53 protein-coding genes and 1 riboswitch (1 of these 54 only partly in view) are annotated in these 57,671 nt (G+C 42.5%); of the genes, 23 read left to right on the forward strand and 30 right to left on the reverse strand.

Annotated features, from left to right (window positions below):
- Positions 1 to 29: 29 nt before the first annotated feature.
- Positions 30 to 1,352 carry a multidrug efflux outer membrane protein AbuO gene (gene abuO / locus M5E07_RS14990; RefSeq protein WP_116763473.1) on the reverse strand — a complete coding sequence of 441 codons (1,323 nt, stop codon included), beginning with the start codon at positions 1,350 to 1,352 and terminating at the stop codon, positions 30 to 32.
- Between the two features lie 251 nt (positions 1,353 to 1,603).
- On the opposite strand from abuO, the gene M5E07_RS14995 reads away from it, so the two are divergent.
- The 6 genes from M5E07_RS14995 to gluQRS all read left to right on the forward strand — a co-directional run bounded on the left by M5E07_RS14995 (position 1,604) and on the right by gluQRS (position 8,081).
- Positions 1,604 to 2,662: a hypothetical protein gene (locus M5E07_RS14995; RefSeq protein ID WP_252220449.1), complete on the forward strand. Its 1,059-nt coding sequence runs from the start codon at positions 1,604 to 1,606 to the stop codon at positions 2,660 to 2,662.
- 118 nt (positions 2,663 to 2,780) lie between these two features.
- A riboswitch (TPP riboswitch) is annotated at positions 2,781 to 2,899 on the forward strand.
- Between the two features lie 108 nt (positions 2,900 to 3,007).
- Entirely contained in the window at positions 3,008 to 4,903 is a 1,896-nt protein-coding gene (gene thiC / locus M5E07_RS15000) for a phosphomethylpyrimidine synthase ThiC (protein WP_252220453.1), read from the forward strand.
- Between the two features lie 75 nt (positions 4,904 to 4,978).
- Positions 4,979 to 5,599, forward strand: coding sequence for an NUDIX domain-containing protein (locus M5E07_RS15005; RefSeq protein ID WP_252220455.1), 621 nt, complete (start codon positions 4,979 to 4,981; stop codon positions 5,597 to 5,599).
- A gap of 10 nt (positions 5,600 to 5,609) precedes the next feature.
- Complete coding sequence (cpdA, locus tag M5E07_RS15010; protein WP_252220457.1) at positions 5,610 to 6,419, forward strand: 3',5'-cyclic-AMP phosphodiesterase; 810 nt, start codon at positions 5,610 to 5,612, stop codon at positions 6,417 to 6,419.
- Between the two features lie 211 nt (positions 6,420 to 6,630).
- A complete protein-coding gene (gene dksA / locus M5E07_RS15015; RefSeq protein ID WP_131265337.1) occupies positions 6,631 to 7,158 on the forward strand; it encodes an RNA polymerase-binding protein DksA in 528 nt (175 codons plus the stop codon).
- A gap of 2 nt (positions 7,159 to 7,160) precedes the next feature.
- On the forward strand, positions 7,161 to 8,081 hold the full coding sequence (gene gluQRS, locus M5E07_RS15020; RefSeq protein WP_171304992.1) for a tRNA glutamyl-Q(34) synthetase GluQRS: 921 nt from the start codon (positions 7,161 to 7,163) through the stop codon (positions 8,079 to 8,081).
- 92 nt (positions 8,082 to 8,173) lie between these two features.
- Here gluQRS and ftsW read toward each other — a convergent pair whose 3' ends face one another.
- From ftsW to M5E07_RS15045, 5 genes are all read right to left on the reverse strand, one after another.
- Positions 8,174 to 9,370, reverse strand: a complete 1,197-nt coding sequence (gene ftsW / locus M5E07_RS15025; protein ID WP_116762450.1) for a putative lipid II flippase FtsW — start codon at positions 9,368 to 9,370, stop codon at positions 8,174 to 8,176.
- 23 nt (positions 9,371 to 9,393) lie between these two features.
- A complete protein-coding gene (gene murD / locus M5E07_RS15030) occupies positions 9,394 to 10,740 on the reverse strand; it encodes a UDP-N-acetylmuramoyl-L-alanine--D-glutamate ligase (RefSeq protein ID WP_252220459.1) in 1,347 nt (448 codons plus the stop codon).
- A gap of 159 nt (positions 10,741 to 10,899) precedes the next feature.
- Positions 10,900 to 11,154: a DUF6587 family protein gene (locus tag M5E07_RS15035; RefSeq protein WP_252220462.1), complete on the reverse strand. Its 255-nt coding sequence runs from the start codon at positions 11,152 to 11,154 to the stop codon at positions 10,900 to 10,902.
- Positions 11,155 to 11,174: 20 nt separating this feature from the next.
- Positions 11,175 to 13,031, reverse strand: coding sequence for a ferrous iron transporter B (gene feoB, locus M5E07_RS15040; RefSeq protein ID WP_252220464.1), 1,857 nt, complete (start codon positions 13,029 to 13,031; stop codon positions 11,175 to 11,177).
- The gene (locus M5E07_RS15045) at positions 13,028 to 13,291 is read right to left on the reverse strand and encodes a FeoA family protein (protein WP_116762465.1); all 264 of its coding nucleotides are present in this window, start codon (positions 13,289 to 13,291) and stop codon (positions 13,028 to 13,030) included. The genes feoB and M5E07_RS15045 overlap by 4 nt, the downstream gene beginning before the upstream one ends.
- Before the next feature lie 171 nt (positions 13,292 to 13,462).
- Between M5E07_RS15045 and xerD the strand changes: the two genes are divergently transcribed.
- From xerD to thrC, 4 genes are all read left to right on the forward strand, one after another.
- Complete coding sequence (gene xerD, locus M5E07_RS15050; protein WP_116762463.1) at positions 13,463 to 14,380, forward strand: site-specific tyrosine recombinase XerD; 918 nt, start codon at positions 13,463 to 13,465, stop codon at positions 14,378 to 14,380.
- Positions 14,381 to 14,490: 110 nt separating this feature from the next.
- A complete protein-coding gene (locus M5E07_RS15055; RefSeq protein ID WP_116762442.1) occupies positions 14,491 to 15,306 on the forward strand; it encodes a DsbC family protein in 816 nt (271 codons plus the stop codon).
- A 124-nt stretch (positions 15,307 to 15,430) separates the two neighbouring features.
- Positions 15,431 to 16,735, forward strand: coding sequence for a homoserine dehydrogenase (locus M5E07_RS15060; RefSeq protein WP_116762461.1), 1,305 nt, complete (start codon positions 15,431 to 15,433; stop codon positions 16,733 to 16,735).
- A 57-nt stretch (positions 16,736 to 16,792) separates the two neighbouring features.
- Positions 16,793 to 17,932 carry a threonine synthase gene (gene thrC, locus M5E07_RS15065; RefSeq protein WP_116762440.1) on the forward strand — a complete coding sequence of 380 codons (1,140 nt, stop codon included), beginning with the start codon at positions 16,793 to 16,795 and terminating at the stop codon, positions 17,930 to 17,932.
- Between the two features lie 63 nt (positions 17,933 to 17,995).
- On the opposite strand, the gene M5E07_RS15070 is transcribed toward thrC, so the two are convergent.
- The 3 genes from M5E07_RS15070 to pbpG all read right to left on the reverse strand — a co-directional run bounded on the left by M5E07_RS15070 (position 17,996) and on the right by pbpG (position 20,631).
- Positions 17,996 to 18,775 (reverse strand): hypothetical protein, encoded by a 780-nt coding sequence (locus M5E07_RS15070; protein ID WP_252220466.1) that lies wholly within the window; start codon positions 18,773 to 18,775, stop codon positions 17,996 to 17,998.
- Between the two features lie 27 nt (positions 18,776 to 18,802).
- On the reverse strand, positions 18,803 to 19,423 hold the full coding sequence (locus M5E07_RS15075) for a DUF6915 family protein (RefSeq protein WP_252220468.1): 621 nt from the start codon (positions 19,421 to 19,423) through the stop codon (positions 18,803 to 18,805).
- 149 nt (positions 19,424 to 19,572) lie between these two features.
- On the reverse strand, positions 19,573 to 20,631 hold the full coding sequence (gene pbpG, locus M5E07_RS15080; RefSeq protein WP_252220470.1) for a D-alanyl-D-alanine endopeptidase PBP7/8: 1,059 nt from the start codon (positions 20,629 to 20,631) through the stop codon (positions 19,573 to 19,575).
- A 217-nt stretch (positions 20,632 to 20,848) separates the two neighbouring features.
- Here pbpG and gacA point away from each other — a divergent pair, with 217 nt between their 5' ends.
- From gacA to M5E07_RS15095, 3 genes are read left to right on the forward strand one after another with little or no spacing between them, the layout of a single operon-like run.
- Positions 20,849 to 21,484, forward strand: coding sequence for a response regulator transcription factor GacA (gacA, locus tag M5E07_RS15085; RefSeq protein ID WP_016168485.1), 636 nt, complete (start codon positions 20,849 to 20,851; stop codon positions 21,482 to 21,484).
- 36 nt (positions 21,485 to 21,520) lie between these two features.
- Positions 21,521 to 23,080: a sensor histidine kinase gene (locus M5E07_RS15090; protein ID WP_252220472.1), complete on the forward strand. Its 1,560-nt coding sequence runs from the start codon at positions 21,521 to 21,523 to the stop codon at positions 23,078 to 23,080.
- A gap of 24 nt (positions 23,081 to 23,104) precedes the next feature.
- On the forward strand, positions 23,105 to 24,514 hold the full coding sequence (locus M5E07_RS15095; RefSeq protein WP_165815717.1) for a sigma-54-dependent transcriptional regulator: 1,410 nt from the start codon (positions 23,105 to 23,107) through the stop codon (positions 24,512 to 24,514).
- Here the strand turns inward: M5E07_RS15095 and M5E07_RS15100 are convergent, their stop codons facing one another.
- The 4 genes from M5E07_RS15100 to lptF form a co-directional block, all read right to left on the reverse strand.
- A complete protein-coding gene (locus tag M5E07_RS15100) occupies positions 24,515 to 25,681 on the reverse strand; it encodes a S41 family peptidase (RefSeq protein ID WP_116762428.1) in 1,167 nt (388 codons plus the stop codon). It lies immediately after the preceding gene.
- Positions 25,682 to 25,704: 23 nt separating this feature from the next.
- The gene (gpmI, locus tag M5E07_RS15105) at positions 25,705 to 27,252 is read right to left on the reverse strand and encodes a 2,3-bisphosphoglycerate-independent phosphoglycerate mutase (RefSeq protein ID WP_252220474.1); all 1,548 of its coding nucleotides are present in this window, start codon (positions 27,250 to 27,252) and stop codon (positions 25,705 to 25,707) included.
- Positions 27,253 to 27,373: 121 nt separating this feature from the next.
- Positions 27,374 to 28,444, reverse strand: a complete 1,071-nt coding sequence (lptG, locus tag M5E07_RS15110; protein ID WP_116762424.1) for an LPS export ABC transporter permease LptG — start codon at positions 28,442 to 28,444, stop codon at positions 27,374 to 27,376.
- Between the two features lies 1 nt (position 28,445).
- Positions 28,446 to 29,546 carry an LPS export ABC transporter permease LptF gene (gene lptF, locus M5E07_RS15115; RefSeq protein WP_116762422.1) on the reverse strand — a complete coding sequence of 367 codons (1,101 nt, stop codon included), beginning with the start codon at positions 29,544 to 29,546 and terminating at the stop codon, positions 28,446 to 28,448.
- Positions 29,547 to 29,705: 159 nt separating this feature from the next.
- Between lptF and M5E07_RS15120 the strand changes: the two genes are divergently transcribed.
- The 4 genes from M5E07_RS15120 to M5E07_RS15135 all read left to right on the forward strand — a co-directional run bounded on the left by M5E07_RS15120 (position 29,706) and on the right by M5E07_RS15135 (position 32,560).
- Positions 29,706 to 31,154, forward strand: coding sequence for a leucyl aminopeptidase (locus M5E07_RS15120; protein WP_252220476.1), 1,449 nt, complete (start codon positions 29,706 to 29,708; stop codon positions 31,152 to 31,154).
- Positions 31,147 to 31,554 carry a DNA polymerase III subunit chi gene (locus tag M5E07_RS15125; RefSeq protein WP_252220478.1) on the forward strand — a complete coding sequence of 136 codons (408 nt, stop codon included), beginning with the start codon at positions 31,147 to 31,149 and terminating at the stop codon, positions 31,552 to 31,554. The genes M5E07_RS15120 and M5E07_RS15125 overlap by 8 nt, the downstream gene beginning before the upstream one ends.
- 22 nt (positions 31,555 to 31,576) lie before the next feature.
- Complete coding sequence (gene blhA, locus M5E07_RS15130) at positions 31,577 to 32,212, forward strand: cell division protein BlhA (protein ID WP_252220480.1); 636 nt, start codon at positions 31,577 to 31,579, stop codon at positions 32,210 to 32,212.
- Between the two features lie 129 nt (positions 32,213 to 32,341).
- Positions 32,342 to 32,560, forward strand: a complete 219-nt coding sequence (locus M5E07_RS15135; RefSeq protein WP_116762416.1) for a hypothetical protein — start codon at positions 32,342 to 32,344, stop codon at positions 32,558 to 32,560.
- Positions 32,561 to 32,606: 46 nt separating this feature from the next.
- Here M5E07_RS15135 and M5E07_RS15140 read toward each other — a convergent pair whose 3' ends face one another.
- From M5E07_RS15140 to glnK, 7 genes are all read right to left on the reverse strand, one after another.
- Positions 32,607 to 33,155, reverse strand: coding sequence for a VTT domain-containing protein (locus tag M5E07_RS15140; RefSeq protein WP_252220482.1), 549 nt, complete (start codon positions 33,153 to 33,155; stop codon positions 32,607 to 32,609).
- Positions 33,156 to 33,263: 108 nt separating this feature from the next.
- Positions 33,264 to 33,923 (reverse strand): riboflavin synthase, encoded by a 660-nt coding sequence (locus tag M5E07_RS15145; RefSeq protein WP_252220484.1) that lies wholly within the window; start codon positions 33,921 to 33,923, stop codon positions 33,264 to 33,266.
- Positions 33,924 to 33,950: 27 nt separating this feature from the next.
- Positions 33,951 to 35,240, reverse strand: a complete 1,290-nt coding sequence (locus M5E07_RS15150) for a DNA adenine methylase (protein ID WP_252220486.1) — start codon at positions 35,238 to 35,240, stop codon at positions 33,951 to 33,953.
- Complete coding sequence (gene ribD, locus M5E07_RS15155; protein WP_252220488.1) at positions 35,237 to 36,322, reverse strand: bifunctional diaminohydroxyphosphoribosylaminopyrimidine deaminase/5-amino-6-(5-phosphoribosylamino)uracil reductase RibD; 1,086 nt, start codon at positions 36,320 to 36,322, stop codon at positions 35,237 to 35,239. The genes M5E07_RS15150 and ribD overlap by 4 nt, the downstream gene beginning before the upstream one ends.
- 8 nt (positions 36,323 to 36,330) lie before the next feature.
- Complete coding sequence (nrdR, locus tag M5E07_RS15160; RefSeq protein WP_116762406.1) at positions 36,331 to 36,792, reverse strand: transcriptional regulator NrdR; 462 nt, start codon at positions 36,790 to 36,792, stop codon at positions 36,331 to 36,333.
- Between the two features lie 140 nt (positions 36,793 to 36,932).
- Positions 36,933 to 38,336, reverse strand: coding sequence for an ammonium transporter (locus M5E07_RS15165; protein WP_252220490.1), 1,404 nt, complete (start codon positions 38,334 to 38,336; stop codon positions 36,933 to 36,935).
- Positions 38,337 to 38,394: 58 nt separating this feature from the next.
- Complete coding sequence (gene glnK, locus M5E07_RS15170; protein WP_016168502.1) at positions 38,395 to 38,733, reverse strand: P-II family nitrogen regulator; 339 nt, start codon at positions 38,731 to 38,733, stop codon at positions 38,395 to 38,397.
- 278 nt (positions 38,734 to 39,011) lie between these two features.
- Between glnK and M5E07_RS15175 the strand changes: the two genes are divergently transcribed.
- Both M5E07_RS15175 and M5E07_RS15180 read left to right on the forward strand, forming a co-directional pair.
- Complete coding sequence (locus M5E07_RS15175; RefSeq protein WP_116762402.1) at positions 39,012 to 39,239, forward strand: accessory factor UbiK family protein; 228 nt, start codon at positions 39,012 to 39,014, stop codon at positions 39,237 to 39,239.
- 66 nt (positions 39,240 to 39,305) lie between these two features.
- Positions 39,306 to 40,793: a YifB family Mg chelatase-like AAA ATPase gene (locus M5E07_RS15180; protein WP_252220492.1), complete on the forward strand. Its 1,488-nt coding sequence runs from the start codon at positions 39,306 to 39,308 to the stop codon at positions 40,791 to 40,793.
- Positions 40,794 to 40,860: 67 nt separating this feature from the next.
- Here the strand turns inward: M5E07_RS15180 and M5E07_RS15185 are convergent, their stop codons facing one another.
- On the reverse strand, positions 40,861 to 41,631 hold the full coding sequence (locus M5E07_RS15185; RefSeq protein ID WP_252220494.1) for a TorF family putative porin: 771 nt from the start codon (positions 41,629 to 41,631) through the stop codon (positions 40,861 to 40,863).
- 1,248 nt (positions 41,632 to 42,879) lie between these two features.
- Here M5E07_RS15185 and M5E07_RS15190 point away from each other — a divergent pair.
- Positions 42,880 to 44,220 (forward strand): OprD family outer membrane porin, encoded by a 1,341-nt coding sequence (locus M5E07_RS15190; protein ID WP_252220496.1) that lies wholly within the window; start codon positions 42,880 to 42,882, stop codon positions 44,218 to 44,220.
- A 101-nt stretch (positions 44,221 to 44,321) separates the two neighbouring features.
- Here the strand turns inward: M5E07_RS15190 and ppa are convergent, their stop codons facing one another.
- Together ppa and M5E07_RS15200 are read right to left on the reverse strand one after the other, a co-directional pair.
- Positions 44,322 to 44,846: an inorganic diphosphatase gene (ppa, locus tag M5E07_RS15195; protein WP_116762394.1), complete on the reverse strand. Its 525-nt coding sequence runs from the start codon at positions 44,844 to 44,846 to the stop codon at positions 44,322 to 44,324.
- 112 nt (positions 44,847 to 44,958) lie between these two features.
- The gene (locus M5E07_RS15200; protein ID WP_116762392.1) at positions 44,959 to 45,357 is read right to left on the reverse strand and encodes an MAPEG family protein; all 399 of its coding nucleotides are present in this window, start codon (positions 45,355 to 45,357) and stop codon (positions 44,959 to 44,961) included.
- Between the two features lie 107 nt (positions 45,358 to 45,464).
- Between M5E07_RS15200 and M5E07_RS15205 the strand changes: the two genes are divergently transcribed.
- Complete coding sequence (locus M5E07_RS15205) at positions 45,465 to 45,851, forward strand: hypothetical protein (RefSeq protein WP_252220498.1); 387 nt, start codon at positions 45,465 to 45,467, stop codon at positions 45,849 to 45,851.
- Positions 45,852 to 45,904: 53 nt separating this feature from the next.
- On the opposite strand, the gene M5E07_RS15210 is transcribed toward M5E07_RS15205, so the two are convergent.
- The 6 genes from M5E07_RS15210 to M5E07_RS15235 form a co-directional block, all read right to left on the reverse strand.
- Positions 45,905 to 47,581 (reverse strand): AMP-binding protein, encoded by a 1,677-nt coding sequence (locus M5E07_RS15210; protein WP_252220500.1) that lies wholly within the window; start codon positions 47,579 to 47,581, stop codon positions 45,905 to 45,907.
- Between the two features lie 151 nt (positions 47,582 to 47,732).
- Positions 47,733 to 49,952 (reverse strand): DNA topoisomerase IV subunit A, encoded by a 2,220-nt coding sequence (gene parC / locus M5E07_RS15215; RefSeq protein ID WP_252220503.1) that lies wholly within the window; start codon positions 49,950 to 49,952, stop codon positions 47,733 to 47,735.
- Positions 49,953 to 50,214: 262 nt separating this feature from the next.
- Positions 50,215 to 51,534: a niacin transporter NiaP gene (gene niaP, locus M5E07_RS15220; RefSeq protein ID WP_116762383.1), complete on the reverse strand. Its 1,320-nt coding sequence runs from the start codon at positions 51,532 to 51,534 to the stop codon at positions 50,215 to 50,217.
- A gap of 214 nt (positions 51,535 to 51,748) precedes the next feature.
- Positions 51,749 to 52,393, reverse strand: a complete 645-nt coding sequence (locus tag M5E07_RS15225) for a trimeric intracellular cation channel family protein (RefSeq protein WP_044738759.1) — start codon at positions 52,391 to 52,393, stop codon at positions 51,749 to 51,751.
- 63 nt (positions 52,394 to 52,456) lie between these two features.
- Complete coding sequence (locus M5E07_RS15230; protein WP_252220505.1) at positions 52,457 to 52,924, reverse strand: YchJ family protein; 468 nt, start codon at positions 52,922 to 52,924, stop codon at positions 52,457 to 52,459.
- A 73-nt stretch (positions 52,925 to 52,997) separates the two neighbouring features.
- Positions 52,998 to 54,581, reverse strand: coding sequence for a TerC family protein (locus M5E07_RS15235; protein ID WP_116762379.1), 1,584 nt, complete (start codon positions 54,579 to 54,581; stop codon positions 52,998 to 53,000).
- A gap of 329 nt (positions 54,582 to 54,910) precedes the next feature.
- Between M5E07_RS15235 and M5E07_RS15240 the strand changes: the two genes are divergently transcribed.
- Positions 54,911 to 55,531 (forward strand): LOG family protein, encoded by a 621-nt coding sequence (locus tag M5E07_RS15240; protein ID WP_252223860.1) that lies wholly within the window; start codon positions 54,911 to 54,913, stop codon positions 55,529 to 55,531.
- 73 nt (positions 55,532 to 55,604) lie between these two features.
- Here M5E07_RS15240 and M5E07_RS15245 read toward each other — a convergent pair whose 3' ends face one another.
- Complete coding sequence (locus M5E07_RS15245; RefSeq protein WP_252220507.1) at positions 55,605 to 56,570, reverse strand: hypothetical protein; 966 nt, start codon at positions 56,568 to 56,570, stop codon at positions 55,605 to 55,607.
- A 312-nt stretch (positions 56,571 to 56,882) separates the two neighbouring features.
- On the opposite strand from M5E07_RS15245, the gene mdtD reads away from it, so the two are divergent.
- Positions 56,883 to 57,671 carry the 5' portion of a multidrug transporter subunit MdtD gene (gene mdtD, locus M5E07_RS15250; RefSeq protein WP_252220509.1) on the forward strand. It continues 603 nt past the right edge of the window, so only the first 789 of its 1,392 coding nucleotides appear in the window; the start codon lies at positions 56,883 to 56,885; its stop codon lies off the right edge, out of view.

Raw genomic sequence — 57,671 nt, forward strand, 5'->3', positions numbered from 1 at the left:
CAACATAAAATCAACAGGAGTGTTTATCGTTATTTTTCGACCAACCAGACATTCATTTGCTGCAACGCTTGTTCATTCAATTGCCCCACTGCTGCTTTTAAACGCAACACATTCAACACATAGTCATATTTGGCATTTACATAATCTTGTTTGGTTGAAAATGCATTGCGCTGTGCCAACAACACATCGACCATAGTTTTTAACCCTTCTTGATATTGCGCCTGAGAAGCCTCTGACACCACTTGGGAAGATTGCATGGCGGCCTGACGAGCTTCGAGTTTGGCTTGATCGGTTTCAACCTGATAATACGCTTTCTTCACTTCCGTTTGCGCTTTACGAATAGCAGCATCGAGTTGCGCTTCGGATTTACGCACATTCACCGCTGCTTTTTGAATAGAACGCTGTGTTCGTCCGCCTGTAAAGGCATTCCAATTCATTTCAATGCCAATCTGGTCAAATTGACCATCATTTGACAGCACACTTGAAGGCTGCTGCTGATTATAACCATAGGTCCCGACAGCTTCGAGCTGCGGATAGAGCGCCGCTTTTTCCACCCGTTTTTGATCTTCTGCATAGCGTTGTTGTAAACGTGCTTGCTGTATTTCTAAATTGTGGCTGCGGGCCAAATCTTCCCATGCTGTCAATTGGGCGGGGTGAGGCTTTTGATAGACAAAATCATCCCGAATAACCGCAAGCTTGTCGCGATAAGGACCAATCAACTGCTGTAATTGTTCTTGTGCCAATAACAATTGCACTTGGGTTGCAATACGGTTTGCTCGTGCATTCTGATACTGCGCTTGCGCTTCACTGACATCACTTTTAGCCACCAAACCTTCTCGCAACTTGGCATTCATCATATTCAATTGCTGCAACAGGGCTTGTTCTTCCTGTAAATATGCTTGCGTTAAACTTTGCTGACGTAACACATCAAAATAACTTTCTGCCACCGTTAAAATATGCTGTTGTTGCTGTAATTTTAAGGTCACTTCACTTAAGTTGACCGAAGTCTCGACCTGTTTAAAACCTTCCCATGCATCCCAACGAAACAAGGGTTGTCGGGCAGTAACTGCAACCTGATGAGTCGTGGTGGCCGAAGGAATCTCTAAGGAAGATTGCGATGTATCTGAATTCTGCTGTGATTTTCGGGTGCTACTGGCTGAAACCGTGATCGTTGGCAATAAATTGCCTTTGGCAATGCCTAAATTGAGCTGATCTGCTTCGTATTGCAGCTTATTGGCTTGCCAATTTGGATCGGTCTGTTGCGCCCTCGCATATGCTTGCACCAAATCCAAAGCATGTGCTTCAGCCATGTGAAAACTTAAAGACAAACCGAGCAACCAAAGTTTCTTCATTCTTATCCCTGATTCAAACCGTTTCATATTGTATGTAACGTCATAAGCCCCTACAAACTCTGCTAAATTAACGTGATCAGTGCAATTTTGCACGGGTTTTAACCGTAATCACCTGCTAAAACAGCTCAGGTTTAGTAACCAAACTCCCTCACAATAGTACAAACCTAAAGCAATATTTCGGCTTAGAATAAAGCCTTGCTCCCTGCTTATCTTTTAGGTTTACATTCTTAACGGCTGTGAAATTCAAGTTTATGCTTTTATTCAAACCCTGTTTTCTCTTGTTGTGTGGCATCTTGCTGAGTGCTTGTCAGCAACCAGAATCTCAAGTTGCTCAAGAACAACCCCCCAAACAGCAACAACAAGAAATTACAGTTGATTTAACTGAAATGTGCAAAAACCTGAAAAAGAATATGTTGGAAATTAATAATCAACGCACCACCTTTGCCCTCGAAGAAATTAATCAAGATTTAAAAGTCTGCCTACCCCTTTTGAAACTGCGTGAACAAAAAGAGTTGCTGGAACTTTCTGGCACCATGTATGACAACTTTTTGCAAATTGAACGCACTCCACAACAACAATTGGCTTTTGAGCAATATGCTTTTGATATGGCACAACATCCCACTATTCAGCAAAGTCATTTTGAACAATTCTCCTTGCGCGACCAATATCTAATTAAGCATCAAGGACAGGCCTATATTGAATTAATGGACCAAGGTGAAGGAATGCTCGCTTACCGCCGTAGCCCTCAATATTTAGCGATTGTTTTTGCACCGTATATGCCCGAAGCAGAAAAAGCGTTTATGACTGAACTAGCACAACAAAATACACAAGTGCCTTTTCTTGATGGAGCACTCACCATTGACCCTCAAGAAATCGTTATCCGTGCCTTATTCTGGGAAAATTATCTACAGCAATATCCACGCAGTAGCTATCATCGTGACGCAGAGTATCTCTTACAGATGTACACGCATTTCTTATTTAAAGGCATGAATAACGCTCCAGTCTCAGAAAGTTATCACGATCAAAATGCCATTCACAGTAGCAGTCTATTTGAAATTGAAAAACTGGCGAAACTCAAGCACTCCCATCTGGCATGGCAAGCACAACGTTTCCTGCAATTTCTAGAGTTATCGGAACAACAACGCAACGTCCAAATTCCTGTACAACTGAGCCCACAGCAAAAACAATCTGGGCAAAGCAATTTACAGACGTTAAAACAATTAGATCAATTTCTAGGTCTACCTGAGCTGAATACACGTTCGCCTCGCGACTGTTTCAGCGATGCGATTTGTCTTCCATCAGCAAAATAATTTGCGCTATTTTCCATTCTTTTTCATACAACCCACAACAACAATAAGTCCTTTTTCATCGCTGACGAATGTCATGAAATATGCATGGGCATTTCCCAGATTGCATGCTACCATTTGTCCTAGCTTGACGGAGCGCGAGTAATCCCTCGCTGAGATTGTGTAGTTCTAAACATGAGCACAAGTACCGTTGAACCTGATCAGGTTAACACCTGCGTAGGAATCAAGCGCTCCCTAAAACTGTCGCCCTCCGTCTATCTGGTGAATTTACTATTAAAATTTAAACCAGAAGACCAGCCAAGTTTTGGTCGTGCTTGATTCGTTGATGTCATTCATAAGGATCATGCTATGAACCAATTAACGAATCTTTCCCCTGCTGAAGTTTCAGCTCAACATGAGCAAGACGCAAAAGATTTAACTCGAATTTTACCGGCTTCAAACAAAGTCTATATTGAAGGCTCACGCCCTGATATTCGGGTACCCTTCCGTGAAATTAGCCTAACCGATACCCCAACTGGTTTAGGTGGTGAACACAATCTGCCTTTACGCGTGTATGACACCTCTGGCGTCTATACCGACCCAAATGTTTCAATTGATCTAAACAAAGGTCTACCTTGGGTACGTCAAACTTGGATTGAAGAACGTGACGATACCGAAGCCCTTACCAGTCTGACTTCAAAATTTGGTCAAGAACGCCTAAAAGATATTCGTACCGCCGATATCCGTTTTGCCCACATTCAAAACCCACGTCGCGCCAAAGCGGGTAAGAATGTCACGCAAATGCATTATGCCAAGCAAGGCATTATTACCCCAGAAATGGAATATATTGCGATTCGCGAAAACCAGCGCCAACGTGAAGGCGTGGATATGCGTCAACATGCAGGACAAAACTTTGGGGCACAAAATCTACGTGAAATTACCCCTGAGTTTGTCCGTCAAGAAATTGCTGCGGGCCGTGCCATTATTCCTGCCAATATTAACCATCCTGAAATTGAACCCATGATTATTGGTCGAAATTTCTTGGTGAAAATTAATGCCAATATTGGGAACTCTGCACTGGGTTCTAGCATTGATGAAGAAGTGGCAAAAATGACGTGGGCAACCCGTTGGGGTGCCGATACCATCATGGACTTATCGACAGGTAAAAACATTCATGAAACCCGTGAATGGATTATCCGTAATTCACCCGTTCCTATCGGTACTGTTCCAATTTATCAAGCGCTGGAAAAAGTTGATGGTGTCGCTGAAGATCTCACTTGGGAAATCTTCAAAGACACCTTAATTGAACAAGCCGAACAAGGGGTAGATTACTTCACCATCCATGCAGGTGTATTGCTACGTTATGTGCCAATGACCGCCAATCGTTTAACTGGCATTGTGTCTCGTGGTGGTTCAATTATGGCGCAGTGGTGTTTAGCCCATCATCAAGAAAATTTCTTGTACACGCATTTCGATGAAATCTGCGAAATCATGAAAGCCTATGACGTGTCATTCAGTTTAGGCGATGGTTTACGTCCGGGTTGCGTACAAGATGCCAATGATGAAGCACAATTCAGTGAACTGAAAACTTTAGGTGAACTGACACATCGCGCATGGGAACATGATGTACAGGTGATGATTGAAGGTCCGGGACATGTGCCTATGCATATGATCAAAGAAAACATGGACTTGCAACTAGAGGTTTGTAAAGAAGCTCCTTTCTATACGCTTGGGCCTTTAACGACTGATATCGCTCCGGGTTATGATCACATTACCTCTGCAATTGGTGCAGCCATGATTGGTTGGTACGGCACCGCTATGTTGTGCTATGTCACACCAAAAGAACATCTAGGTCTACCAAACAAGAAAGATGTTAAAGACGGCATTATCACATATAAGATTGCGGCACATGCTGCGGACTTGGCCAAAGGTCACCCCGGCGCCCAAGCCCGTGACAATGCTTTGTCTAAAGCACGTTTTGAATTCCGTTGGGAAGATCAATTCAACTTGGCCTTAGACCCAGACACGGCGCGCAGCATGCATGACGAAACCATGCCAAAAGAAGCACATAAGTCTGCCCACTTCTGCTCGATGTGTGGACCAAAATTCTGCTCCATGAAAATTACTCAGAATGTGCGAGATTATGCGCAAAATCAAAAAAATGCCTCAGTAGCAGAAACAGTCGATTCAGAAGTAGAATCCGGTCTGCAAGCCATGAAAAATGCCTACCACGAACATGGTCAAAAATTGTACCATAAAGTGTAATTGGCTAAAAAAATATTGGTGTTCAGAAAAAACTCCGTTAGGATGAAATAGTCATTTTCATCCTGACCGAGCTTTATGAATATTATTAAACGAGCAACGTATAATAGCGACGAAGTAGACATTCTTTCTCGAGAATATTTATTTCGCGGCTTTATTCAGGTTGAAAAAGTCAGTCTCAAACATCGTTTATTTCAACGAAGCGACTATACCTCTGTTATTCATCGGGAATTAATTCAACGTCCCGAAGCGGCAGGGGTTTTAATTTATAATGACCATCAACAAAAATTCGCTTTAATTGAACAGTTTCGTATTGGTGCAATGGATGACCAAGATTCGCCTTGGCAACTGGAAGTCATTGCTGGCGTACTCGATGGCGATGAATCACCTGAAAGCTGTATACGACGCGAAAGCCTTGAAGAATCAGGCTGTGAGTTACAACAGTTAGAGCACCTATTTAGCTTTTATCCTTCTGCTGGAGCCTGTGCAGAGCTTTTTCATCTGTATAGTGCAGAAGCAGAACTTCCTGAGCAAGGCGGAATATTTGGCGTTGCTGATGAAGGCGAGAATATTCAATTACATATCCTTGATTATGCCGACATACGTAGCCTACTGACCAACGGTCGGCTCAGAAATGCGCCTGTCATTATGGCATTGCAATGGTTAGAACAACATATTAAAACCATAAGGAATGTCTAAGGGGACGGACATGACTTTGAAACAACCACATGATCAACAGCAAGACTGGACCATCATACAAATTTCAGATACACATTTAATGAATCAGGATGATTTAGAATTTGTGCATATGAATCCTGAGCAAAGTTTTCATCGCGTGATGGCTCAAATTCAACATGAATATCCACACGCTCACGCGCTGATTCATACCGGTGATTTGGCGCAGGTTCCTGTGTCTGAAACCTATCAACGCTACCTCGATTTTATGCAAACTACAGGGTTCCAATACTACCAAGTGCCCGGCAACCATGATAGTGAGGAATTCTTTCCATTTCATGACCAGCAAAATAAAGTGCATGCCATTCCTATGGGAAATTGGTGTTTAGTGCTGCTCAATAGTGCCGTCAAAGGAAAAATTGATGGCTGGATTGATACAGAACAACTGAAACAACTGGATCACATTCTCAGTCTCCATGCCAAGCAATATATTTTAATTGCCTGCCATCATCATCCCTTTGAAATGCAGTCCCGTTGGATTGATCAGCATATTCTAAAAAATACTGAACATCTGACCGACGTCTTGGCTAAACACTCGAATGTCAAATTGGTGTTATGTGGTCATGTGCATCAAGCTTCGGAAAATCAATGGCATGGAATTCATTTCCTTTCCACTCCATCGACCTGTGTACAATTTAAACCCCATAGCGATGATTTTGCCCTCGACGATGAAGCCCCCGGCTATCGCGTCGTACAATTAAAAGCCAATGGCGAGTTTACAACTCAAGTGCATCGTACGCAGTTCATACAGAAAAAAATAAATATTGAAATTACAGGCTACTAACTTTTCATTTCATTTTATTTCCATTATGTTATGGCTGCTAAATAAAAGGTGATAGCTTAAATCGAAACATCAAAGACTATCCAGAATTGAAAAAAGTCTATATGATGACGACCCCTGTGGAACAATCTCCGCATGGGCGGTAGATAAAAACACTTGCATATCACCATATTTTTTGCGTATAGATGTACGTATATGATGAGGAATGCCCTATATGGCGAATGATAACCAAACCCAAGTCTTGGATGAACATACAGATGTTGTAGATGACAAATCTACCAAGCGCGTACGTAAAGCAAAGCCGAAGGCAACTGAAGGTGGTTCTACTGCAAGCTTATTTGGTATTGAACCTTATCAGCCAAAAAAGAATGAAGAATACATGTCTGAAGGACAGCTTGAACACTTCCGCCTGATTTTATTGGCATGGAAAAAAGAGCTCATGTCTGAAGTGGATCGTACCCTCAACACCATGCAAGATGAAAATACAGCATTGCCTGACGTCAATGACCGCGCAACGCAAGAAGAAGAATTTGCAATTGAATTAAGAACACGTGACCGTGAGCGCAAATTGATTCGTAAAATCGAACAATCGATTGAAGCAATCAAGAATGATGATTACGGTTTCTGCGAAACATGTGGTATCGAAATTGGTTTACGCCGTTTAGAAGCACGCCCAACCGCAACGCTTTGTATCGATTGCAAAACTTTGGCTGAAATCAAAGAGAAGCAAAACAACGGTTAAGTATGTTATTCAATAATCCTCCCCTAACCCCTTCCTTACAACAGAAGGGGGACAACAGGATGGCTTATGTGGGTCGGTTTGCGCCATCGCCAACCGGCCCTTTACATTTTGGCTCACTCCTCACAGCCGTTGCGAGTTATTGCGATGCCAAAGCACAACAGGGACAGTGGTTCGTTCGTATCGAAGATACCGACATTCCTCGTATTTATCCTGGCAGTGAACAACATATTCTCGAATGCCTAGAAGCTTTTCAGCTTTATCCTGATGCCGAAATTATTTTCCAGAAAGATCGCCTAGACCTTTATGAAGCGGTAATTGATCAATTACACGTTGCAGGTCAAGTCTATGCCTGTGCCTGCACCCGAAAAATGCTTGGCTCTAATCATATCTATGCAGGGACTTGTCGTAATTTAAGTCTGGCGTTTGAACAGCAAGCCATTCGCGTTAAAGTCGAAGATCAATCCATCTGCTTTCAAGATCGCTTGCAAGGTCAACATTGTTCCAATTTAAAAGAGGATTTGGGAGACTTCGTACTCAAACGTCGAGACGGCATTATCAATTATCAACTCGCCGTTGTGGTGGATGATTATTTGCAAGGTATCACTCATGTCGTTCGCGGCGCAGATTTACTGGATAATACCGAACGGCAAATTTGGCTGGCACAACTACTGGGTTATCCCACATTAAGCTATATGCATCTGCCACTCGCAATGAATGCTCAAGGGCAAAAATTATCGAAACAAAACCTTGCACAAGCCTTAGACCCAAAGCAAGCACCTGAATTATTACAGCAAGCCCTGCTTGCGTTACACCAGCCAGCAGTAGCTTTAGACCGACCTGAAATCATGCTGCAACAAGCTGTAGCACAGTGGAATACCGACCTAATACCACACAGCATCGAATTGGAAGGGCATTTTCTCTAATGCTTGGGAAAATAAAAAACCTCTCATCTGATTAGACAAGAGGTTTTCAAATTAAAATATATGCTGCTTCATTGGGGATAAATCCAATAGGCTTAGAAGCTTGATTCTTCTTTACTTGGATTGATGTCTTGCGTGGTTGCATCAATTTTCAGAATTAAGCTGATCATCACTGCACACATAATTAAAGATGAACCACCATAACTAATAAAAGGCAAAGTTAAACCTTTGGTTGGTAGCATGCCCATATTCATGCCCGCATTCACCAAAATTTGCAGCAAGAAGATAATACTGATGCCATAGGCCAAATAGCCTGCACGTAGATATTGATTGCGTAGCGCGCGATGACCAATTTTGATACAGCACACCAACATGCCAAAAGACAGCAGCAACACCACAGTAATGCCGAAAAAGCCAAACTCTTCTCCCAGCACTGCCAACATAAAGTCGGTATGGGCTTCAGGCAAATACGACATTTTTTGAATACTATGACCTAAGCCAACCCCTGCCCATTCACCACGACCAAAGGCCATCAGCGCATTAGAAAGCTGATAACCTGCACCTAAAGGATCATTCCAAGGGTTAGAGAACGACATCAAACGTTCAAAACGGTAAGGTTCAAATACAATCAGAAAGAAGAAAGCAGTTAGAATCGCGCCAAGGGCGATACCAAACTGAATTACAGGCGCACCTGCTAAAAAGAACACCCCTAACATCATCAGCACGATGACCACTGTTGCCCCCAAATCGGGTTCCGCAATAATCAAACCAACCGTTAAAATCATAATTGCCGCAAGTCGCACCAAACCTTTAACGGTGTTCCGGACTTCTGCCGCACGGCGCACCACATAGTCTGCCGTGAAGATGGCCATCATGACTTTAGCGACTTCCGTGGCTTGTAGCGTAAAGCCTGCAATACGAATCCAACGTGTCGAACCATTCACCTCCGTCCCGATCACCAATACAGCAGCGAGCAATACGATGGTGATCAGCCACAGAGGAAAGGTATTGTTGAACCATATATTCAAGGAAACCCGATAAGTCAAAAATGCAGCAACACCAGCCACCACAATTGAAATGGCATGCCGTACAACATAATGGAAAGGATTTTCCAGCATCCGATCGGCATAAGGCATGGAAGCCGAGGCCACCATGATTGAACCTAAACACAGCAAAGCAATGACACAAAAAATCAGAACATTTCGTGCCGTAAATTCGGCAGGAATTCGCGGGCTGATACGTTGATAGACTTGCTGAACTTTATTGATCGTTGTCTGAGCTACACTCGCCATACAACTCTCTCCTTATCATTCTTTTAAGTTAGCGCATTCACACAATCGACAAACTGATGACCGCGATCACCATAACTTTTAAACATATCAAAACTTGCACATGCAGGAGACAATAACACTACATCGTGTGCCTGCGTATGTGCTTGGCACAATTCTACCGCTTGTTTGAGTGTTGCAGCATGCAAAATTGTTGTAGTTCCTGCTATCGCCTGCTCAATCAGTTTGGCATCTTCTCCAATCAGCGCTGCCAGTTTAGCGTATTTTGCCAGTGAATCTTTCAAAGCCGTAAAGTCTTGTCCTTTACCTTGTCCACCCAAAATAATTGCCACCTTACCTTGCTGAGCTTCAATCGCTGCCCCTAGACCATCAATGGCAGCTAAAGTCGCGCCAATATTGGTGCCTTTAGAATCATTATAGTAGCGGACTTGGTTCACTTCTTTCACAAACTCACAACGATGCTCTAAACCTTTAAAATGCTTCAGGGTGTTCAGCATAGATGCTAAGGGCAAACCTATAGCCTCACCCAATGCCAAGCATGCCAATGCATTGGCGACATTGTGCGTACCCTGAATATACATGTCAGCACTTTTCAATAAGCGCTCACGACCACGTGCCAACCATATCGTACCGTCCGCATCTTTTAGAATGCCGTATTGATTCAGGTCTGGTGCATTCAGACCAAAACTCTGCAATGGCGTTACATCAGGGACCAAAGGACGCGTCAATGAATCATCACGGTTATACACCACTTTTTTCACACCTTGGAAAATACGGTGTTTGGCTTGATGATAGCCCCACATATCACCATGACGGTCTAGATGGTCTTCACTCATATTCAGGACCACAGCAACCTCTGCATTTAAATTTGCTGTGGTTTCAAGCTGGAAGCTCGATAATTCGAGAATATACAGCTCTGGATCATCCTTGGTTAAATCCAGCGCTGGTCGTCCTAAATTACCGCCTACAGCTACTTTCTTGCCTGCTTCTTGAGCCATGAGACCAAATAACGTGGTCACGGTACTTTTTGCATTTGAACCTGTAATGGCCACAATCGGTTTGTCCGTTGCACGGCGTAATACCTGAATTTCGCTGACAACTGGAATGTGTTGTGCAAAAGCCGCTTGAAGTTCTGGAAGCTTGAGATCTAAACCAGGACTCACAATAATTTCTTCGGCTTGTAATAAGAGTTCTTGATCCAATTGACCAAAACTGGTTTGTACATCGGCAGGAATCTGGTCATGTCCTGGAGGGATGGCTCGTGAATCTGTTACTGCAACGCGGTAGCCCTTTTCATGTAAGAAATTTACTGCTGCAACACCTGAAATTCCCAGCCCTGCAACGACTTTTAATCCACCACGCTGTATTAACATTTTTGCCCCATGTTTTGGTTGATTGGTAAAACTGACAAAATGTTAGCACTTTGCTGTTTTGAATGCTTTTTCTGTTTTGACTTTCTCTCTGTTTTTTTGTGTCAGCGCGTAAAAAAGCCGTCGAATCTGACGGCTTTTTGCGGATTAAGGAAAAAATGCTTATTTCCACTTCACGGCTTGAATTTCAGCATTTTTATTTGCACGGGGTGCATCCTCTTGGCTACAGCCACAACCGCCACCACAACCTGCAACAGGTACAGGCTTGAGCCATTTAGATAGTGTGTTCCAACCCTGCTTTTGCGTAAATCCAGCCAATGCGCCAAAGGTTTTATTGGATGTTTTAGGAAAAACTTTCTTAAACACCACCACTGTACTCCACAGCACCAAGGCTGCAACAATCAGAATTTCAACCATGTTCAGAGTCTCCTTACAGATTAACCGAAATAGTGCGACGCAATTTGATAAGTCAGGAATGACATCAAATACGCTAGGCCAAACAAATATGCGGTCATAAAGCTCACGGTTTTCCATGACCCTGTTTCACGACGTACGGTCGCTAAAGTCGCTAAACAATGTGGCGCATAAACAAACCAGACCAATAAAGACAAACCTGTTGCCAAAGACCAACCTAAATCACTATTACCGCTAATGATCGCCGCCAATCCTTGCGACATGGCATCATCATCCACCGCAGATAAAGCATAGACTGTGCCCAAAGCCGCAACGACAACCTCACGTGCCGCCATAGCAGGAATCAAGGCAATACAAATCTGCCAGTTAAAACCTAAGGGTGCAAAAATCGGTTGCATAATATGACCCAACATCCCCGCAAAGGAATAATCGATATCAGGCATGGTCGCACCCACTGGCGGTTGTGGGAAGGTACACAAGAACCAAAGCAGTACCGAAAGGGCAAAGATAATACCACCGACACGTTTCATAAAAATCTTGGTACGATCCAACAAACCAATACCGACACTTTTTAAGTCAGGAAAACGGTAACTTGGCAGCTCCATCAGCAAAGCATGTTGCGATTTATCTTTTTGGAAAAATTTCAATACAAATGAAACAATCAACGCACTGACAATGCCTGCCATGTACAAAGCAAACAGCACCAAGCCTTGTAAATTAAAAATTCCCCACACTGTTTGCGCAGGAATAAAAGCCGCAATTAATAAAGCATATACAGGTAGACGTGCCGAACAGGTCATCAGTGGTGCCACAAAAATTGTGGTTAAACGATCTCGTGGGTCACTGATACTGCGGGTTGCCATAATTCCAGGAACCGCACAGGCAAAGCTAGACAACAATGGAATAAATGCACGTCCACTCAAGCCTGCTTTAAACATTAGTTTATCCAGCAAAAATGCAGCGCGCGGTAGATAGCCTGACTCTTCCAAGACCAAAATAAAGAAGAACAGAATAATAATCTGAGGCAAAAACACCACGACGCCGCCCGCACCCGCAATAATTCCGTCAACCACCAAACTATGCAATAAAGGTTGCGAGATGGATGCACCAATCACTTCACCCAGCCAGCCAAATAAACTTTCGATCCCATCCATAAAAGGAGCTGCCCAAGCAAAAACGGCTTGGAAAATCACAAACATCATTACCGCAAGTGTGACTAAGCCAAGTACGGGATGTAAGAAAATTCGATCAAGGAAATCGGAGCGTTTATCTTCTTGGTCTGCATACTGCACCACATCATGCAAAATCGTGGCAATTTTCTGATGATGCGAACCTTTTAAGCCACTCAGTTCGGTATGGGGTACGGCATATTTGGCTTGATCTAAAGCATTTAACAAATTTTCAATGCCTGCATTACGCACCGCAACGGTTTCAGCGACAGGAATACCTAAGCGTTCCGACAGCTTTTGCGTATTGATTTGCATCCCACGACGGCGTGCTTCGTCCATCATGTTCAGAACCAGTAGAATTGGGCGTCCCAACTCAATCATTTCCAGCACTAAACCTAAATGCAGTTTTAAGTTGGTGGCATCCACCACACATAAAAATGCATCCTGATGCCCTTCTTCTGCAATTTTTCCCTGAACCACATCACGGGTGATGGCTTCGTCAGGGCTGGTTGCATCTAAACTATAGGTTCCAGGTAAGTCCAAGACCCGAACAGCTTTCCCAGAAGGCAAGGAGAACTGCCCCATTTTACGTTCTACCGTCACGCCCGCATAGTTCGCGACCTTTTGACGAGTTCCTGTTAAATGGTTAAATAAAGAGGTTTTACCGCAGTTAGGATTCCCGACAAGGGCAATACGCAACGCATCACTCATGCAGGTGCTCCTTCTATCTCAATTTCAATTTTTTCTGCTTCAACTTTTCTTAGTGCGAAACGGGTAAATCCGACCTGAATTAAAATCGGATCGCCACCAAAAATACCTTTTGTCACCACCTGAACGGAAGTACCAGGCACAAAACCTAAAGTTTCCAAACGACTGGCTATTAGGTCAGTCTGAGCTGCATTACCATCCACATGACGTTTGACGTTACGAATAATGGCTGTTTGCTTGACTTTCAAATCAGATAAAAGCACCGCACTAAACCCTAAAATATTTTCTGTAGTATACAAGCAAATGAGAATAATTACCAAATAAGGTTAGATTCCTATTCGCATTCACTTTATACCACAAGGTCCATCCAGAAAAATGTTGTAAAATTAGTTAAGATGGGCAATCTAAATCGGTTTCCTGAATTCGAAGCAGCAATGTTAAATAAAAAACCTAGAATACCTACACCTGTCCAAATTCCAGAAAAACTCAGCTTTCTTCAAGGTTTCCGTGACTATTTAATTGCACAAACTGTCAGCCCTCACACGCGGAATGCCTATCTTTCTGACCTGATTCAATGCAGCGAATGCCACAGCAAAGCCCTGATCGATTGGCAAAGTGATGATATTGCAGATGTACTTCTCAACTTAACTCAGCAAGGTAAAAGCCCGCGATCTATTGCACGTAGTCTTTCTGCCTTACGTTCATTTTATAAATTTTTAAGAGAACAAAAGCTTCGCAGTGATAACCCTGTGGCCAGTCATCGCACCCCTAAAATTGGACGTGCCTTACCTAAAGATCTTTCAGAACAAGACGTAGAAGCCCTAATTCTTGCACCAGATACCCATACTGCATTGGGCTTACGTGATCGTGCCATGTTTGAAGTCTTATATGCCTGTGGTCTGCGTGTATCAGAATTGTTAAATTTACGCTTAGAACTGATCAATTTGAAACAGGGTTATTTACGGATTGTCGGTAAAGGTAACAAAGAACGTTTGGTGCCTTTAGGACAAGTGGCTTGTCAATGGATTGAAAACTATTTGGCCCAAGCCCGACCAAGTCTGTATAAATCGGCAACTGACTATGTGTTCCTCACCCAACAAGGTGGGATTATGAGCCGACAAAACTTCTGGTATGCCATTAAGCGTTATGCCCTACAGGCTGGCATTCAAGCCGAACTTTCACCGCATACCATGCGTCATGCATTTGCCACCCATTTACTCAACCATGGCGCGGATTTACGTGTGGTACAAGTGTTATTGGGACATAGTGATTTATCGACCACACAAATTTATACCCATGTGGCACAAGTCCGTATGCAGCAACTACATGCCGAGTTCCATCCAAGAGCCTAAACCATAAAACAATATACGCTTCACAGAGCCCACAGCAAGAAATACCACGCTACAAAGTTTTTTTTGCTATGCTAGCTTCCTGTTTTTATACCTAAAAGAAAGGGTTTTATATGTCATTTACCCGCACAAAATTATTTATTGCATGTACCTTGGCAGGCAGTTTGGCCCTCACGGCATGTTCAAATTCAAATAATGATGACAAAAAGCAAAATACGCTCACAGCGAGTGCACCTGCAACTGGAGAGGCATCAAATCTTTCTGAACGCAATGCACAGCAACGCCTGATTAAAACGTTAGAGCAACATTTTAAAACTGCGGGTATTAATGCCAAAATTATTGATATCAAACCCACCGAAGTCCCTAATCTGTATTGGATTAACTTAGAAGGCATGAGTTCAGTCTATGCCACCAGTGATGGTAAATTTTTAATTCAGGGCGATGTCATTCGCTTAGGCGATAAAAAGTTACATAATGTCAGTGAGAACTTGCAAGCCTCAGCCAATAAAAAGCATTTAGCTAGCTTAAAAACAGAAGATCTGCTGGTGTATCCAGCGCAAGGTAAAACCAAGCATGTCGTTTATGTATTTACCGATGCAAGCTGCCCGTATTGCCACAAATTACATGAGCATATTCCTGAAATTACCGCTAAGGGCATTGAAGTTCGTTACATTGCTTGGCCACGTGGTGAGCAGTTTATGCCCGCAATGGAAAGTGTGTGGTGTAGTGCAGATCGTCAAGCTGCTTTTGACCAAGCCATTGCAGGTGCACAATTACCTGCCGCTACCTGTAAAAACCCTGTTCGCGATCAATATCAACTGGGCTTGAATATGGGTGTGAATGGTACACCTGCGATCTACAATACCGAAGGTGTTTATTTAGGCGGATACCTCAGCCCTGAAGAATTAGATCAGCGTTTAAATAACTAATTTTTATTTGTTATTTTACTATTAGTTATAGGTGGAGATTATCTTCGCTCCACCCTAGAGTCTGAGCGTTTTTTTAGCTATGATCTAGACTCGCGTAAAATTGAAGAAATAAATGGAGTGTGACGTGAAACCAGTTCGTCTGGCAATCCTCGGTCTTGGTACTGTGGGTGGTGGTGCCCTTAAACTACTAGAAGAAAACGCTGCGGAGATTAAACGTCGCACCGGTCGAGGAATTGAAATTACCCACGTAGGTACTCGTCGTCCGCGTCCAGACCTTGATCTTCCAGCCTCTGTAAAACAAAGTGCAGACCTGATGGCCATCGTACGTCAACCCGATGTCGATGTTGTGGTAGAGGTGATGGGTGGTATTCATCCTGCCTATGACGTGATTATGGAAGCCATCAAGCATGGCAAACAAGTCGTCACTGCCAACAAGGCTTTACTGGCTGAACATGGCAATGAATTGTTTAAAGCGGCAGAAGACAATGCTGTACAAATCGCCTATGAAGCTGCGGTTGCAGGCGGCATTCCCATCATTAAAGTGATGCGCGAAGGCCTAGCTGCCAATAAAATTGATTGGTTAGCAGGTATCATTAACGGCACAGGCAATTTCATCTTAACTGAAATGCGCGATAAAGGTCGTGCCTTCGAAGACGTGCTACAAGAAGCACAAGAATTAGGCTATGCCGAAGCTGATCCAACCTTTGACGTTGAAGGGATTGATGCTGCACATAAACTGACAATTTTAGCCTCTTGTGCATTTGGTATTCCATTACAGTTTGACAAAGTCTATACCGAAGGCATCAGCAAAATTACAGCACAAGATGTGAAGTATGCTGAAGAACTTGGTTTCCGAATCAAGCATTTGGGTATTGCACGTCGTGCAGAAAAAGGCATTGAACTACGTGTTCATCCAACGCTCATTCCATCTGAAGAACTCCTTGCCAATGTCAATGGGGTAAAAAATGCCGTCTTGGTACAAGCACATGCTGTCGGCCCAACCTTGTATTACGGTGCAGGTGCCGGCGCTGGTCCTACAGCTTCTGCGGTCGTTGCCGATGTGATCGATATCGTACGTGATATTTCTTATACCGAAGATGGTGCAGGTACAATTCCTCAATTGGCCTTCGAAGCATTAACCGACATGCCAATTTTAAGTCGTGAAGAAATGACGACTGGATACTACATTCGCTTAAATGCCGAAGACCAAACTGGTGTACTTGCTGATGTCACCACGATTTTAAGTCGTGCAGGCATTAGTATTGATGCCATTATGCAACAGTCTCGCTTAAAAGACCTGATTCCAATCGTGATTTTGACCGATCCAGTGGTTGAATCAAAGATGGATGAAGCCTTGCAGCAAATCCAAGCCTTGCCAGTTATTCATGGCGAAATTGTGCGAATTCGTTTAGAATCGCTTGATAATTAATCGGGTCGAGGGGGCAATTCCCCCTTACCAAGCTCTACCCATAATTGGAACATCATCATGTCGAATGCCAATCGTTATACTGGTTTAGTTGACCGTTATCGTGACCGTTTACCAGTGTCTGCTACTACTCGTGGAATCTCTTTGGGCGAAGGTAATACTCCGCTTATTAAGCTGGAGAACATTCCACGTATTATTGGTAAAGATGTTGAAATTTATGTGAAGTATGAAGGCTTGAACCCGACAGGCTCATTCAAAGACCGCGGCATGACTATGGCTGTGACCAAAGCGGTTGAAGACGGTTCAAAAGCAATTATCTGTGCATCTACAGGCAATACTTCTGCTGCTGCGGCAGCGTATGCCGCACGTGCTGGCATCAAAGCCTTTGTGTTAATTCCTGAAGGCAAAATTGCCATGGGCAAAATGGCGCAAGCCATGATGTACGGTGCGATCACCATGCAAATTCGCGGTAACTTTGACGATGGTATGCGTCTTGTAAAAGAAGTTGCTGATCAAGCACCTGTGACCATTGTTAACTCGATTAACCCATACCGTTTACAAGGTCAAAAAACCATTGCTTACGAAATCGTAGAAGCTTTGGGTCGTGCACCAGACTATCACTGCTTACCTGTAGGTAACGCAGGAAATATCACTGCACACTGGATGGGTTATACCGAAGCGGTTGCCAACCAGCCTGCGGATCAGTTTGAACAAGTCATTTACGATGCTGCGACAGATCAATTCACAGGTCCTAAACCAGAAGGCTTACCGATCATGGTCGGCTATCAAGCTGATGGCGCTGCACCTTTCTTACGTGGTGCACCAGTTGAACATCCTGAAACGGTTGCAACCGCCATTCGTATTGGTAACCCACAAAGCTGGAACCATGCCAAAGCTGTGGTCCGTGACTCTAAAGGTTGGTTTGATGAACTTGCTGATGCTGAAATTTTAGAAGCACAACGTTTGCTTTCTATGTATGAAGGCGTCTTTGTAGAGCCGGCTTCTGCTGCCTCTATCGGTGGTGCAATCCGTGATATTAAAGCGGGTAAAATTGCTGAAGGTTCTGTGATCGTGTGTACCGTAACAGGCAATGGCTTAAAAGATCCAGACACCGCCATCAAACAATGTGCTGATGCCGTAATGTTGTCTATTGATGCAACGATGTCTCAAGTTAAAGACTCGATTCTTTCAAATATGTAAGTTTCTACTTGCACTAAAAAACCAGTTGCTTGCAACTGGTTTTTTAGTGGCTAGATAATGATTTTATTCTTCATATTCATAATCTTCATCATAACTATGCATTTTTGCGAGTTCTTTTTCCAGACGCTGAATTTCTTCTAACTCAATTTGCTTAATCTCAAATAAAGGTTGTTTGAGCAAAGCATTCACTGCGTATAAAGCCTCATTTTGCCACAGGGCAATGTTTAAAATTTGCTTATCTTCATCATAACTTAAGCCGTACTCAGCCTGAATGAGCGCTGTTAATAAAATAGGCTGTTCCGATAAAGACTCCAATGAACCTGCTAATTGGATATCCGAATAATCGTAATCCGCAAAGATAGATTCAATTTTGCCTTTGAGTAATTCTGGGCTTTCAGCATAAATGAGTCCTGCAAAAAACTCGTCATGCTCTTCAAGCCATTGCTGTTTTTTGGTCGACCACAAACCATAGAACTTAACTTCATGTTCAAAGCTAACCAGTTGAAATTTTTGCATTTCAGCCATTTGTACGAAGCTAAAAGTATCCGCATCACTCAGACTACTTGGCAGCACATCCCGAGAAACTTCCCCATCTTGGTAAATATGCTCACCACAACGTGAAAAAACAAAGTCATCCAATTGTTTTAACGTGGCTTCATCTGCATCAAATAAAGATTCTACCTCGTACAAAGCAAAATCTCGTGCACCCTCAACCTCCAGCCTCTGATAAGCCGCTTCGGCTTCAGCCTGATCTTGAAAAACATTACTAATCCGATTGCCTGCGACATAAAAAACTTCATCGTTATAGCCGAAGTATTTTGCACGAATAACGTAGGTGGTCATATTCATCTCCTGATTTTTTAGCCACGCTTAAACGAAGCTTTGTTGTTTTCTTTGATGTAATGCTTGCGCACTTTGCGGAATTGCCATGCCATTATCCATCCACAGTTCAAACTGCATCGCGTGGAAGATATCATCTGGACTATAGACAATATTCTGTAAATTCGGTAATACGCCTATTCGCGGTAAAATATCGTAAATAAACCAACTGTTATGTGTAAAAAGTAAAGAATGCAGCTTCCCTGTTTGTGCCAAAGGTGAAAGCATTAATTGGGATGCAATTGGGTTTTGGGCGTAGACTTGATGTAATTGTTCTAAATGCCGTTCTAAATTTTGAGGTAATCGGCTTGTATCAATGGCATGAACAAAGTCACTTAAAGTAGGAATAAAACGCTGCTGATAATCCACCAATAAATGATCACGTTCACATAAGTCTTTTATGTCAATCGATTTGCCCGCACTGTTCTGAACACTATGACCAAATATCGGGATCACAACTGAATTTATTCCCCACAAGGTATGTAAAATTCGATGCCGAGCGTCACTACATAAACTTTTGGTACTATCAATAAATGCATGTAATTCATAATAATCTTCTGGCTCTCCACCCCAACGTTTCGCTGAAATTCGAGCATGTTGCATCGCATTCATAGTCAGATCCAGTCGTTATCTTGTTATTTCGCTATCATACGCATTCCACATACAAAAAATAGTCAAAAACTCATCTTTAAGACAAGCTGTGTCGCAGCCCATAGGCATAAAAAAACTCTTCATCAAGAAGAGTTTTTTTAAGATAGAAATTAAATTCGTTTTGGTAACTGACTTGCCCACGTCATTAAACGGGTCGCATCTTCAGTTCGACTTTGAGATGTACTCGCACCTAGAATAACCACGACTGCCGGACGTGAATTCAGGGTAGTATGCATGACTACACAACGCCCTGCTTCATTGATATAACCTGTTTTAGACAAGTTGATATTCCAACCGCCATTACGAACTAAGGCATTGGTATTATTAGACTTTAACATCCGATAACCGAGATTAAAATCATAACTGGCTGTGGTTGAAAACTGACGAATTAAACCGTATTGCGATGCGGTGCTGACTAAAATACCCAAGTCACGTGCTGACGCAACGTTGTGCGGATCTAAGCCTGTAGATTCAACATAATGTGTCGAGCTCATGCCCAATGCACGTGCCTTCGCATTCATTGCAGAAATGAAAGCACTACGTCCTCCTGGATACGTTCGCGCTAACGCTGCTGCCGCTGGATTTTCCGATTTCATTAAAGCAAAAAGCAACGCTTCTGCACGGTTCATGCTATCCCCTGCACGTAGCGTTGAACTCGAATTTTTACCGCCTGCCCCTGCAAAATCGACCGACTGTAGGGTAATTTCCTCAGACATGTCTAAACGTGCATCGGCAATGACTACTGCTGTCATTAATTTAGTAATTGAAGCAATCGGTAATGCAGCATTGGTATTTTTACTATAGAGCACCTCACCTGTTTGTGCATCCATGACCAGCGCTGCACGGGCACTTACAGAAGGTTGACTGCTATAACCCGCAGAGGTATCAATAATATGAACCGTTTTCGGTGCAGAATAGGAAGGTACCCCATTAGAGCTGCGAACCGTCGTGGTCACTTTGGCTGATCCTTGCGGAGACACTTCCTCAACGAGTGAAGAAACATCACTATTTAATAATTGACTCGCTTCCTCTGAAGACCAGTTCATTGAAGCCTGACCAACACTCCCCGAGGAAGGATTAATGACGAGTTCAGCAAAGCTTGTTGAACTCAGGCTGAGTAGAATAGACATACTCAACACATGCATGAATGACTTCTTAGAATTTTTCACAATCGTTTACTCAACTCAGGGAGGTAAGATACATTTGCGTATTACCTCAAATATGCCTTACATTTACACAGCAACGGGAATTTTGCGTTCACGCTATTGTGCAAAACTTTTAATTTCGGAATAAGAATAGGATTGCTAATTTTGTCGTTTCATTGCAAGCTTATTTTGCTTTATGTAACAAAAATGATGTAATTTTTTTAGCCAGAGGGAGAAATCGGTGATTACAGTTTTAGTGGTGGATGACCATGAATTAGTCCGTACTGGTATTTGCCGTATGCTAGAAGATCATGCAGATGTACAAGTCATCGGTCAGGCGGAATCTGGTGAAGAAGCAATTAACCTCGTTCGCCAACATCACCCTAATGTGGTTTTGCTGGATGTGAACATGCCAGGTATTGGTGGCGTAGAAACTACTCGCCGCCTATTACAAACTGCACCTGAAACCAAAGTTTTAGCTGTGAGTGGTTTGGCCGAAGAACCCTACCCATCATTGTTATTGAAAGCTGGTGCCAAAGGCTATATCACCAAAGGTGCTCCTGTCAGTGAAATGGTTCGTGCCATTAATAAAGTCATGCAAGGTGGCAAATATTTCAGCGCCGATATTGCAGAGCAACTCGCAAGCTCTTATTTATCCGACACGCAACAATCACCATTTGACGCTCTGTCTGAACGCGAAATGCAAGTTGCCATGATGGTGGTGAATTGTATCAGCGCACAAGAAATTGCGGATAAGCTCTTTGTCAGCGTAAAAACAGTCAATACTTATCGCTACCGTATTTTTGAAAAATTAAACATTGATAGCGATGTCAAACTGACACATCTAGCCATTCGTTATGGTCTAATCAAACCTTAAAGAACAAAAACTTTCATCATCTAATCGGTTTGCAGCATGCAACATTCCCAATATTTCGAATTAAATCAATACTTTTTTGGGCTGTGGTATGCCGCTTACCGCTTATTGATCACCAGTTGTCTGGTCCTCATTTTTATTCTGACCCAAGATGAACTCTCAACCAACTACGAGTTTCCCCAACTTTATTTTTATGTGCTCTGGGGCTATTTTTTCATTAACTGCGTACAATTTTTTAATCTGAAGCATTTTAAACAGCATATTCCTCAGCAGTTTACATTCATTTTCATTGTCGATGTTGTTGCCTTAAGCCTACTCACCATCGCCACCAATGGTCCGAATTTAAGTATCAGTATCCTGTTCTTAACCACCATTTTTGCAGCTTCGTTACTCCTCAATACGCAAAAAGCCTTAATTATTACGCTAATTGCGGTGATTGCTGTGATCTATCAACAATTCTTGATCAGCTTTCTGACCCAACATTCATTCCAGAATCTGGGGAATAGTGTGATCTTGGCGGTTTTATTTTTTGTCTTTTATATCTGTGGACAAATTGCAGTTCGTCGCTTCCAACTGCTCGATCATGTCAATTTTTCCCAATCACAAGAACTGAAACGTCTGCAAAACATTAATCGCTATATCTTGGAACAAATTGAAACTGGCTATTTGGTCTTAGATGAAAACTGCCATATTCTTTTAAGTAACCCTGCTGCCTGTGCTTTACTGGGCATTGCGCCATTTTACGCCTTTGATAAATATCCGCTGTATAAACTACAACCTGATTTATTTGAGTTACTGGACTTTGATCAGGTGCAAAACGGGGAAAAATTTCAGTTTGAATCTCAGCTCAGTCGCTATCATTTGCATATTGAAGTGCAAAAACTGATTGTCCCTCAACAGGTACTGACGCTTTTGGTCATTCAAGATGGGCAAAAAATGAATCAACAGGTACAACAATTAAAATTGGCTGCGCTGGGGCAGCTCTCTGCCAGTATTGCGCATGAAATTCGTAACCCCTTAGCAGCCATTGTTCAAGCCAATGAATTACTACCGCACAGTACGGTTGATCAACAGCAAACGCTGAGCCAAATGATTAGCAAGCAAACCAAGCGGATTGACAAAATTGTGCAAGACACTTTAAGTATGGTCCGTAATCAAGGCACTCAACCGATTAGCATACAATTAGATCATTTTATCCCGATTTTTATTCAAGAAGACCTGCCCGATCTTAAGACTAAAATTTTATGTCATATTGCCCCACAGCTCAGTTTAAACTTTGATGAAGCACAATTTAGACAGGTATTAATTAATTTAATTCGCAATGCAATCCGACATAATTCACCTGAACGCAGTACAATAGAACTCCACTGCTATACGCAGGATAAAAACATTCACATTGATGTGTGTGATTTTGGGGAAGGCGTGGCGATTCACGATCAAGCCCACCTGTTTCAACCGTTCTTTAGTACCGCGATTACAGGAACAGGTTTAGGATTATATCTATCACATAGCTTTTGCGAGGCCAATCAAGCCCTCTTAAGCTATGTAGAACAACAACAGGGAGCTTGCTTTCGCATTCAATGCCGACAGCTAACTTAATAATTCAATTTTTACTGGGGTGTTATAGTGGCGCAACAACCACTCGTTTTATTTGTAGATGACGAAGAAGACCTATGTACGCTGATGCAAATGATGCTGAGCCGTATGGGAATCGAGACGCATGTGGCTTATCGTTTAACACAGGCCAAAAAAATGTTGTCTGAACATCACTATGATGTTTGTTTTACGGATTTAAATCTCCCTGACGGGAGTGGCTTGGAATTGGTTGAGGAAATTTCTCAACGGTATCCTCAGTTGCCTGTCGCAGTGCTGACGGCCTATGGCAATATGGACATTGCGATTGCCGCACTCAAAGCGGGTGCTTTTGACTTTGTCAGTAAACCGATTAAACAAACCCATCTGGAACAGTTGTTACAAAAGGCTCTGAACAATCCTGTGCAGCAACAGGCTTCTAGCGAAGATGCACTTGAACAACGCATGCTGATTGGTCAGTCTGTACCCATCCAACAACTCCGTGTCACCTTAAAGAAGATCGCTCGCTCACAAGCTCCCGTGTTTATTACAGGTGAATCTGGTACAGGCAAAGAAGTTGTGGCGAACTTGGTTCATCGCCTCAGTAATCGCAACGAAGGCCCTTTTATTGCCATTAACTGTGGCGCTATTCCTTCAGACCTGCTCGAAAGTGAGTTGTTTGGACACAAAAAAGGCAGCTTTACTGGCGCAACTCAAGATAAACAAGGTTTGATTCAATCTGCACATGGCGGTAGTTTATTTTTAGATGAAATTGCTGAACTGCCTTTGAATATGCAAGTCAAATTGCTCCGTGCAGTGCAGGAAAAAACCATTCGTCCAATTGGCTCAGATACTGAAATTGATGTCGATTTCCGTGTGATCAGTGCCAGCCACCAAGACTTAGAATCACTGGTTCAGCAAGGTAAATTCCGACAAGACCTATTTTTCCGTATTCATGTGATGGATCTGGTTTTGCCCCCACTCCGCGAACGCGGTCAGGATATTTTAATTCTTGCGCAACATTTTATTCACAAAGTCTGTCGTGAATGGGAAATTGAAGTCAAAGCATTAACGACACGTGCGAAAGATTTTTTATTGGCACAATACTATCCAGGGAATGTCCGTGAACTGCGCAATATCATCGAGCGTGCCATTACGTTAAGTGATGAAGACTATATTGATATTCAGCATTTACAAAGTGCACCCTTACGTCGCAGCATCCACGTACCAGTATCGTCGATCGAGCAAATGCTGACAACGCCTTCAGAATTAACTCTAGTGCCTCGAAAATTGCCTGATGAAGGATTAGAACTGTATCTAGAAAATATTGAAAAAGAGATTCTGCTCAATGCATTGAATATTACGCATTGGAATCGTACTTTGGCTGCCAAAAAACTGGGGATGTCCTTCCGTTCTTTGCGTTATCGCCTGAAAAAGTTTGGACTGGATACTGATGAATAATTAACGGCGATTAGCAATGATCTCTGCAGCATGCTCTAGATAGGTCTCTTCCTTCATATCATGTTGCAAGGGATATTGCTGATCGGGTTGAATGCCAATGCCTTCAATCATCTTCCCTGATGGGGTGTAATAATGAGAGACCGTCATTTGTAGCGCAGTACCATTCGACAATGGAAACAGTTTCTGGACCACACCTTTACCATAACTTTTTTCCCCAATCACCCAAGCACGACGATGCTCTTTCATCGCGGCCGTAAAAACTTCTGCTGCAGATGCAGATCGAGCATTAATTAATACACCAACTTTCAGATTCTGAAATTCCGAGCTAGGTAAAGCTTGAAATTGCTGATTACCTTCTGAGCGACTTTTGGTGGTGACAATAATGCCCTGATTTAAAAATAAATCCGCCGTTTCCACCGCTGCAGACAATAAACCACCGGGATTATTTCGTAAATCAATCAGCACCGCCTTAAGACGGGATGGGTTGTTTTCTTCAATTAAACGCTTAATTTCATTGGCTGTATCTTGTTGAAACACGCGAACTTTAAGCAACAGCACTTGATTATGTAGCAGTTGTGCCTCAATGTCTGTTTCAATTTTCTTGGTCCGAACCAAACTGATGGGCTTGGTGTTCTGCCCCAATTGCACACTTAAAGGCGAGCCAATTGCACCATACAACAAAGCATTGACCTGTTCACGGTTCAGCTTTCTTAATTCTTGATCATCAATTTTGAAAACAGAAACGCCATTACGTAAGCCTTGCTTATAGGCATCGGCTTCCGGCTTGAGTCCTTGAATGGTCCATTGACGCTGATTGTCATAACTTAAACTAAAATCGACCGAAGCCAAGTCACCATCGGTATATTGCACCAACTGCTTATAATCTTCGGGCGATAAATAACGAGAATAACGGTCTAAACCACTCACCAAACCCTGAATGGCTTGTTGGAAAAGTTGTTCATCGTTTTTATTATCGACGTAATTGTCTTTGACAATGCCATAAATCTGCACAAACTGCTGAATCGATTCAACAGGGACTTCAGGATAACTTTGTTCGACTTCATCAAAATCTGGAGCAGTGTCAGTCTCATTCACTGCCCCAATTGCAGGTCCACAACACATGAATAACGCTGTTAAGGGAATAACAAATTTCAAGTGTTGTGTCATTGATTCACCTGTGAAAAGCCGACTTAGGCTTGTAGGGTAATAAGATTACGACCTTGCATTTCTGCTGGAACAGGCAATTGCATCAAATTTAACAAGGTTGGTGCAACATCCGCTAACACACCACCTTCCGCAATAGTGGCTTGGGTTGGACCCACATAAATAAATGGGACCAATTCTGTTGTATGTTGAGTATGCACTTGCCCGCTCACATAGTCCTGCATTTGCTCCACATTACCATGATCGGCAGTAATCAGCATATGGCCTTTGTTTGCCATCACAGCATCGTACACACGCCCCAAACAGGTATCCACCGCTTCTACAGCTTTCACTGCTGCTTGGAATACACCAGTATGCCCCACCATGTCACCATTGGCATAGTTCACCACCAACAGATCATATTCACCTGAATTAATCGCCGCGACCAATTCATCAGTCACTTCATAAGCACTCATTTCTGGTTTTAAATCATAAGTCGCAACATTTGGTGATGGGATTAAAATACGTTTTTCACCAGGATATTCGTCTTCACGACCACCGCTAAAGAAGAACGTTACGTGCGCATATTTCTCCGTTTCAGCAATACGCAACTGTGTTTTACCTAAATTAGAAAGGTATTCACCCAATGAATTATGCAATGCTTCAGGCATATAAGCCACAGGGGCATCAATGGTCGCTTGATAACGCGTTAACATCACGAACATCGACAAATTCGGCACTACTTTACGTTCGAAGCCAGCAAAATCTTGCTCTACAAAGGCTTTGGTAATTTCACGCGCACGGTCAGCACGGAAGTTCATAAAGACAATGCTGTCACCGTCTTGAACTTTAGCCACATCACCAATGCGTGTCGCTTTGACAAATTCATCAGATTCATCGGCTGCGTATGCTTGCTCCAAGCCTTCCACTGCCGTTGCAGCCGTACGAACCCCCTCACCTTCTGTCAATAAACGATAGGCTTGTTCAACGCGATCCCAACGGTTATCACGATCCATGGCATAGTAACGACCAATCATAGTGGCAATACGCCCTTGATTTGGATATTGCGCAAATAAAGCATCGAGTTTTTCTAATGAAGGCTGCGCGCTTTTAGGTGGAGTATCACGGCCATCCAAGAAGGCATGTAAATATACTTGAACGCCACGTTTGAGTGCTAGCTCTGCCATTGCCACAATATGGTCTTGGTGTGAATGTACACCACCTTCAGAGAGTAAGCCCATAATGTGGACTGCACCTTGAGCGGCTTTGGCTTTTTCAACTGCATCGATCAATACTTGCTGTTCAAAAAAAGCACCTGTACGGATGTCTTTGGTAATTCGGGTAAAATCTTGATACAGCACACGGCCTGCACCCAAATTCATATGACCGACTTCTGAGTTACCCATTTGTCCATCTGGCAAGCCAACATCTTCACCAGAACCAGAGATTAATCCATGCGGATGCTTTTGTTGCATAGCAGTCAAGTTTGGTCGTTGTGCTGCAAGGAAGGCATTATCTTTAACCGCTTCACGGTGTCCAATACCATCCATAATTACCAATACGTGGGGGACTTTGCTGGCAGTTGCATCCGTCATGATTTACACTCTTGTCTATAAATTGGTCGCTATATCTTACCGAATTTTCGTTCAAGACTCCATGTATGCGACAGGGTTAAACTCACTTGTACAGATTGTTTTCTCCGATCTGTACAAATTCTTAGCGTGCACGGCGCAATAAATAGCCACCCACCACAAACATAAAGACAATTGGTACGAATACAAACCAAGCGGGTGACGGGCTATACACCAAACTGGCATAACCCAGAAAATCCTGTAAATAAAAGAAACCAAGTCCAATAAATAAAGCAATCACCAAACGAAAGCCCATCGATTGTTGACGTAATGGTCCAAAAATAAAAGAACAGGCAATCAAGACCAGCGCGATTAAAGCAAATGGCGAACCCACTTTTTGCCAGAATGCCAATTGGTAGGTTTTAGGCACTTGGCTATATTCATGCATATAACTCATAAAGCTGACCAATTGACTCGGCGATAAATCTTCAGGATCAATAGTGACCATATGGACATATTTCGGTTGTAATGCCAAAGCCAAGGGTTGTTGTACTGCATCGCGTTTGACCGCATTGCCTGCATCCTGAATTTCTACCTGTTCAGTGTCTTTTAAATTCCAACGACCATCTTGAACAAATTGTCCTTGTTCAGCATCTAATACACTATTTAAACGGTATTCTTGATCAAAATCGACCACTTGAATATTACGCAATTGACCTTTTGAGTTGGCATAATCAATATAAATAAAGCGCTGCCCTTCACGCGTCCAATAGCCTTTCACCTCACCTAACGCCGCAACGCTACGGTGACTTTTCACACTCTTGGCCTGTTCATTGGTATAGGGGATGACCCATTCGCTTAATACGAAGGATAAAATCACCAGAATTAAAGCTGAACGGATCACCCAGCCCACAATACGCCACAAACTAATCCCGATGGAACGCATCACAATCAATTCACTGTTAGATGCCATGGTGCCTAAGCCCAATACCGCCCCAATTAAAGCAGCAATCGGTAAAATCTCATACAGATAGCGTGGTGCACCCCATAAGACATAAATCAGGGCCTGCCAAGCGGTATAGGTGTCATTCAGCTCACTTAATTCACCCAAATAGGTAAATAGAATTTGTAATACCGACAAGACCGCTGTCGCCCCCAACATGGCATAGGCTGTGGTCTTAGTCACATGTTTCGCGACAATACGACGTGCAAACATTTTAAGACCTCACTCGCTGAATCTGCTTCTTAATTTTTGGAGCTAGTTTTTGCTTACGCGAGAAAATCGCGGCTGCCATTGCATAGACAAAGAGCACCAACGGATAGGCCCAAATTCCAATTTCCTGTTTGCTGACACGGGTTTTTATCGCCATCATCGCGACAATTAGGCTGGCAAAAATCAACAGTGCAGGAAACAGTTTTAAATAACGTCCCTGACGTGGGCTCACTTCAGACAAAGCCACAGCCAATGCTAATGCCACAATCATGACCAGTGGAACAAACATCCGCCAACCCAACTCGCTGGCAACAGTTGGGTCATTACGGTTTTGCCATAACTTACTCGTGGTTAATGCCTCGACTTCAGCACTTTCGAATTTAGCTTCTTTATCATTTTCTAAACGCAAGCGATAACTTTGAAATTCGGCTTGGGTATATTTCGGTTGACCTGAATAGATTTCATAACGACGACCTTGGATCAAATCGACCACATTGGCGCTGTCATTGGCCACTTCAACGCGTGTTGCTTCTTTTGCCAGAATCATGACGTCTGGCTTACCTTCTTTTTCTGCACGTTGATAAAAGAAAATATCTTTCAGATTTCGCCGATCTTCTGATAAATCGCCGGCATAGATGGTATATCGACCCGAAGAAATAAACTCTTTAGGGCGAACCAAATCGAAACCCGTACGTACTGCCTGACTGGTGGTCAGTTGTTCAAACTGACGTAGGCCCCAAGGTGACATCCAGAGCATTAACACACCCTGTAACAGCATAAATACCAAGGTCAATGGAATCAGCATTCGTGCCAATTGATGTCGGCTGACGCCACTTCCGTTCAGGACAGCCATTTCATGATCGACATATAAACGACCAAACACCAGCATCAGACCAATAAAAAAACCCAAAGGAAAAATCAGCGTTAAAAACTCAGGTAAACGATAACCGATGATGCTGAATAAAATACTCGCATCTAAACGACCTTGAGCAGCGACACCGAAATACTTGATTAATCGGCCGCCCATCATGATTAAGGTCAATAAGCCAATCACAACCAATGAATTAGACACCACTTGCTTGACTAAATAACGCCGAATAATCAAATTGATTCTTCCAATTTCAAAAAGAGTAAAAACTACCGTTAGTTTACCCGAATGTTAAAAATATAAAACCTATTCCCCTGCTTCTGCATTGAAACTCGAACCATAAAAATGTTTCAATGGCTGAATGACTTAAAACCCTCAAAGGCGTGAAGACCCCCTATGAAACTCAGCTTGAATACCGCTCTACCCGCTCCCGCTACCGATCAGGCTTTATTCATTTTAGCCGACAATGCTCAGCTTGCTCAGATCGCATCAACATATCAAATCAATGACTTAGAACAGATTGCACAAGCCACGCAATTTAAAGCTGGATTCAACGAAACTTTACCACTCTTGGCAAAGATTCCTGGATTTGCCCATACTGTTTTGATTGGACTCGACAAAGTTGAAGATTTGCAGCCTGCAAAATTAGCAAAAATTGCACAAAGCATTATCAAATCTTCACAAAAAAAATATCAGCAGATTCAAGTTGATCTGAATGCTTTGCCTGAAGCCTTGCATTATTTATTTGCCTTAAGCCTCACTCAAGCAACTTATGGCTATGATGAATTTAAATCGAAAAAGAATGAATTTTTACTCAATGAAATTGGACTTATTGCTGCGCAAAGTCCTTTAAATCATTCACAGTTAAGCCTGATTCAAGCCATTCAATCAGGTCAGGATTATGCACGTGACTTGGGTAACCGTCCGGGCAATATCTGTTTCCCTGAATATTTAGCCGATCAAGCTTTGGCTTTGGCACAGCAATACCCAGAGCAACTCAAAGTTACCGTGATCAATGAACAGGAAATGGCCGATCTTGGCATGTTTGCCTTTTTAGCGGTCAGCCGTGGTTCAGACCGTCCGGGTCGTATTATTACTCTGGAATACAAAGGTCAACCAGATCAAGCACCGATTGTTTTGGTCGGTAAAGGTGTGACTTTCGACACAGGTGGTATTTCACTCAAACCCGGTCTAGGCATGGACGAAATGAAATTCGACATGTGCGGAGCGGCTTCGGTGCTCGGTACCTTGCGTGCTTTATGTGAAGCGAAACTGCCGATTCATGTGGTGGGTGCAATTGCCGCCGCAGAAAATATGCCGTCTGGTCATGCCACCCGCCCTGGAGATATTGTCACCAGTATGAGTGGTCAAACGGTTGAAATCTTAAATACCGATGCCGAAGGTCGTTTGGTGCTCTGTGATACCTTAACCTATATCAAACGCTTCAACCCTGAATTGGTGATTGATATTGCGACCTTAACAGGTGCATGTGTGGTGGCTTTAGGTTCAGTCTTAACGGGCATGTTTACCCCAGATGATGAACTCGCTGCTGAATTAAATGCCGCAGGTCAAACCGCCTTTGACCGCGTATGGCGTATGCCTGTGATTGATGATTATCAAGAGCAGCTCGACTCACCATTTGCCGACATTGGTAACATTGGTGGTCCAAAAGCAGGTGCAGTGACCGCTGCATGCTTCTTGCAACGTTTTACCCGTGAATATCGTTGGGCACATTTGGATATTGCAGGCACAGCATGGCTTTCGGGCAGCAACAAAGGTGCAACTGGACGTCCAGTGCCGTTGTTAATGCAATTCTTAGCTAACCGCGTTAACACGAATGGCTAAAGTTCGCTTTTATCTGTTTGAAAAAAGTCCAGAACGGCAAGTCGAAAGTACTTGCCGTTTGTGTCGTAAAATTCTGCGTCAACCCAAACGGATTTGGCTGTATTGTCCCGATGCCGCATTGCAGCAACAATTGGATGAACGCTTATGGAGTTTCGATGCAGCCAGCTTTATTGGACATGGCATTGACCAAGAGCATGCCAGTATCTGCATCTCGGCACACTTACCCACAGAAAATGATTGGATTGTGTTTAATTTTAACAATCAGGCACTTGATCAATTTCATGAATTTAGCCAAATTATAGAAATTATTGAAAATAATGATTCTGCTAAACAGCTCGGTCGTGAAAAATTTAAACAATATCGACGTTTAGGCATTGAACCTCAAACTTTCAAGCTTTAACTGTTCAACCTTAGGGAGAAATATGGTGGCATTAAATGTCGGTCCAGATTTTAAACAGCGCTGGTTAGAAGCGCCTGAAGCTGTACGTCAGACATTTATGGATGATCTGAATCATATTTGTCATTTATTACAGCCCGAGACACAAACCCAGCTCTGGCTCGCAGCAGATCAGAAAGCCCAACAGCAAGCACAGCAAACCATTGAACAAGCCTATGCCGATCTCAAAGCACGCCTAATTGAAGAAGCGCGAGTTCGTCGTCAATTGGCTTTAGAACAATCCTTAGCCAATAAGCGGGCTGCAACTGAACACTATGCGCAACAACTCTTTGCGGATGAAAAACGTCAATTTGCTGAGCAAACCCAAACCTTAGACCACTTGCGCCAGCATATTGAACAAGAAACGCTGCGCTATACCGAACGCTATCACGTCAATGATAGTCACCAAAATCTGGACTTTGCCCCAGGCATGGTGCATGTTTCAGATCAACAGATTTTGTCTGAATTAGAAACTGTGCGTTTACGTTTAGAACTTGAAGCTGAAGCGCACATTGAACAAGCCGTGAGTAAATTCCGCAATAAATTACGTGCCGCAGCGCAAGAAGAAATTGAATACATATTACATAATTCTAATTTTTCTGATGTAAAACCAACCGTTTAATTTTTCTACTTCAATTTGATGTGTGTCATGAAAATGACACATAAATGTCACAATATGGTCATCACTTTAAAACAAAACTTTGAAGTGTTGACGCCAAAAATTGACATATCAATAAATTAGGAAGAAAAAATGGACCTACTGAACCACGTTTCTCACCGCATTGCTGCTCTCGATTCAGGCGAACAATGGATTGTTTCTGCTCAAAAACTACTGATTAGCCGCACCGATTTTCAATCACTTTCGGTGTTTCTCTCGCGCGAGTCGGAAAAAGGACTTTTTAGCCTCTCCCCACAAGGATTCAGTGCAACTTGGCATGATGAACCTGTCGTGACCATTATTAAGCATTAACCTTTAAATATTCGTCCCGTAAAGTTGAGTGACTTGTTTGAACAGGTCACTCCATAAACGCAAGGGTGGCAAAAAAGATATTGCCCGCGCCATAACCAATACTGAGTAAAACGCCAATCCAGATTACACTTCCAATGGTGTTGTACCACATAAAACGGGAAAGTTTCATCTCGCCTGCACCTGCAGCAAAAGGAGCAAATGAACGTACAAAGGGAATAAACCGCGCCAGAATAATGGTCTTACCACCATGTTTGACAAAGTAATGGTTGGTTTTACTTAGATACTCGGGCTTTATCCAACGTGAATGACGGTGTAAATACTTAAAGCCTAATTTTTTACCCGTATAATAATTTACGGCATAACCCAATATCGCGGCAATTATAAGTAATGTTCCTATGCTATGCAGCTGAATAATGGCAGAGGATGAGCACAAAGCACCTATAGCAATCAATAAACTATCGCCAGGCAGAAAAAACATAAAAACAAAGCCCGTTTCTGCAAAAATAATCAGAAACAAAATGGCGTAAATCCAGACGCCATACTGCGACAATAGAAGCGGCAACATTTGTTCTAGATTTAGAAAAAAATCAAGCATTACATAAATCTACGCTAATCAATTTAAGTATCACGTGCTTTATTTCACTCGAATAGAAACGAAAACAGCCCTGTAGTTTAGGCTGTTTTCGCATCCGATATATACTTTTTATTTTAAAAAGCCATTTTCCGCCAAGAAATCCATACTGATTTTTGACTGTGCTTGGGTCTCTGCGGCTTTATCACCCAACAATAAACGTTCGATATAACGCGCCAAGACATCGACTTCCAAATTCACTTTCGAACCTGTTTTCCACGTCCCAATATTGGTACGTTCTGCGGTATGTGGAATTAAGTTCAGGCTGATGATATTGCCGCGTAAATGGTTGATGGTCAGACTAATGCCATCCACCGTCACCGACCCTTTCTCGGCCAAATACTTGGCAATTTCTACGGGTGCAGTGACTTCAAAATAGAGTGAACGAGCATCTTCACGCACCAAGGTAATCTCACCCACGGCATCCACATGACCACTGACAATATGCCCACCAAAACGTGTGGTCGGCAACATGGCTTTTTCTACATTGACTGGTTGACCAACTTTCCAGTGCCCCAACGTCGTTCGATTCAAACTTTCACGTGAAACATCGGCGGCGTACCACGTATCGCCCCATTCAATTACCGTTAAGCAGATTCCATTGGTGGCAATCGAATCACCTAAATGTACATCTGACATGTCCAAATCCGTTTGAATACGTACACGTACATCACCGCCCACACTTTGCAAGCTTTCGACTCGACCAAGGCTTTCAATAATTCCTGTAAACATAATCTTTTCTCTTTCCTGAATTTGGACTTACCACAATGCCAACTGGGTACTTACACCTGAGGTATCAACTCCACCCAATTCTGCGAAATGATACAGTTGACCGAGTAACTGACGTAGTGGCGGACCAGATTTAGCATGGGTGTCGGTAATCACAATAAATTCCAACACACGTGCGCGCTCCGACTGACGTTGTTTACTGACCCGATAACGCGGTACGTCTTGGGTTAACAACGTGACACGTCCACGCTCAAGATTGGCTTTGAGTAAATCGGCAGCTTCAATATTACCATCGGTTGAATAACTGGTCAGAATATAACGTGCATTGATGGTCGACAGTAATTTTTCATAGGCTTCCTTGGCATACTTAGAAGAATTGTAAGGACTTGGGCGCTCTTTACGCCACGCGCGGTCAATTCCACTCTTAAAGCCTTTGGTGTCTGGGCTAGGCAAATCCACCTGATCCCATAAGGTCAGCGCATTCAATACATGATAGTTACTGCTATAAGCATGTTGGTTATACGGCGGATCTAAATACGCCACATCCACTTCAAAACCACTCATCTGATTGGCTAAATGCTGTGCATCGACACACCACATTTCTGCGGCAGGACGTTTTGGATCGCCTATTTCACAAAAACGGCTTGGGGTCAGCCAGAGCAAGGATTCAATACGCTCCAAGGCGGTTTGGGTTTTACCGCCCCAACCATGATGAAAACTTTTAAAGACACCACTGGTATTGCTGACAAAACTGGCTGAATACAACAACGGCGCCAACAAAGCACTCATTTCTACATCATCAATCGCGCCTTGCGCTTGCCAAGCGGCAATTTGCTGACGAATCGCATCTATCCGCATACCATTGCGACGTTTAAAGAACAATCGGTCACGAGCGGGATCGTAAATTTCATCATTGCGTGGGCACAGGTTATGTGTCACCCAACCCTTCACTTCTGGCAACCGATTTAAATAATCAATCGCCTTTTGATAGCCGCCCAACTCTTTAAATGCAGGCGCATCCGTACAGGCCAGAATGGCATGGTTTAAGGCATGACTATAAGGTTCCCAGTCATTGGCAATGACACGATAACCATTCTGACGTGCCAAACGGGAAACCACGCCACTACCTGCAAAAAAGTCAGCAAAAATAGGCGAACGACCTTTGGCATTCAAGGTTCCTGTCTGCTCAAGTGCCTCTAAAATCAGATGTAATAAACGACGCTTGTTTCCTAAATAAGGAACCAATTGATGAAATAAGTATTCGTCTGTGGTCCGTGCCGCGTGACGTCGTTTATGATAAACCGTAGACTCTTGATTCATATAGACTCTTGAATGGGTGTTAGCCTTAAGCGCACATCATTTCCCACTTGGGAAACATCGATGAGCTTAAATCGAAGTTGCTCTGCCAAATGCGTAAATTCCGCATTAAACATCGCACGTGCAGATTGACCTAATAAGGTGGGTGCAACATAACTAATCAGTTCATCAACCAATGCCTGCTTGAGAAAAGCACTGGACAAGGTTGCGCCCGCTTCGACCAACACATCGTAAATTTGAAAATCTTTTAAGGTTCTTAACAAACTTTCTAAAGATTGAATTTCTAACTGTATCACGCCCAACTGCGCCAGTTCAGGACGGAAGGGTCCCATTACCATGACTGTATCGGGCTGTTGTAAAATCTGGGTATCTAAAGGTAAGCGACCTTGTCGATCTAAAATAACGCGTTTGGGCTGCACTACCGTATTGATATCTTCAACGTCTGGCAATTGACGCACATTTAATAAACAGTCATCTGCCAAAATCGTATCAATGCCTGTAATCACTGCCCCTGAAATGGCACGCCAGTGCTGAACATCCAATCGAGCCTCTGCACCAGTAATCCATTTCGATTCACCTGATGCCATTGCGGTTCGACCGTCCAAACTGGAGGCAACTTTCAAGCGCACATAAGGCAAACCTGTTGCCATCGCCTTGAGAAAGCCACGATTCAAGGTCGCAGCTTCAGCCTCACACACCCCAGTCCTAACTTGAATACCGGCTTCCTGAAGAATATGAATACCTTTTCCTGCCACTAAAGGATTAGGATCTGAACAAGCAACGACAACTTGTGCAATTCCTGCGTCAACCAAGCCTTTGGCACAAGGTGGAGTACGGCCATAATGTGCACAAGGTTCTAAAGTGACATAAGCAGTTGCGCCATGTGTTAAGTCACCTGCTTGGCGAATGGCAAACACTTCCGCATGAGGTTGTCCCGCACGTGGATGAAAGCCCTCTCCGACCAATTGTCCATCTTTGACAATCACGCAACCGACATTCGGATTAGGTTTGGTGGAGTATTGCCCCAGTTGTGCTAAGCGAATAGCGCGCTGCATCCAAACTTGGTCTTGGTTTAACTCAGACATGGGCACACTCATTCATGTTCACGTTGTTGCATTTGTTCAATTTGACGACGAAAAGCTTCCACATCCTGAAAGTCCTGATAAACCGAAGCAAAACGCACATAAGCCACATGATCCAAGGCAAATAAAGCTTGCATAACAATTTCCCCGATAGTGCGTGACTTCACATCACGTTCTCCTAAACGGCGAATATGCAACTGAATATCGCTCAACACAGCTTCAATTTGTTCTTGTGTGACGGGACGCTTTTGTAACGCATGCATTAACGAGCGGCGTAGCTTGGCTTCATCAAAAGGTTCATTTTTACCGTCTGATTTAATCACACGTGGCATGACCACTTCATAACTTTCAAATGTGGTAAAACGCTCACCGCAACTAATACATTCACGGCGACGTCTGATTTGACAGCCTTCAGCGGCTAAGCGCGAGTCGATGACTTTACTGTCTGCGGCGTTGCAAAAAGGACAATGCATGACGGTCGAATTAAACAAAACATTTTTGAATTCTGAGTGTAGCAAAAATTATGGTTTTTGTAGAGCATTACGCTAGATATGGAAAAAAAACAGCCCTTTCGGGCTGTTTTACACAATATATTGATTATATCGCGAGAAAACTATTCAATGCGTTCGCCATGTTGACTTAAGTCGAGACCCATGCGCTCATCATCAGCTTCTACACGAATACCAATCACCACATCAATTACTTTTAGGATCACGAAAGTTAACACTGCAGAGTAAGCAATAGTCGCAAGTACACCTTCAATTTGAACCCACAATTGGCTCATCATATTTGCAGGTGCTTTATCTCCCATGATGAATTCACTGGCAAAGACTGCTGTGAGAATTGCCCCCACAATACCGCCAACACCGTGTAAACCGAAAGCATCTAATGAGTCATCTGCTTTAAGGGCACGTTTCAGACCAGTAATCCCCCAGAAACAAACCACACCGCCAATCAGACCCATCGCCAAGGCACCACCAACGGTCACAAAACCAGCCGCAGGAGTAATCACGACCAGACCTGCTACCGCACCAGATGCACCACCCAGTACAGATGCTTTACCGCGTACCACTTTTTCAGTAATTAACCATGCAATTGCCGCTGCCGCTGCTGCAACTTGTGTGGTGACCAGTGCATAACCTGCGGAACCATTTGCACCCAGTGCTGAACCGCCGTTAAAACCAAACCAACCGACCCATACAAGGCTTGCACCAAGAACCGTTAATGTCAGGTTATGAGGTGCCATAGATTCACGACCTAGCCCCATACGTTTACCTAACATGTATGCAGCCACTAGCCCGGCAACACCTGAGTTAATATGTACGACTGTACCGCCTGCAAAATCAAGTGCGCCATCGTTAAATAACCAACCGCCACCCCAAACCCAGTGCGTAATTGGCGCATACACCACAACCACCCAGATCGCGATAAATGCCACAAATGCCCCAAATTTCATCCGTTCAGCAATCGAACCGCTAATAATCGCAACGGTAATAATGGCAAAAGTCATTTGGAAAATAACAAAGAGAATTTCAGGAATTGTGCCTGTTAATGCTGTGGTGGTAATCCCTGACAGCATGACTTTATCAAAACCACCAATAAAGGCATTTCCTTCAGTAAATGCAAGTGTATAACCCACAATTACCCATGCAAGGCTCACAACGGCAGCAGCAACAAAACTGTGTGCCATGGTGCTTAAGACGTTTTTCTTACGAACCATACCACCGTAGAAAAGTGCCAAACCAGGAATGGTCATTAACAAGACCAATGCGGTAGAAACTAAAATCCAAGCTGTATCACCCGTATCGAGGGTTGGTTCTTCAGCCGCAGGAGCTGCAGCTTCTTCAGTTGGAGCAGGTGTCGCAACTGCTTGTACATCTGGCGATGTCGCTGCAGTCATTTCCACTGTTGTTGTGACTTCTTCTGATGGAGCAGATGCTGTTACTTCTTCAGCCCAAGCAACAGAACCACCTAAAAGTGCGCCTGATAAACTCAGCGCGAGTAGCATTTTTTTCATTCGTGTCCCCCAACCTAATTTTGCGAGTTACTCGATACTCTGCAAACTTTATGCCAAATTAAACAGCATCTGGACCTGTTTCACCTGTACGAATACGGATCACTTGCTCTAAGTTAGTCACAAAGATTTTTCCGTCACCAATTTTTCCAGTGCTCGCAACACGAGTGACCGATTCAATCACCGCATCAACCATTTCGTCACTAATTGCGATTTCAATTTTAACTTTTGGAAGAAAATCAACGACATACTCAGCACCACGATACAGCTCAGTATGACCTTTTTGACGGCCAAAACCTTTGACTTCTGTTACAGTGATCCCTTGAACACCAATTTCTGACAATGCTTCACGCACATCATCTAATTTAAAGGGTTTTACAATTGCAGTTACTAGCTTCATGTTTGTTTTTCCTTCGGCTTTTTTCACCAGTAAGGTTTTATGTTCAATTTTCGTGCCAAGATTTCTAAGGTTGAGGGAAATAAAAATCTGATACACAACTCTATTTATACCTTATTTTTGTCTTTTAATCGAAGCTTAGGTCTTTAATATTCGAGATTTTTAGCCAAAAGTCGGCTATTTTTTCCAGATCGTGTCAAGGATTATTGCGATAGCACTATAGTCTCTGTCGAAGCAATGCTAAACTGCTCCCGCTCTTCTCCAGCAATATGGATAAAACAATGATTGAAACTTTATTACAAGCCATTCTAGAACAAGTAGAACAACCAAAAACTGATTTGGAACATAATTTAAGAGCCTTATTAAATGAGGCTGTCACTAAAATGGATTTAGTTTCTCGTGACGAAATTGAGCGTCAGAAAACTGCGCTTCACAATGCCAATCAACGTTTAACCGAATTACTTCTCCAAGTCGAAGCACTCGAACAAAAAATTCAGAACAAAAAATAAGCACACTATTAGTGCAATAAAAAACCAATAACGATCAAAAATAACGCACCAAAATGGAACAACAACATGTCTTTTGCAAAAATAAATACGCGAGGGCTATTGGGGCTGCATGCCCCACTGATTGAAGTCGAAGTTCATTTAAGTCAAGGATTACCATCACTTACCATTGTAGGATTAGCAGAAGCTGCTGTTCGGGAAAGTAAAGATCGAGTCCGTTCAGCTATTATTAATAGTGGTTTTCAGTTTCCCAGTAAACGTCTCACGATTAATCTTGCACCAGCAGATTTGCCCAAAGATGGTTCACGCCTAGATTTACCGATTGCCTTGGGCATTTTAATTGCGTCTGGACAACTTCCAGAACAAAATATCGATCATCTTGAATTTATTGGGGAATTGGCACTAGATGGTCAATTGCGCCCAACCACAGGGACTTTGAGTATTGCCATCGCGTGTCAGCAAGCGCAACACCAATTGGTTTTGCCCGAACAAAATGCATTGGAGGCAGCACAACTGCCCCATTTTGATGTGTATGCAGCAAAAAATCTCAAAGAAGTGTGCGAACACTTAAGCCAACACAAGCCGTTATCTCCTGTGCAAAAGCCTGTCGACTCACCTTTACATCGCTATAAATTTGATCTGGCTGATGTGAAAGGACAACTCCGTCCGCGACGGGCTTTAGAAATTGCAGCAGCAGGTGGTCATTCCTTACTGTTTCGTGGCCCCCCAGGCACAGGTAAAACACTATTGGCATCGCGTTTACCCAGTATTCTTCCACCGCTCAGTTCTAGTGAAAATTTAGAAGTAGCCAGTATTTATTCTGTTGCCAATTCGCAGCATCATTTTGGACATCGCCCTTTTCGCGCGCCACATCATACCGCTTCGGCCATTGCCTTGGTGGGTGGAGGGTCACAACCTAAACCTGGAGAAATTACTTTAGCGCATTTAGGCGTTCTGTTTTTAGATGAACTTCCTGAATTTGATCGCAAAGTCTTGGAAGTACTTAGACAGCCTTTAGAATCCAAAGAAATTGTGATTTCTCGGGCATCCCGTCAAATGACTTATCCTGCCAATTTTCAGTTAATCGCTGCCATGAATCCTTGTCCATGTGGCTACGCGTTTAATCAAGATCAACGTTGTCAATGTTCCACAGAGGCCATCAAACGTTATCAAAATCGAATTTCTGGTCCTCTATTAGATCGCATAGATTTGCATATTGATGTACCACCGCTTACGGTACATGAATTACAAGCACATGCACCTGCTGAAAATTCTGATCAAGTGCGTCATCGTGTGACTCAAGCCTATGAGCAACAAATTCAACGACAAAATTGTTTAAATCATGCTTTGAACCCACAGCAACTGGAACAATTTGCAGGATTGAATGAGCAAACCCAAAAAATGCTTGAATTGGCTCAACAACGTTTAAATTTATCTGCGCGGGCTTATCATCGAGTTTTAAGAGTGGCCAGAACCATTGCTGACTTGGCAAATTCGGCTGAAATTCAAACTGGACATTTAAGTGAAGCTCTATCGTATCGGCAGCAAAGCCTTTAATACGGTTAAATTCCAAATAAAAAACCTCTAGTTCTTAGGACTAGAGGTTTTTTTAACATCCTTAAATTTAGAATGTTTTGGTTAAGGTAAAGACTGCACCTGTTTCTACGCCACGAGCAGTTGCATCATCCATAGCATCTGTATCAATATTTGTACCTATCGCTGCTAATTCAGCCGTTGCACCAGAAATTGATTTAAATGCATAGTTAACACCGACTTTCCAGTCCACATAGTTATCATCGCCGCCAAATGAATATTTGTCTTCATCATCCACAACGGTATAGCCCACACTTGCTACACCGCCAAAACCTGTTGAACCAAATGGAACAGCGTAGCCTGCATTCACATTCCAACTGTTTGTATCTGCACCTGCATAATCATTGGTAAAGTTCACATTGGTCAGAATGCTGTCTCCTTCAGTCAGCACACTTGCGAAAGTTAATTTTCCATACAATTCGACCCAACTTAAGTCAGTTGCACTTGGATAGTTGTAATACACAACACCCACATCCAATAAAGGTTTGCTGGCAAAGCTATCCAATGTGGTTGCAAAACCCAACGATGGATCTAGTTCTAAACTTGGCGTCCCCGAACCAAAGTTTACATTGGAACCCCAAAGCCCAAAATACATACCTGAATCATGTGCAAGTGTGAATCCTGCTTGAACCGCTGGATCATTTTGAGTTTGCGACAATCCACGGAAACGATAGTCTGTTGTTACTGCTGCATTGCCGCTAAAAGAAAGACCAAATGGTGATGCTGCTTGATCATCTGCAAAGGTAAATGTTGAAGCCGCCGCAACAACCGCCATAGATAATACTTTTAATGTGAATTTCATTCTGAGGTTCCCCCACATCGAATTACGACGTTTTGCTGTAATTAATAAACTCAGAAATGTATTAGCAAGCGCTATGCCAACTTTAAAAAATATTTGTCACGTTGCTGTTCGCTGTCAAACATTGAGAAACTTCAGGCTGAACTATCAATTTGCATCGTGATAGGATTTTATAAACCATACGCTGTGTCTAAAAAGTTCTGAACTTCATCGGCCATACCATAAAACGACTCAACCTATCTGTAACGTAAAAAGACCGTAAATTTCATATAAAACAATAAATAACAAATACTTATAAAAATTATCTTTTACTTTTTATCAAAATTTACCAATAAGACTGATTCATATTGATCTTCGAAATGACCTAGATCATCAGCATGGTTACTTATTTAAAAGGCTTTAGTTCAGGCGATGGGCACATCATGCAGAACATTGATTATTTTTATATTGTTTATTTCAAAGATGGTTGATCGCTGAATAAAAACCTAGGCTTTATTTTGAGATTACCAATCATTGAAGTCGTATAAGACCCATCCCTTTATGGCATTCGCATTCTTTTCAACAGACCAAGATTCGCTTTAATCATAGTATTTCTAGACAGAAATCAGACGTCATTGATCGATGACGCATATTTCTGTTTGGCTTTTACTGCTCAGAGCACATTTGATTGGCAAAATTTGAATCAATCTGTTTTGGTTGAGTGCTCAAAATGCTTCATTTCTGTTCAAAAACAGAGTTTCACACCACAGGTTGTACAAAATACACGCACTATTACTGACCACACCTAAATTTTTAATATGCTGCGAAGCACAATTTATTCCAACATTATATGCTCGGCATTCAAAGGAAATAGCCCCGCACCTAAATGAAACATTTCTCATTTTCATTTAGAAATTAAATCTATTCATAAAAGCAAGACACAATTCGCATACAAAATAGCCAATCAAGCCGATATTGAAGAAAAAATAAACAAAGAAAAATGTGATTTTTCTTTGTTTGATCGAAACAAAAACAGTGGAAATTTTCCATTTAATAAAATATATTTTTATTATGAATTAATGGCTTATGTATAAAATATACTTATCCATTTCCCATCAACAATAATGTAATCTCGTCAAGTAGCTGGTAACAAGAATGAAATAAAATTAATAAAAATCTATCTTTTTTATAGATTAATTATACAATTTATTAAAATTTCGAGTTATGCCAAAAAACGAAATTCTGAATCTAACTTTTTTGAGGTTGTTTCTTATGCCAAAAGCGCAAAAACTTACATTAGCAGTATTAATTCAGGCTGCCCTTATTACTACAGCTTATGCAAGCGAACAAAGTGAAGCAAAAGGATTTGTAGAAGATGCTGAAGGATCAGTGTTGTTCCGCACTGGTTATTTATCTCGTGACAAAAAAAATGGCGTAGCAGATACGAGCTCAGCAGCTCAATCTGCAATGGTTAAAATTGAATCAGGCTATACTCAAGGTATCGTCGGTTTCGGTGTAGGCGTGATTGGGGATGGTTCGTTCAAATTAGGCGAAAATAACCACGCTGGTAATGGGATGATTCCATTACACAATGATGGTGCAAAAGATGCAAATGGTCATGTTGATGCTTATGACCACTGGGCTCGTGGCGGCGGTATTGTAAAAGCACGTATCTCTAATACTGAAGTCCGTTATGGTACTCAAGTACTTGACTTACCAGTACTTGCAAGCAACACTGCACGTTTGGTTCCAGAATACTTTGAAGGTGTATTGGCAACGAGCCGTGAAATTAAAGGCCTTGAATTAACCGCAGGTAAATTCACCAAAAACCAATATTCAGACCAAGTAACCACTGATGGCAATGAACTAGATCGCGCTGTCGTTTGGGGTGCAAAATATAAATTTAATGATCAAATCAATGCTTCTTACTATGGTACTGACATTAAAGACCGTTTAGAACGTCATTATATTAATACAAACTACAAGCAAGCGTTGGCAAATAATAGCTCATTAACTTATGACTTCAGCGGTTATCACACAAATTGGGATACTAAAGCTAATGGTGGTGCTTATACATATTCCCATACGACAAATGATTTAACCAACCTAAGCAACAGCATTTGGGCAATTTCTAGTACTTATAACACTGGAAACCACAATGTGATGTTGGCTTACCAACAAAATACAGGTAATACAGGTTATGACTATGGCTTAGGTAAAGGTGTTGGCGATGGTCATCAAACAATTTACTTACCAAACTCTTACCTTTCTGACTTTATTGGTAACGATGAAAAATCGGCTCAACTCCAATACACTTACAACTTTGCAGGTATGAATGTTCCTGGTTTAACTTGGACAACTGCATTTGTTTATGGTTGGGATATTGATGTTGCTGGAAAAGTTGACCGTACTCAGCTAGTCACGGACGATGCTCAAGAACGTGAATTCTTTAATCAAGTGAAATATACAGTTCAATCTGGTTTTGCTAAAGATGCAAGCTTACGTTTACGTCATTCTTACTACCGTGCTAGTAAAGACTATCAAAATGATGTATACATTGGTGATACCAACGAATGGCGTATTTGGTTAGACATCCCTGTAAAATTCTTCTAATTTGAAGTCATTTTCAGAGATTTAAAAAAACCTGCACAATGTGCAGGTTTTTTATGGGTTCAGAAAAATAAATTCATCTAAACCCTTATTTTACTTAGAAATTATTTTGCAGCTTCAATTGCTTTAAGCACTTCTTGCTTAGCAACTTCAGAACCTTCCCAACCTGTTAACTTCACCCATTTGCCTGGCTCTAAATCTTTGTAATGAGCAAAGAAATGTTCCACTTGCTGGATTAAAAGCGGAGGAAGATCAGTATATTCCTGAATGTCTTTATAAATTGGCGTTAATTTTTCATGTGGTACAGCGATTAATTTCGCATCGATACCGCCATCATCTTCCATGTTTAATTTACCCACAGGACGGCAACGAATCACTGAACCTGGCTCAACTGGGTGCGGTGTTACAACAAGCACGTCAAGCGGGTCACCATCTTCAGACAAAGTATTTGGTACATAACCGTAGTTCGCTGGGTAGAACATTGCTGTACCCATGAAACGGTCTACAAATAAAGCGTCAGAATCTTTATCAATTTCATATTTGATTGGCGCTGCGTTTGCAGGAATTTCAATGATGACATAAATGTCATTTGGTGCATCTTTACCCGCTGGGATATTGCTGTAGCTCATAGCATCAACTCTTTAACGATTTAAATTATATTGAAACCGAAATTAAGGTCTTCGGTTTAATCACGGAGCGATTATACATCTGCCCCGTAAAAATAGGGAATATGCACGTTCATTAGCTGAGTTTGATCACTAAAATCAGCAGTGAAATTGGACACAATAAGGACAGACACCAGACAATTGAACGCAATGTCGCCCAATTGGCCAAATAACATACCCCATAGACGACACGTAAGACCAAATAGGCTATGCCAAAAGTCATAATCACGGCTTGGGATACCACCATATATTCCGCCATTAAAACAGCAGCAATAAATAAAGGTAATCCTTCAAAACTATTTTGTTGTGCAGCATTGGCACGTGCAGCAATACCTGTTGCCTTGTTTAAAAACTCACGCGGATATTGATTATCTCTAACCTGAAAACCACTCGTAAGTCTGGCAATAAAACTAAAGACATAAGGTAATAAACATGCAATTAAGATGAGATAGACAATACCGCTAATGCTTTGCATTAATTTTGTTCTCGTGAGGAAGCAATAAGACTTATCATAACATGGCAATTCTAGAATATTTTTTGTTAAATATAGTGTTTTGATTACCAAGTCATTCGGGAATAGCTATGTCATTTAATGCTGAGCAACACAAACTGTTCGATGAACTGGAAAAACAACGCCAACATCAACTGCAGATGGATCGTGTACTCGCCATTGTGTTCCCCATTGTTGCTTTTTTACTGACCGTCATTTGTGCCAACATGAACATCTGGTCGACCGTATGTACCTTTGTTTTACTCTGGGTTGCATTTTGGGCTGTGGGCATTCGTCGCTTACCCTTATGGCATTGGGTATTGATTGCGCTTATTTATTGTTTGGCAGATAATTTTCTGAGTTATGGTAGCTTTAACCGTTCAGGTTTCAGTCGCCAATTCGGCACCATCTTTATTTTCATTGGTATTGCAGGCGTAGGCCGTCCTTATTTTGACCGCTGGCTGATGAAGAAAAAATAAGTGAATGGCATAAAAAAAGCGCCCCAAGGCGCTTTTTTTAGACAGACTGAATCTTATGCAGTTTTACGCAAATCTTTACGTAAAATTTTACCTACATTCGATTTTGGTAATTCTTCCATAAACTCAACATAACGTGGGCGTTTGTAACCTGTTAAGTTTTCTTTCGCAAATTCAAGAACTTCTTCAGTGGTTAAAGAAGCATCTTTTTTCACAACAAATAATTTTGGTACTTCGCCTGATTTCTCATCAGGTACACCAATTGCAGCAACTTCAAGAACTTTTGGATGCTTCGCAATCACTTCTTCAATTTCTGAAGGATATACGTTGAAACCAGACACTAAAATCATATCTTTCTTACGGTCAACAATTTTGGTGTAGCCGCGATCATCCATTACACCGATGTCACCTGTACGGAAGAAACCATTCACCATCACTTTGGCAGTTTCATCTGGACGGTTCCAGTAACCTTTCATGACCTGAGGACCACGAATACAGATTTCACCTTGCTCGCCCAATGCAACTGGATTGCCATCATCATCTAAAATTGCAATGTCAGTTAATGGTAATGGAATACCAATCGTGCCACTGAATTCATCCGAAGCAGGTGGATTTGCCGTTGCAACTGGTGAAGTTTCAGATAAGCCATAACCTTCAACGATGTTCGTACCCGTGACTTTTTTCCACGCTTCTGCAGTCGATGGAAGTACAGCCATACCACCGCCCATAGCCATTTTAAGCTTGCTGTGGTCGAGCTGTTTAAATTCTTCATTATTGACCAAAGCATTAAATAAGGTATTCACTGCTGGGAAGAACGTTGGTTGATACTTGCGTAATTCTTTCATCACCGCAGGTAAATCACGCGGGTTCGGAATTAAAACATTGGCTTGACCTTTATACATACCGTACATGGCACAAACCATAAATGCGAAAATATGATACAGCGGTAAAGCACAGAAAATACGGTCATCTGGCTGACCATCTTGAGCACCAAATTTACTTTGGAAAATACCATCACACTGTAATAAGTTAGCCACAAGGTTACGATGCGTTAACTCCGCACCTTTAGAAACACCCGTAGTACCGCCAGTGTACTGTAAAACAGCTGTATCACTGAGGGTTAGATTTGGACGTTTATAGTTGCTTGGGCTTACTTTTGACATTGCCGCATTAAAACGGATATGACCTGGAATATTCCATGCAGGAATTTGTTTACGTACTGAACGCAACACAAAATTGACTAAAGTCCCTTTTAAAGTACCCAACATGTCACCGACAGAGGCAACCACGACATGTTTTACTGGTGTTTTACCGATAATACTCTGATAAACCGAAGCAAAGTTTTCAATAATGACTAAAACTTCAGAACCTGAATCATTTAATTGGTGTTCAAGCTCACGCGCAGTGTATAACGGGTTAACGTTCACGAGCACCAGACCCGCACGCAATACACCTAGAGCAACCACTGGATATTGGAGAACGTTTGGCATCATGACTGCTACACGAGAACCTTTCGCCAAACCTAAACTTTGTAGATAAACAGCAAATTTACGACTCGCTTCGTCAAGTTCACTAAAAGTCAGTGCTTTATCCATAAAGATAAAGGCATCACGTGAACCAAATTTTTGGAAATTACGCTCAAATACATCTACCAAAGAAGTGTTCTCTGGGGGTAATTCTACAGTTTCAGGAATTCCTGTCTTGCGGTATTCAGCGAACCAAATCTTTTCCATAATCCCAATCTCTCCAATCTATAGTCCTTAAAATATGCAGCTTTTTTTTCGGGTTTGTGTGTATTTATTTAGCTTGTTAATGCACATTCCCGTGTCCATTTTCACGAACACAACCACATATATAACTTATTTCGACAAATACATGCTAGCTTTATCTCTGAACCAACAGTCTATTTGCTTTTTGATATCCACGTGGTAACAGTTGCCCTTTTGTCGCACGCTTGCCCATATATTTTTGTAAATCATCACCTTTTATTTTAAGTTGTTGTTGCCCTGCAACCACTTGAATTATTTCATCTAAATTCAAGGTTGTCATAGATATAATTTGATCTTTATCTTCAAGTTGTATCAATTTATTACCTTTACCTTTGTTCAGGATTGGTAATTCTGACAAATCGATAATCAGTAACCGCCCAGCCGAACTTAATAGAGCCAAATGGGTCGCTTGCTTTAAAGGATATAACGGTAATGGTTTGGCATCTTCAGGCACAGTCAAGAAGGCTTTACCTGCTTTGGCATTGGTATCAAGCTGTTTGGCTTGAGTCTTAAAGCCGTAACCCTTCGTGCTCATGGCTAAAATTTCTGCTTCATCTTCTTCAATCAACACTTGAAGGAAACCTACCCCACTGACAGGTGCAAGCTTGGAGCTTAAAGGTTCACCTAAACCGCGGGCAGAAGGCAAACTATTAATTGCCAGTGCATAACTGCGTCCCGTCTGATCCAAAATATAAACTTTTTGATTAGACTTGCCTTGTGCATGACTGCGGTACTGATCGCCCGCACGGAAATTCAGGTTCTCGGCATCGATATCATGACCTTTCGCACTACGAATCCAACCTGCTTCTGACAACACGACAGTCACAGGGTCAGCAGGCATCAGATCTTGCTCGCTAATGGCCGTTGCTTCGGCACGTTGTACGATTGGCGAACGACGATCATCACCAAAACGTTTCGCATCTTCTTTAAGTTCATTAATAATTAAGGTTTTTAAAGATTCTGGATTCGCCAATTGTTCACGAATAATGGCAGCTTTGGCTTCCAGTTCTTCTTGTTCACGGCGAATTTCCATTTCTTCTAATTTCGCCAAGTGACGTAATTTCAACTCTAAAATAGCTTCGGCTTGAATTTCATCAATACCAAAATGCGAGATTAATTCGGCTTTGGGCCGGTCTTCTTCGCGAATAATCCGAATCACAGTATCAAGATCTAGATACGCGATGAGTAAACCAGCCAAAATGTGCAGGCGTTTTTCAATTTTATTTAAATGGTATTGCAGGCGACGCGTGACTGTTCCTTTACGAATTTCGATCCATTCCAACAAAATACGACGAATCGATTTCACTTGTGGACGACCATCCGCACCAATCATATTCATATTGACGCGATAGCTAGACTCTAGGTCAGTGGTGGCAAATAAATGACTCATCACCGCTTCTGCATCAATGCGATTTGAACGAAGTACAATCACCAGTCGTGTTGGATTTTGATGATCCGATTCATCACGGACATCACTAACCAACGGCAATTTTTTCGCTTGCATCTGGTCGGCAATTTGTGTGATCACTTTTGATCCTGACACTTGGTAAGGCAAGTCGGTAATCACAATTTCATTTTTTTCAATGCTGTACACCGCACGCATACGGTAACTACCACGACCTGTGGTCTGAATTTTAAGTAATTCACTCGGTGGGGTAATAATTTCAGCTTTGGTGGGTAAGTCAGGCGCAGGAATATATTCTGCGACTTTCTCATCGCTTAAATTGGGGTTACGAATCAGGGCAATGGTGCCTTTAATCACTTCACGCAAATTATGCGGTGGAATGTCAGTCGCCATACCGACTGCAATACCTGTGGTGCCATTTAAGAGAATATTCGGTACGCGAGCTGGTAAGTTGACAGGTTCTTTTAATGAACCATCAAAGTTATCTTGCCAGTCGCAAGTGCCCTGTCCCAATTCTGCCAATAAAACTTCACTGTACTGCGACAACTTGGCTTCGGTATAACGCATGGCGGCAAAGGACTTAGGATCATCTGGTGAACCCCAGTTGCCCTGACCTTCGATAAACGGATAACGGTAGCTAAACGGTTGTGCCATCAACACCATGGCTTCATAACATGCCGAATCACCATGGGGATGGTATTTACCGAGCACATCACCCACTGTACGCGCAGATTTTTTCGGTTTACCACTGTGTTTCAATCCCAATTCACTCATGGCATACACAATACGGCGTTGAACAGGCTTCAAACCATCACTAATGTGAGGCAAAGCACGATCCATAATCACGTACATGGCATAATTGAGGTAAGCGCGTTCAGTAAATTCTGCGACGGAGCGGTTTTCAGTTGCGTGATGCGCAAGGTTCGTCATAACAACCTTTCATCCTAATCAAATCGTTTTTTTATCTAAGTTCTTATGCTAAGTCTCAGACTGTGACTGCACAAGGGTGTGCCATCTACTACTACGACAATTTGTGTCTTAATGGATCTCTAATGTCGTAAAATTATCCACTTTTAAATAAATGATCAACTTATAATTTTTTATTTTCACAGCAATACATTTAACACAAGTTCAACCAATAAGCCAAAATATAGAATGGCGACAATTTTGCCGCCCAAACTATCTGCCAATTCTACATGCCAATCGATTCTAAAGTTTTACCTTTGGTTTCTTCACCTAAAACCAAAATGACCAATGCCACGGCAAGCAAGACTGCGGTAAACATCATAAACACATGATTAAAACCATTGCTCTGCACCATCATCTGCGTCACCACCAACGGCGCCACGATGCCGCCCATACGCCCAATCGCAGAGGCCCAACCTGAACCAAAGGCACGAATATTGGTCGGATATTGTTCTGGCGTATAGGTATAGAGTACACCCCATGCTCCTAAATTAAAGAACGACATCAGACAGCCCCAAAACATAATGAGAGTGACGGTATTTGCCTGTCCAAAGAAGTAAGCTGAAACAGCACATAAGCCAATAAAACCGGCCAACGTCCATTTACGTCCCAGTTTCTCGACCAGCCAAGCGGCCGCGATATAGCCTGGAAGTTGTGCCAAAATCATCACCAGTACATATTCAAATGACTGCACAATGCTATAACCTTGTTTGACCAACAGGCTGGGTAACCACGTAAAAATGCCATAATAAGAATAGACAATGCCAAACCAGATTAACCACAGCATTAAAGTACGTTTTGCAAAAGGATTTGACCACAATTGTGAAAAAGATACGCTTTGCTTGGCGGCAACTGGCTTTACTTCAATCTGCTGAATGACTTCCACGCCACATTCTCGCTCCAGTTTTTGCACCAAGGCGTGGGCTTCTTCAATCCGCCCACGATTAATTAAGTACGGTACCGATTCAGGGACTTTCTTTAAAATCATGAACACATACAGCGCAGGCAAACCGCCAATTAAGAACGCGACATGCCAGCCATAACTTGGAATCACAAAATAAGACACCAAAGCAGCCACTAACCAGCCCAGTCCCCAGAAACTTTCCAGCAATACAATAAATCGTCCACGCACCTGTGCAGGAATGTATTCACTGACCAAAGTCACAGCAACAGGGAGCTGTCCGCCAAGCCCTAAACCAACAATAAAACGAAACACCAATAACCAAGTCAAATTTGGTGCAAAAGCACACAATGCCGTGGCAATACTATAAGTGACCAAAGTCACAGCAAAAACATTACGGCGTCCCCAACGGTCGGCCAATGCTCCTGAGCAGACGGCTCCTATCGCCATACCGACAAAACCAATCGACACCACCCAACCTTTTTCTGCGGGACTCATACTCCACTCGGTTGCCATCTTGGTCAGAATAAAGGAAATCAGTCCAGTATCCATGGCATCAAACATCCAGCCCAAGCCAATCACCCACAGCAAGGTATAGTGGAACTTTCCAACAGGTAAACGTTGTACACGTGAAACTAAATCCATAGCGATGACTCGAATTAAGATGAGGAAAACAACAACATTGAAAAAACTGCTTTGCAATTTTCATGTTGTTGCAGAAGAAAAAATACCGCGCAGTCTATTTTAATAAATTCTGTTGAGAGATGGGGAAATGAAATTTATTTTATATTTTAAGTATATGCCCAAATTTGGCTTTGGGCACCGTCATTTTAAATTTTGGCAAAATTGCAATCGTTGATTAATGCGTATCGGTTGAAGAGGCAGAATCGGCATCATCATCTTTATAAATAAATTTCGGCATTTCCAGACCAAAATAAATCGCAATCAGACGTAACGAAAATCCAAAAATCAGGGTTGAAATCACCGTCAACTCTAAGGATAGTCCAATTTCCAGACAGACCCAATAACAAATCACTGCGACAAATGAAATACTGGCATAGAGCTCACGACGGAATACTAATGGGACATCGTTACACAAAATGTCACGCAAAATCCCGCCTGATACCCCCGTCATAATGCCTGCCACTGCGGAAACCACAAAACCATGTCCCATCGACAAGGCAATTTGGCAACCAATAATGGTAAAGCCTATCAGACCTAACGCATCTAATACCAAGAAAATATTGTGCAAATGGCGCATCCACTTGGCAATCAAAATGGTAAACAACGCGGCACAACACGTCAGGACCAAATATTCAGGATGCTTGACCCAAGTCAAAGGATAATGTCCGAGCAATACATCACGGACCGACCCCCCACCTAAAGCAGTCACACAGGCAATCAGAATTACCCCAAACCAATCCATACTACGTCGACCTGCAGACAGTGCTCCAGTCATGGCCTCAGCCGTAATCGCAATAATATAAATTATGGTCAGTAACATCGCCCTGCTCTTCCGTTGAAGGGTTAAGATGCGGGCTATTCTAAGCCAAATCTAAACTGAACGTTATAAAAATTGTGCACAACATTGCTTAAATTTTTTACCCGAACCACAAATACACAGTTGCTTCATGGTCAGCACTTGTTCCGTGGTCGGATCAAGGAAATACCAGTGCCCTGCCTGTTTCACAAAATGTGAAACTTCATGATGCGTTTGAGCCTGTTGCCCATCATGATAATGCGCTTTGAATTCCACTTGGGCATGGCTCTTGTCCAGTTTTTCCTGCGCTTGTACCACGTCTAAACCTAACCATTGGTTAGATTCACTCCACGCTTTAATCGCTGGGACATCTAAAGCCTGCTGCTGCCCCAATGCCGTCGTCTGCACAATATAATCAATCTGCTGTTTGGCAAATGCACTATAACGCGAACGCATCAACTGTTCCGCGCTGAGCGCAGTGCGTTGCCCTAAATGCAAAGGCTGACAACACTCGGCATATAATCCTAAGCCGCAAGGGCATTGTTCTTCTGACATATACTTTCCCAATAAAATAGCCCGAACATTGCGGGCTATTTTAACTGAAGTTTAAACGCGGATTTCTACAGCGTTAATCATCTTTTTCCACGATGTGTTTTGGAATCACATGGACTTTCTCAATTTTATGACCATCCATCGTCACCACTTCAAAAATAACGCCATCAGCTTCAATACTGGAACCATTTTCAGGCAAGCGACCTAAATGGAACAGTAAATAACCCGATAAAGTTGAATACTGTTCTGAGTCATCCACCAAATTTTTGCCCAATAACAAAGAAACATGGCGAATATCAGTCGAGCCTTCCAACATCAAACTGCCATCTTCTAGGCTTTCTGCTGCGGTTTCCAATTCATCTTCATCAGGGAATTCACCTGCAATCGCTTCGAGGACATCAATCGGTGTGGCAATCCCTTCAATCGAACCATATTCATTCAACACAATCGCTAACTGTAACGGGGCTTGACGCAATTGCTCCATCACCATCAGCACTTGTGCGTTTTCATGCACGATCACAGGGTCACGTAAATGCTTCTCGAAATTCAATACCCCAGTTTCGATATATTCATTCATGACTTTATGGGTCAGGACTACACCCGCAATATTGTCCAATTCGCCATGTGCCACAATCAAACGAGAATGGGTCATGCTCAGCAATTGTTGTTTGATCGCGGCTTCATCTTCATCCAAATCTAGCCATTCCAACTCAGGACGTGGGGTCATGACCGATTTGACTGGACGTTCGGAAAGCCCCAATACACCTTGCACCATGACACTGTGATACACCCCATTTTCCTGAGCAAAGACTTCATCAGCAAAAGCGCGGGTTGCCAAGACATCTTCATTTTGATGTTCTGGCGCATCACTGGCATTTCTCCCCCCCAACATACGTAGTACCGCTGAAGCTGTGCGATAACGCAAATCGTTGGTGGTGACCATTTTTTCCTGATTCTTCTTCACTGTTTGGTTCAGGAACTCGATCATGACCGAGAAACCAATCGCGGCATACAGATAACCCTTCGGAATATGGTAGCCAAAACCTTCGACCACCAAAGAGAAACCAATCATCATCAAGAAACACAGACACAGAATCACTACGGTCGGATGCTTATTCACAAAATCCATGAGTGGCTTAGATGCCCACAACATAATGCCCACAGCAATAATGACCGCAATCATCATCACAGACAGATGTTTCACCATGCCCACAGCGGTAATCACGCTGTCTAAGGAGAACACTGCATCTAAAATCACAATTTGGACAATCACCATCCAGAAAGTCGCATGTACAGGATTTTCTTCCTTTAAGGCAAGCTTTCCTTCAATCCGCTCACGTAATTCCATGGTGCCTTTAAACAGCAAGAAGACCCCACCCAGCAGCAAGATTAAGTCTCGCCCAGAAAAAGGATGTTCGAAAATATGGAATAACGGATTGGTTAAAGTCACCACCCATGCAATGGACGCCAATAGAATCAAACGCATGCCTAAAGCTAAAATCAGCCCGAGAATACGTGCTGTATTGCGTTGTTCTGGTGGCAATTTTTCTGCCAAAATTGCAATAAAAACGAGGTTATCAATCCCCAATACAATTTCAAGCACCACTAAGGTGGCTAAACCTACCCATGCAGAAGGATCAGACATCCACTCAAAAATCATTGAATGCTCTCCTTCATCAGGATTTCAGGATGAATAGGATGAGGTTTAAGTGCAGATTGGCTCTGCATCTTCTCTCTTATTGTGGCAAAAATGTGTGTTCGTCTAATGCGGCAACAACCACGACTCATGTTGATTCATTTGTTGTAAAACAGAAGCTCAGTATAGGCAAGATCAATACGAAATTCATCTTTTTTTAGACAGTGCATATTTAGCATCACCAAGCAACAACATAAAGACAGCAATGACAACGATACGCAACATCGCCTTGTCATATTTCTTACATAAGCTAGAGCAGCCAACAAGAAAGTGATAAGGTAAAACAGAGAATGATGAATAGCGTATTAAAAATGAATATAGAACATGAAAAAGTAACAACGAAAACTTCTCAAGCCCTCATCGCACTCTACTGTGGTTCACGTTCTGGTAATCATCCCATTTATAAAGAAAAGGCAATTGCACTGGCAAGTGCCATTGCGGAACAAGGCTTCGGTCTAGTGTATGGTGGTGCCAGTATTGGGTTAATGGGTCAAGTCGCCGATACCGTGATTGGACATGGCGGTAATACCGTAGGCGTGATCCCTGAATTTATGTTGGATTATGAAATTGCACATAACCGACTGACGGAATTACATGTGGTCAAAACCATGCATGAACGTAAAGCTATGATGGCAGAGCGTGCCAGCGCCTTTGTTGCCTTGCCTGGTGGTTTAGGCACATTTGAAGAAATTTTAGAAATTGCCACTTGGGGACAACTCAATCAGCATCAAAAACCCATGATACTGTATAACGTCAACGGCTTTTATGATGCCTTGATTGCGCAACTGGATCATGCTGTACAAGAAGGTTTTCTACCGCCTCAACATCGCGCCAAACTCATTGTATGTAATCATGCAGATCAAATTTTAAATGCCTTAAAGAACTTACAAGCTCCTACGCGTTTCGTTATTTAATTGATTTTACCCACAAAAAAGCGAGCCGTTCATGCTCGCTTTTTTCTGACTTGACCCAATGTTTAGCGGAAATTCAACCTGAAATGTGTTGATATAACCAAGGGAAACCTGTTGCCAGCAGTACACTGATAGCCAAACCAAACATTAGTTTCATGGCATCTTTACTGACATTCCGTGAAGTCCGATATTTATTCACTTCAGCCAAATGCATGGACAGCGCAAACTCACGCCCTGCCAGTAAGCCCAAGAACACCCATGTGGTACTCATTGGAATATTGCTCCATTCTTTAAACACCAACAAAATAATGGCATACATAAAGTCGATAATCGTGGCTGAGCGAATATCCGCAACCCCAGTTTTGGTATCGATGATATTTTGAATTGTTCCACCACGGCGGTAAAAAATCCAACCGAGCAATACCACAAACACCAAAATGCCAAATATTAAGAATTCAAACGGGACTTGGCGTGGGACATAGACAAAAATATTGGCTAAATCCTGAATGAGCCACTGACTCCACAAAAATGCCGTCGACACCCATTGCAAGCCAATCCAAATATGTGAAGGTTCCTTGTGACGGGTTTTACTCAAATAAATGCTAATGCCTTTCATCACAAAGCGATAAACCAAAATCGCGACTACAAAGGCAACGGCATAACCCATCATTGATTTGGTCAGCATAGCGCTTAAACTGCTCGGAGAAAAAATCGTGAGCACTAAAAAGGTGGTACTGACTGGAATCCCATATTTGGTCAAAATAATCAATAAAATTGGGGGAACAATATACAGCCAAGTAATGCCTGTCTCTGGGAAAGGAATGGTTTCTAAACGCCCATAAGAGGCGTCTCCCGTCCCTGAAGCAAACCAGCCATACAACAACACCACAACCAGAATACTGCTGGTATACAACCAAAGTACCCACCAAGGTCGGTGAGCATTCGAGGAAATAAAGGTCCCTAAAGTTTGTGGCACATCATTTCCGACAATTGAGTAGGCTGCTAAACAGAAACCTACAATCATCAAAATTTCAATTGTCATAACACCTAAGCCTTTATCAGAAAAATCTACCCTTATGGGGTGGCGCTTAAATTATGACATTTTTATTTCATTTTAATGACATTGATGTGACAGATGGCACACGCCTCTGAATGAATGAGAGCTTTCTCATTGAATTTAATTAGATTGTTTCCTCATCTTCAGGTAATCAATTTTTTAGATGATCTAAACCGATTGTTATCTCCCTGAGTACATCCGTTTGATTGCTAATTTATGTGATTTATTAAGCACTGATTCTCTATGCTTTGCTATGATGACTTTTAACAGCGTCTTGATCAATTCCATTTCTAATCTATGAGCCAAGCCATTTCACATCGCGCCCTACAACCTGAATACCGACTCTTGGTTTTACTGGTGTCGATTGGCTTTTTTATGCAGGCTTTAGATACCACGATTGTCAACACTGCTATTCCCGCCATGGCTATACATTTACACGAAGACCCCCTGAATATGCACAGTGTGGTGGTGGCGTATGTCTTGGCTGTCGCTGTATGTATTCCTTTGAGTGGTTGGCTCGCCGATCGTTTTGGGGTACGCAATACCTATCTAGCGGCCATTGTCATTTTTACGCTGGCTTCACTGGGTTGTGGTCTATCACAGAGCCTGAATCAACTGCTGGTATTTCGTATTATTCAAGGCATCGGGGGTGCATTGCTGTTGCCTGTCGGTCGCTTAGCCATGCTCAAATTGATTCCACGAGATCAATTTTTATCGGCCATGAGTTTAATGAGTCTGGCGGGGTTGATTGGCCCCTTAATTGGACCAACTTTAGGCGGATGGTTGGTTGAAGTTGCCACCTGGCACTGGATTTTTCTGATTAATTTACCCATGGGTGTTTTAGGCATTTTAGTGACCTTAAAAGCCTTACCAAACGCCACTGAACCCAGCGTACAAGCCTTCGATTTTAGTGGTTTTCTGTGGTTAGTCATCGCCATGGTCGGGCTGTCTTTAGGCATTGAAAGCTTTGCCAGTACAGCTCATAGTCATTGGCAAGGACTCGCTTTGATTGGACTGGGATTATTCAGCTCAGCCATCTATGCCTATCATGCCCACACCCATCAAAATGCCCTGTTTCGTAGCCGA

Source organism: Acinetobacter tibetensis, from assembly GCF_023824315.1.
In the GTDB taxonomy this organism is placed as follows: domain Bacteria; phylum Pseudomonadota; class Gammaproteobacteria; order Pseudomonadales; family Moraxellaceae; genus Acinetobacter; species Acinetobacter tibetensis.

What these genes read in the sequence shown, in the direction of transcription:
- gluQRS (WP_171304992.1), top strand. Translation starts at nt 7,161, where the DNA reads ATGTTATTCAATAATCCTCCCCTAACCCCTTCCTTACAACAGAAGGGG.
- M5E07_RS15175 (WP_116762402.1), top strand. Translation starts at nt 39,012, where the DNA reads ATGATTGAAACTTTATTACAAGCCATTCTAGAACAAGTAGAACAACCA.
- parC (WP_252220503.1), bottom strand. Translation starts at nt 49,952, where the DNA reads ATGACGAACCTTGCGCATCACGCAACTGAAAACCGCTCCGTCGCAGAA.
- M5E07_RS15005 (WP_252220455.1), top strand. Translation starts at nt 4,979, where the DNA reads ATGAATATTATTAAACGAGCAACGTATAATAGCGACGAAGTAGACATT.
- M5E07_RS15225 (WP_044738759.1), bottom strand. Translation starts at nt 52,393, where the DNA reads ATGTTACTGACCATAATTTATATTATTGCGATTACGGCTGAGGCCATG.
- M5E07_RS15070 (WP_252220466.1), bottom strand. Translation starts at nt 18,775, where the DNA reads ATGACCACCTACGTTATTCGTGCAAAATACTTCGGCTATAACGATGAA.
- murD (WP_252220459.1), bottom strand. Translation starts at nt 10,740, where the DNA reads ATGTTAATACAGCGTGGTGGATTAAAAGTCGTTGCAGGGCTGGGAATT.
- M5E07_RS15210 (WP_252220500.1), bottom strand. Translation starts at nt 47,581, where the DNA reads ATGGAAAAGATTTGGTTCGCTGAATACCGCAAGACAGGAATTCCTGAA.
- ftsW (WP_116762450.1), bottom strand. Translation starts at nt 9,370, where the DNA reads ATGGCGAGTGTAGCTCAGACAACGATCAATAAAGTTCAGCAAGTCTAT.
- lptG (WP_116762424.1), bottom strand. Translation starts at nt 28,444, where the DNA reads ATGTTTGCACGTCGTATTGTCGCGAAACATGTGACTAAGACCACAGCC.
- M5E07_RS15125 (WP_252220478.1), top strand. Translation starts at nt 31,147, where the DNA reads ATGGCTAAAGTTCGCTTTTATCTGTTTGAAAAAAGTCCAGAACGGCAA.
- M5E07_RS15200 (WP_116762392.1), bottom strand. Translation starts at nt 45,357, where the DNA reads ATGCAAAGCATTAGCGGTATTGTCTATCTCATCTTAATTGCATGTTTA.
- ppa (WP_116762394.1), bottom strand. Translation starts at nt 44,846, where the DNA reads ATGAGCTACAGCAATATCCCAGCGGGTAAAGATGCACCAAATGACATT.
- niaP (WP_116762383.1), bottom strand. Translation starts at nt 51,534, where the DNA reads ATGGATTTAGTTTCACGTGTACAACGTTTACCTGTTGGAAAGTTCCAC.
- M5E07_RS15190 (WP_252220496.1), top strand. Translation starts at nt 42,880, where the DNA reads ATGCCAAAAGCGCAAAAACTTACATTAGCAGTATTAATTCAGGCTGCC.
- M5E07_RS14995 (WP_252220449.1), top strand. Translation starts at nt 1,604, where the DNA reads ATGCTTTTATTCAAACCCTGTTTTCTCTTGTTGTGTGGCATCTTGCTG.
- M5E07_RS15240 (WP_252223860.1), top strand. Translation starts at nt 54,911, where the DNA reads ATGAATAGCGTATTAAAAATGAATATAGAACATGAAAAAGTAACAACG.
- M5E07_RS15245 (WP_252220507.1), bottom strand. Translation starts at nt 56,570, where the DNA reads ATGACAATTGAAATTTTGATGATTGTAGGTTTCTGTTTAGCAGCCTAC.
- ribD (WP_252220488.1), bottom strand. Translation starts at nt 36,322, where the DNA reads ATGTCTGAGTTAAACCAAGACCAAGTTTGGATGCAGCGCGCTATTCGC.
- M5E07_RS15150 (WP_252220486.1), bottom strand. Translation starts at nt 35,240, where the DNA reads ATGAATCAAGAGTCTACGGTTTATCATAAACGACGTCACGCGGCACGG.
- M5E07_RS15205 (WP_252220498.1), top strand. Translation starts at nt 45,465, where the DNA reads ATGTCATTTAATGCTGAGCAACACAAACTGTTCGATGAACTGGAAAAA.
- thiC (WP_252220453.1), top strand. Translation starts at nt 3,008, where the DNA reads ATGAACCAATTAACGAATCTTTCCCCTGCTGAAGTTTCAGCTCAACAT.
- gpmI (WP_252220474.1), bottom strand. Translation starts at nt 27,252, where the DNA reads ATGACGGATGCAACTGCCAGCAAAGTCCCCCACGTATTGGTAATTATG.
- abuO (WP_116763473.1), bottom strand. Translation starts at nt 1,352, where the DNA reads ATGAAGAAACTTTGGTTGCTCGGTTTGTCTTTAAGTTTTCACATGGCT.
- M5E07_RS15140 (WP_252220482.1), bottom strand. Translation starts at nt 33,155, where the DNA reads ATGCTTGATTTTTTTCTAAATCTAGAACAAATGTTGCCGCTTCTATTG.
- M5E07_RS15055 (WP_116762442.1), top strand. Translation starts at nt 14,491, where the DNA reads ATGTCATTTACCCGCACAAAATTATTTATTGCATGTACCTTGGCAGGC.
- M5E07_RS15120 (WP_252220476.1), top strand. Translation starts at nt 29,706, where the DNA reads ATGAAACTCAGCTTGAATACCGCTCTACCCGCTCCCGCTACCGATCAG.
- M5E07_RS15235 (WP_116762379.1), bottom strand. Translation starts at nt 54,581, where the DNA reads ATGATTTTTGAGTGGATGTCTGATCCTTCTGCATGGGTAGGTTTAGCC.
- dksA (WP_131265337.1), top strand. Translation starts at nt 6,631, where the DNA reads ATGGCGAATGATAACCAAACCCAAGTCTTGGATGAACATACAGATGTT.
- M5E07_RS15090 (WP_252220472.1), top strand. Translation starts at nt 21,521, where the DNA reads ATGCAACATTCCCAATATTTCGAATTAAATCAATACTTTTTTGGGCTG.
- M5E07_RS15185 (WP_252220494.1), bottom strand. Translation starts at nt 41,631, where the DNA reads ATGAAATTCACATTAAAAGTATTATCTATGGCGGTTGTTGCGGCGGCT.
- nrdR (WP_116762406.1), bottom strand. Translation starts at nt 36,792, where the DNA reads ATGCATTGTCCTTTTTGCAACGCCGCAGACAGTAAAGTCATCGACTCG.
- M5E07_RS15100 (WP_116762428.1), bottom strand. Translation starts at nt 25,681, where the DNA reads ATGACACAACACTTGAAATTTGTTATTCCCTTAACAGCGTTATTCATG.
- blhA (WP_252220480.1), top strand. Translation starts at nt 31,577, where the DNA reads ATGGTGGCATTAAATGTCGGTCCAGATTTTAAACAGCGCTGGTTAGAA.
- cpdA (WP_252220457.1), top strand. Translation starts at nt 5,610, where the DNA reads ATGACTTTGAAACAACCACATGATCAACAGCAAGACTGGACCATCATA.
- M5E07_RS15135 (WP_116762416.1), top strand. Translation starts at nt 32,342, where the DNA reads ATGGACCTACTGAACCACGTTTCTCACCGCATTGCTGCTCTCGATTCA.
- glnK (WP_016168502.1), bottom strand. Translation starts at nt 38,733, where the DNA reads ATGAAGCTAGTAACTGCAATTGTAAAACCCTTTAAATTAGATGATGTG.
- feoB (WP_252220464.1), bottom strand. Translation starts at nt 13,031, where the DNA reads ATGAGTGATGCGTTGCGTATTGCCCTTGTCGGGAATCCTAACTGCGGT.
- M5E07_RS15075 (WP_252220468.1), bottom strand. Translation starts at nt 19,423, where the DNA reads ATGAATGCGATGCAACATGCTCGAATTTCAGCGAAACGTTGGGGTGGA.
- M5E07_RS15180 (WP_252220492.1), top strand. Translation starts at nt 39,306, where the DNA reads ATGTCTTTTGCAAAAATAAATACGCGAGGGCTATTGGGGCTGCATGCC.
- thrC (WP_116762440.1), top strand. Translation starts at nt 16,793, where the DNA reads ATGTCGAATGCCAATCGTTATACTGGTTTAGTTGACCGTTATCGTGAC.
- M5E07_RS15165 (WP_252220490.1), bottom strand. Translation starts at nt 38,336, where the DNA reads ATGAAAAAAATGCTACTCGCGCTGAGTTTATCAGGCGCACTTTTAGGT.
- M5E07_RS15230 (WP_252220505.1), bottom strand. Translation starts at nt 52,924, where the DNA reads ATGTCAGAAGAACAATGCCCTTGCGGCTTAGGATTATATGCCGAGTGT.
- M5E07_RS15145 (WP_252220484.1), bottom strand. Translation starts at nt 33,923, where the DNA reads ATGTTTACAGGAATTATTGAAAGCCTTGGTCGAGTCGAAAGCTTGCAA.
- xerD (WP_116762463.1), top strand. Translation starts at nt 13,463, where the DNA reads ATGTTAAATAAAAAACCTAGAATACCTACACCTGTCCAAATTCCAGAA.
- M5E07_RS15035 (WP_252220462.1), bottom strand. Translation starts at nt 11,154, where the DNA reads ATGGTTGAAATTCTGATTGTTGCAGCCTTGGTGCTGTGGAGTACAGTG.